Source organism: Paraburkholderia sp. BR10937, from assembly GCF_040965695.1.
GTDB lineage: Bacteria > Pseudomonadota > Gammaproteobacteria > Burkholderiales > Burkholderiaceae > Paraburkholderia.
Window position 1 is genome coordinate 115123 of record NZ_JBFRCL010000012.1, and the last position, 56396, is coordinate 171518.

At 67.4% G+C, this 56396-nt stretch carries 50 protein-coding genes and 1 pseudogene; 23 read left to right on the plus strand and 28 right to left on the minus strand.

The window, feature by feature from the left end:
• Positions 1 to 220: 220 nt before the first annotated feature.
• On the minus strand, positions 221 to 1084 hold the full coding sequence (locus tag AB4Y44_RS12660; RefSeq protein WP_342922813.1) for an IclR family transcriptional regulator: 864 nt from the start codon (positions 1082 to 1084) through the stop codon (positions 221 to 223).
• A gap of 323 nt (positions 1085 to 1407) precedes the next feature.
• On the opposite strand from AB4Y44_RS12660, the gene AB4Y44_RS12665 reads away from it, so the two are divergent.
• From AB4Y44_RS12665 to AB4Y44_RS12705, 9 genes are all read left to right on the plus strand, one after another.
• Positions 1408 to 2499: an ABC transporter ATP-binding protein gene (locus tag AB4Y44_RS12665; RefSeq protein WP_368699731.1), complete on the plus strand. Its 1092-nt coding sequence runs from the start codon at positions 1408 to 1410 to the stop codon at positions 2497 to 2499.
• Positions 2492 to 3397, plus strand: a complete 906-nt coding sequence (locus AB4Y44_RS12670) for an ABC transporter permease (RefSeq protein WP_342922815.1) — start codon at positions 2492 to 2494, stop codon at positions 3395 to 3397. The genes AB4Y44_RS12665 and AB4Y44_RS12670 overlap by 8 nt, the downstream gene beginning before the upstream one ends.
• Before the next feature lie 19 nt (positions 3398 to 3416).
• Entirely contained in the window at positions 3417 to 4211 is a 795-nt protein-coding gene (locus AB4Y44_RS12675; protein ID WP_368699732.1) for an ABC transporter permease, read from the plus strand.
• Between the two features lie 47 nt (positions 4212 to 4258).
• On the plus strand, positions 4259 to 4597 hold the full coding sequence (locus AB4Y44_RS12680) for a (2Fe-2S)-binding protein (RefSeq protein WP_368699733.1): 339 nt from the start codon (positions 4259 to 4261) through the stop codon (positions 4595 to 4597).
• Positions 4594 to 6030: an FAD-dependent oxidoreductase gene (locus AB4Y44_RS12685; RefSeq protein WP_368699734.1), complete on the plus strand. Its 1437-nt coding sequence runs from the start codon at positions 4594 to 4596 to the stop codon at positions 6028 to 6030. The genes AB4Y44_RS12680 and AB4Y44_RS12685 overlap by 4 nt, the downstream gene beginning before the upstream one ends.
• Positions 6023 to 7159 (plus strand): NAD(P)/FAD-dependent oxidoreductase, encoded by a 1137-nt coding sequence (locus AB4Y44_RS12690; protein WP_368699735.1) that lies wholly within the window; start codon positions 6023 to 6025, stop codon positions 7157 to 7159. Before AB4Y44_RS12685 ends, AB4Y44_RS12690 begins: the two co-directional genes overlap by 8 nt.
• Before the next feature lie 12 nt (positions 7160 to 7171).
• Positions 7172 to 8218, plus strand: a complete 1047-nt coding sequence (locus AB4Y44_RS12695; RefSeq protein WP_368699736.1) for an ABC transporter substrate-binding protein — start codon at positions 7172 to 7174, stop codon at positions 8216 to 8218.
• A gap of 84 nt (positions 8219 to 8302) precedes the next feature.
• Positions 8303 to 9862, plus strand: coding sequence for an SH3 domain-containing protein (locus tag AB4Y44_RS12700; protein WP_368699737.1), 1560 nt, complete (start codon positions 8303 to 8305; stop codon positions 9860 to 9862).
• A 496-nt stretch (positions 9863 to 10358) separates the two neighbouring features.
• Complete coding sequence (locus AB4Y44_RS12705; protein WP_368699766.1) at positions 10359 to 11432, plus strand: porin; 1074 nt, start codon at positions 10359 to 10361, stop codon at positions 11430 to 11432.
• Positions 11433 to 11498: 66 nt separating this feature from the next.
• On the opposite strand, the gene AB4Y44_RS12710 is transcribed toward AB4Y44_RS12705, so the two are convergent.
• The 5 genes from AB4Y44_RS12710 to AB4Y44_RS12730 all read right to left on the minus strand — a co-directional run bounded on the left by AB4Y44_RS12710 (position 11499) and on the right by AB4Y44_RS12730 (position 17906).
• Entirely contained in the window at positions 11499 to 13466 is a 1968-nt protein-coding gene (locus tag AB4Y44_RS12710) for a beta-galactosidase (RefSeq protein ID WP_368699738.1), read from the minus strand.
• Positions 13467 to 13543: 77 nt separating this feature from the next.
• Entirely contained in the window at positions 13544 to 14395 is an 852-nt protein-coding gene (locus tag AB4Y44_RS12715) for a carbohydrate ABC transporter permease (protein ID WP_368699739.1), read from the minus strand.
• Positions 14396 to 14418: 23 nt separating this feature from the next.
• The gene (locus tag AB4Y44_RS12720) at positions 14419 to 15324 is read right to left on the minus strand and encodes a carbohydrate ABC transporter permease (RefSeq protein WP_368699740.1); all 906 of its coding nucleotides are present in this window, start codon (positions 15322 to 15324) and stop codon (positions 14419 to 14421) included.
• A gap of 67 nt (positions 15325 to 15391) precedes the next feature.
• Positions 15392 to 16657: an extracellular solute-binding protein gene (locus tag AB4Y44_RS12725; protein ID WP_342922825.1), complete on the minus strand. Its 1266-nt coding sequence runs from the start codon at positions 16655 to 16657 to the stop codon at positions 15392 to 15394.
• 112 nt (positions 16658 to 16769) lie between these two features.
• On the minus strand, positions 16770 to 17906 hold the full coding sequence (locus tag AB4Y44_RS12730) for an ABC transporter ATP-binding protein (protein WP_368699741.1): 1137 nt from the start codon (positions 17904 to 17906) through the stop codon (positions 16770 to 16772).
• Between the two features lie 206 nt (positions 17907 to 18112).
• Here AB4Y44_RS12730 and AB4Y44_RS12735 point away from each other — a divergent pair, with 206 nt between their 5' ends.
• Together AB4Y44_RS12735 and solA are read left to right on the plus strand one after the other, a co-directional pair.
• The gene (locus AB4Y44_RS12735) at positions 18113 to 19138 is read left to right on the plus strand and encodes a LacI family DNA-binding transcriptional regulator (RefSeq protein ID WP_368699742.1); all 1026 of its coding nucleotides are present in this window, start codon (positions 18113 to 18115) and stop codon (positions 19136 to 19138) included.
• Between the two features lie 134 nt (positions 19139 to 19272).
• Positions 19273 to 20430 (plus strand): N-methyl-L-tryptophan oxidase, encoded by a 1158-nt coding sequence (gene solA, locus AB4Y44_RS12740; protein ID WP_368699743.1) that lies wholly within the window; start codon positions 19273 to 19275, stop codon positions 20428 to 20430.
• 15 nt (positions 20431 to 20445) lie between these two features.
• Here the strand turns inward: solA and AB4Y44_RS12745 are convergent, their stop codons facing one another.
• The 6 genes from AB4Y44_RS12745 to AB4Y44_RS12770 form a co-directional block, all read right to left on the minus strand.
• Positions 20446 to 21516, minus strand: coding sequence for a hypothetical protein (locus AB4Y44_RS12745; protein ID WP_368699744.1), 1071 nt, complete (start codon positions 21514 to 21516; stop codon positions 20446 to 20448).
• Positions 21517 to 21629: 113 nt separating this feature from the next.
• A complete protein-coding gene (locus AB4Y44_RS12750) occupies positions 21630 to 22934 on the minus strand; it encodes an RNA polymerase sigma factor (protein ID WP_368699745.1) in 1305 nt (434 codons plus the stop codon).
• A complete protein-coding gene (locus AB4Y44_RS12755) occupies positions 22931 to 23353 on the minus strand; it encodes a VOC family protein (protein ID WP_342922843.1) in 423 nt (140 codons plus the stop codon). The genes AB4Y44_RS12750 and AB4Y44_RS12755 overlap by 4 nt, the downstream gene beginning before the upstream one ends.
• A gap of 30 nt (positions 23354 to 23383) precedes the next feature.
• Positions 23384 to 23806, minus strand: coding sequence for a YciI family protein (locus AB4Y44_RS12760; protein WP_342922844.1), 423 nt, complete (start codon positions 23804 to 23806; stop codon positions 23384 to 23386).
• A gap of 150 nt (positions 23807 to 23956) precedes the next feature.
• Positions 23957 to 24310: a YciI family protein gene (locus tag AB4Y44_RS12765; RefSeq protein WP_069269060.1), complete on the minus strand. Its 354-nt coding sequence runs from the start codon at positions 24308 to 24310 to the stop codon at positions 23957 to 23959.
• Positions 24311 to 24402: 92 nt separating this feature from the next.
• On the minus strand, positions 24403 to 25020 hold the full coding sequence (locus AB4Y44_RS12770; protein WP_324141231.1) for a TetR/AcrR family transcriptional regulator: 618 nt from the start codon (positions 25018 to 25020) through the stop codon (positions 24403 to 24405).
• An 88-nt stretch (positions 25021 to 25108) separates the two neighbouring features.
• Here AB4Y44_RS12770 and AB4Y44_RS12775 point away from each other — a divergent pair, with 88 nt between their 5' ends.
• The 5 genes from AB4Y44_RS12775 (at position 25109) to AB4Y44_RS12795 (ending at position 31497) form a co-directional block, all read left to right on the plus strand.
• Complete coding sequence (locus AB4Y44_RS12775; protein WP_368699746.1) at positions 25109 to 26236, plus strand: MBL fold metallo-hydrolase; 1128 nt, start codon at positions 25109 to 25111, stop codon at positions 26234 to 26236.
• Between the two features lie 327 nt (positions 26237 to 26563).
• Entirely contained in the window at positions 26564 to 27823 is a 1260-nt protein-coding gene (locus tag AB4Y44_RS12780) for an ROK family protein (RefSeq protein WP_368699747.1), read from the plus strand.
• Positions 27810 to 29363 (plus strand): sugar ABC transporter ATP-binding protein, encoded by a 1554-nt coding sequence (locus AB4Y44_RS12785; protein WP_368699748.1) that lies wholly within the window; start codon positions 27810 to 27812, stop codon positions 29361 to 29363. The genes AB4Y44_RS12780 and AB4Y44_RS12785 overlap by 14 nt, the downstream gene beginning before the upstream one ends.
• A 41-nt stretch (positions 29364 to 29404) precedes the next feature.
• Entirely contained in the window at positions 29405 to 30448 is a 1044-nt protein-coding gene (locus tag AB4Y44_RS12790) for a ribose ABC transporter permease (protein WP_133187246.1), read from the plus strand.
• A 104-nt stretch (positions 30449 to 30552) separates the two neighbouring features.
• Positions 30553 to 31497 carry an ABC transporter substrate-binding protein gene (locus AB4Y44_RS12795; protein ID WP_368699749.1) on the plus strand — a complete coding sequence of 315 codons (945 nt, stop codon included), beginning with the start codon at positions 30553 to 30555 and terminating at the stop codon, positions 31495 to 31497.
• Between the two features lie 43 nt (positions 31498 to 31540).
• Here AB4Y44_RS12795 and AB4Y44_RS12800 read toward each other — a convergent pair whose 3' ends face one another.
• From AB4Y44_RS12800 to AB4Y44_RS12820, 5 genes are all read right to left on the minus strand, one after another.
• Positions 31541 to 32512 (minus strand): sulfonate ABC transporter substrate-binding protein, encoded by a 972-nt coding sequence (locus AB4Y44_RS12800; protein WP_368699750.1) that lies wholly within the window; start codon positions 32510 to 32512, stop codon positions 31541 to 31543.
• Positions 32513 to 32651: 139 nt separating this feature from the next.
• A complete protein-coding gene (locus tag AB4Y44_RS12805; protein WP_368699751.1) occupies positions 32652 to 34262 on the minus strand; it encodes an EAL domain-containing protein in 1611 nt (536 codons plus the stop codon).
• A gap of 126 nt (positions 34263 to 34388) precedes the next feature.
• Complete coding sequence (locus tag AB4Y44_RS12810; protein ID WP_342922851.1) at positions 34389 to 34520, minus strand: hypothetical protein; 132 nt, start codon at positions 34518 to 34520, stop codon at positions 34389 to 34391.
• A gap of 95 nt (positions 34521 to 34615) precedes the next feature.
• Complete coding sequence (locus tag AB4Y44_RS12815) at positions 34616 to 35659, minus strand: transporter (protein ID WP_368699767.1); 1044 nt, start codon at positions 35657 to 35659, stop codon at positions 34616 to 34618.
• 102 nt (positions 35660 to 35761) lie between these two features.
• Positions 35762 to 37015, minus strand: a complete 1254-nt coding sequence (locus AB4Y44_RS12820) for a DUF1479 domain-containing protein (protein ID WP_368699752.1) — start codon at positions 37013 to 37015, stop codon at positions 35762 to 35764.
• A 188-nt stretch (positions 37016 to 37203) separates the two neighbouring features.
• Between AB4Y44_RS12820 and AB4Y44_RS12825 the strand changes: the two genes are divergently transcribed.
• Entirely contained in the window at positions 37204 to 37632 is a 429-nt protein-coding gene (locus AB4Y44_RS12825; protein ID WP_368699753.1) for a MarR family winged helix-turn-helix transcriptional regulator, read from the plus strand.
• Positions 37629 to 39032 (plus strand): DHA2 family efflux MFS transporter permease subunit, encoded by a 1404-nt coding sequence (locus AB4Y44_RS12830; protein WP_368699754.1) that lies wholly within the window; start codon positions 37629 to 37631, stop codon positions 39030 to 39032. Before AB4Y44_RS12825 ends, AB4Y44_RS12830 begins: the two co-directional genes overlap by 4 nt.
• 8 nt (positions 39033 to 39040) lie before the next feature.
• On the opposite strand, the gene AB4Y44_RS12835 is transcribed toward AB4Y44_RS12830, so the two are convergent.
• Positions 39041 to 40144, minus strand: a complete 1104-nt coding sequence (locus AB4Y44_RS12835) for a PHB depolymerase family esterase (protein WP_368699755.1) — start codon at positions 40142 to 40144, stop codon at positions 39041 to 39043.
• 250 nt (positions 40145 to 40394) lie between these two features.
• On the opposite strand from AB4Y44_RS12835, the gene AB4Y44_RS12840 reads away from it, so the two are divergent.
• The 4 genes from AB4Y44_RS12840 to AB4Y44_RS12855 all read left to right on the plus strand — a co-directional run bounded on the left by AB4Y44_RS12840 (position 40395) and on the right by AB4Y44_RS12855 (position 44109).
• Positions 40395 to 40967, plus strand: a complete 573-nt coding sequence (locus AB4Y44_RS12840) for a chromate transporter (protein WP_368699756.1) — start codon at positions 40395 to 40397, stop codon at positions 40965 to 40967.
• Positions 40964 to 41533 (plus strand): chromate transporter, encoded by a 570-nt coding sequence (locus AB4Y44_RS12845; RefSeq protein ID WP_342922857.1) that lies wholly within the window; start codon positions 40964 to 40966, stop codon positions 41531 to 41533. The genes AB4Y44_RS12840 and AB4Y44_RS12845 overlap by 4 nt, the downstream gene beginning before the upstream one ends.
• Before the next feature lie 130 nt (positions 41534 to 41663).
• Entirely contained in the window at positions 41664 to 41993 is a 330-nt protein-coding gene (locus AB4Y44_RS12850) for a DUF4148 domain-containing protein (protein ID WP_342922858.1), read from the plus strand.
• A 316-nt stretch (positions 41994 to 42309) separates the two neighbouring features.
• Positions 42310 to 44109 carry a trypsin-like peptidase domain-containing protein gene (locus AB4Y44_RS12855; RefSeq protein ID WP_368699757.1) on the plus strand — a complete coding sequence of 600 codons (1800 nt, stop codon included), beginning with the start codon at positions 42310 to 42312 and terminating at the stop codon, positions 44107 to 44109.
• Between the two features lie 114 nt (positions 44110 to 44223).
• Here the strand turns inward: AB4Y44_RS12855 and AB4Y44_RS12860 are convergent, their stop codons facing one another.
• Genes AB4Y44_RS12860 through AB4Y44_RS12870 form a run of 3 tightly spaced genes read right to left on the minus strand, consistent with a single transcriptional unit; the run spans position 44224 to position 46380 of the window.
• A complete protein-coding gene (locus AB4Y44_RS12860) occupies positions 44224 to 45069 on the minus strand; it encodes an anti-sigma factor (protein ID WP_368699758.1) in 846 nt (281 codons plus the stop codon).
• Positions 45066 to 45584 (minus strand): sigma-70 family RNA polymerase sigma factor, encoded by a 519-nt coding sequence (locus tag AB4Y44_RS12865; protein ID WP_028205375.1) that lies wholly within the window; start codon positions 45582 to 45584, stop codon positions 45066 to 45068. Before AB4Y44_RS12865 ends, AB4Y44_RS12860 begins: the two co-directional genes overlap by 4 nt.
• A 55-nt stretch (positions 45585 to 45639) precedes the next feature.
• The gene (locus tag AB4Y44_RS12870) at positions 45640 to 46380 is read right to left on the minus strand and encodes a transcriptional regulator (RefSeq protein ID WP_368699759.1); all 741 of its coding nucleotides are present in this window, start codon (positions 46378 to 46380) and stop codon (positions 45640 to 45642) included.
• A gap of 403 nt (positions 46381 to 46783) precedes the next feature.
• On the opposite strand from AB4Y44_RS12870, the gene AB4Y44_RS12875 reads away from it, so the two are divergent.
• Positions 46784 to 48838 (plus strand): hypothetical protein, encoded by a 2055-nt coding sequence (locus AB4Y44_RS12875; protein ID WP_368699768.1) that lies wholly within the window; start codon positions 46784 to 46786, stop codon positions 48836 to 48838.
• 12 nt (positions 48839 to 48850) lie between these two features.
• Here the strand turns inward: AB4Y44_RS12875 and AB4Y44_RS12880 are convergent, their stop codons facing one another.
• The 7 genes and pseudogenes from AB4Y44_RS12880 to AB4Y44_RS12910 form a co-directional block, all read right to left on the minus strand.
• Positions 48851 to 49834, minus strand: a complete 984-nt coding sequence (locus tag AB4Y44_RS12880; protein WP_342922924.1) for a diguanylate cyclase — start codon at positions 49832 to 49834, stop codon at positions 48851 to 48853.
• A gap of 199 nt (positions 49835 to 50033) precedes the next feature.
• Positions 50034 to 51059 (minus strand): chemotaxis response regulator protein-glutamate methylesterase, encoded by a 1026-nt coding sequence (locus AB4Y44_RS12885; RefSeq protein WP_368699760.1) that lies wholly within the window; start codon positions 51057 to 51059, stop codon positions 50034 to 50036.
• The gene (locus tag AB4Y44_RS12890; protein WP_368699761.1) at positions 51056 to 53359 is read right to left on the minus strand and encodes a hybrid sensor histidine kinase/response regulator; all 2304 of its coding nucleotides are present in this window, start codon (positions 53357 to 53359) and stop codon (positions 51056 to 51058) included. The genes AB4Y44_RS12885 and AB4Y44_RS12890 overlap by 4 nt, the downstream gene beginning before the upstream one ends.
• Positions 53356 to 54060, minus strand: coding sequence for a chemotaxis protein CheW (locus AB4Y44_RS12895; RefSeq protein WP_368699762.1), 705 nt, complete (start codon positions 54058 to 54060; stop codon positions 53356 to 53358). The genes AB4Y44_RS12890 and AB4Y44_RS12895 overlap by 4 nt, the downstream gene beginning before the upstream one ends.
• Complete coding sequence (locus AB4Y44_RS12900; RefSeq protein ID WP_368699763.1) at positions 54053 to 55531, minus strand: CheR family methyltransferase; 1479 nt, start codon at positions 55529 to 55531, stop codon at positions 54053 to 54055. The genes AB4Y44_RS12895 and AB4Y44_RS12900 overlap by 8 nt, the downstream gene beginning before the upstream one ends.
• Positions 55528 to 56022 carry a chemotaxis protein CheW gene (locus AB4Y44_RS12905; protein ID WP_342922866.1) on the minus strand — a complete coding sequence of 165 codons (495 nt, stop codon included), beginning with the start codon at positions 56020 to 56022 and terminating at the stop codon, positions 55528 to 55530. The genes AB4Y44_RS12900 and AB4Y44_RS12905 overlap by 4 nt, the downstream gene beginning before the upstream one ends.
• A gap of 13 nt (positions 56023 to 56035) precedes the next feature.
• Positions 56036 to 56396 (minus strand): annotated as a pseudogene (locus tag AB4Y44_RS12910) (methyl-accepting chemotaxis protein); the annotation flags it as partial.

Genomic DNA, 56396 nt, shown 5'->3' on the forward strand with positions numbered 1-56396 from the left:
ATAGCCACCTGCCCGTTTACGCCAAAACCAAGACGCGTGCGGATAGGTTATCCCCTGATCAATTTTCGTCCGATCATACTGCTCGATTTCGCAATGCAGCAATGCAGCAATGCACGCGCCTGCTGAACGTCTGCACACCGATCAGCCAATGAGAACGATTCGCGATCAGGTGATTTAGTTAGGAATGCATTCGACTGGATCGATCCTCGCCCGTCGTCGCTCAAGCCAATGGTTGCGTCGTCATCGCTCGCGTGAGCCCATGCATGGGACGGCGCACCGCCACATCGAACGGGTTCGTTTGCGGCCCGATGATTTCGGCCTGCCGCTTGAGCAATTCGACGATCGTCGGCAACCGGTCGTCCGTGAGGCGAGCAGCCAGCGTGCCCACGCTCAATGCGCCAACGGCGCAGCCGGTCTGGTCGAGAATCGGCACGGCCACGCCCGCCATGCCCTCGAGCACCCCGGTGTTGCGCCCCGCGTAGCCGAGCTTGCGCACGCGCTCGATCTCCGTGCGCAAGTACACCTCGTCCAGCACGCCGTAGCTGCGCAAGCGCGGCACGTTGAAACGAATGATTTCTTCGCGCTCGGCCTCGGGCTGGAACGCGAGAATGGCAAGACTGCCCTGGCCCACGCCCAGCGCTACGCGCCCGCCGATATCGCCCGTGAACGAGCGGATCGGAAACGGACCTTCGCACATGTCGAGGCAAACCGCGTCGAAGCTGCTCTTCACGAGCAGGAAGATAGTGTCACCAAGGCTTGCGCACAGGCGCAGCAACGCGGGCCGGCATAACGTGCGCATGCCGCTGGGATTGCCTGCCTGCGCTGCAAGCGCAAAAAAATCCACGCTCAGCCGATAGCGCCTCGTGCCTTCGTCCTGCTCGACCACGCCTTCGGCAATCAGCCCCTGCAGCAGCCGATGCACGGTGGCCTGGGTCAGGCCCACGGCCTTCGCGAGCGCGGTCACGCGGCTGCCTTCCGTCTGGCTCGCCCCCAGTGCGCGGATCACCGCGAAGGCGCGCTGCAACACGCCCGCGCCGCGCGCGTCGTCGGCCGGCGTTCCACTTTTCTCTTCCATTGACGTCATATCGACCTCGATTTATTCCATACAGCGGAATATCCGCCGAAAGCTCGTACGTATTGACGCGCTGCCCGAAAGGTGGGACCGCCAAACGGCGCTGTGCTTGCAGCCAGCTCATTCAGGGATTTCCCGAGGTTCACCGGGTGAAACGATCAACAGACCAACTCACATCCGCATTCCATCAAACGGAATATAAGCCAGATTCTTATCACTCTCTGGAATTTTAAATTGACGACCAAAAATTTGGCTAGCTACAGTCGGTTCAACGCCCCCGCACCGCGATCTGCTCAGCGGGTGCCGGCGCAACCCAAGCCCTGAAAGGCCATACCATGTCGTTCCTCACCCTGACCGATGTATCGAAATCGTTCGGCGACCTGCAAGCGGTCGCCGGCGTCAATTTGTCGGTGGAAAAAGGCGAGTTCGTCTCACTGCTCGGCCCCTCGGGCTGCGGAAAAACCACGACGCTGCAGATGATCGCCGGCTTCGTGGAAACCACGCGCGGGCGCATCACGCTCGACGGGCGCGACATCACGCACATGCCGCCGAACAAGCGCGGCCTCGGCATCGTGTTTCAGAGCTATGCGCTCTTTCCGCACATGAGCGTGGAGCAGAACGTGAGCTTCGGCCTCGAAATGCGCGGCGTGGACAAGACCGAGCGCCGGGATCGCATTCGCGACGCGCTCGCGCTCGTGCGCCTCGACGCCTACGCGCAGCGCTTTCCGCGCGAGCTTTCGGGCGGCCAGCGCCAGCGCGTGGCGATTGCGCGCGCCATTGTGATCGCGCCGCCCGTGCTGCTGCTCGACGAGCCGATGTCCAACCTCGACGCCAAGCTGCGCGAAGACATGCAGTTCGAGCTGCGCGCCATCCAGCGCAAGATCGGCACGACCACGCTGATGGTCACGCACGATCAGTCCGAAGCGCTCTCGATCAGCGACCGCGTGGTCGTGATGGAAAGCGGCCGCATCACCCAGGTCGACACGCCTTATCGCGCGTATGAGCGGCCTGAGAACGACTTCGTCTCGCAGTTCATCGGCAAGGCCAACATGCTCGCTGGCCGCATCGTCGCGCGCGAGGGCGACACGATCCGCGTGGATCTCGGCCACGATCTCGCCGAAACGGGCTCGACGGCGCAACTGCCCGAGCGCGGCCGCGCGGTGGGGGTGGGCGACGCGATCACGCTGTGCATCCGCCCCGAAAAGCTCAAGCTGTGCGCGAGCGGTTCGGGCCGGCTCGCCGGGCGCGTGACGAGCCGCTTCTTCCTCGGCAGCCAGTGGCTCTACCGGCTCGACAGCCGCGCGGGCGAAATGCTCGTGTGCTGCCAGAACGAGGGCAACGAGCCGCTTGCAGAAGGCGACCAGGTGGGCATCGACTGGCATAGCGACGCGATCCGCTTCATCCATCAGGAGGCCGCCCGTGTCTAGCACGCTCCGCGCTTCGCAGCCTGCCCCGCACGCCACGGTGCGCGCCGGCTGGCAGGCTTACGTGCCGCTCTGGCTCATGAGCGCGCCCGCGCTGCTGCTGTTCGCCGCGCTCGTGCTCGTGCCGCTCGCCATGACCTTCGCGCTCACGTTCTACCGCTTCGATCCGATGAGCGGCCCCATCGCCGCATTCGATCTGCATAACTACGTAGAAGTGCTCGGCTCGTCGTACTTTCACACGATCTTCCTGCGCACCTTCGGCATTGCCGCACTCACCACGGTGCTATGCGTCGTGATCGGCACGCCCGAGGCGTACATCCTCTCGCGCATGCGCGACCCGTGGCGCTCGCTCTTTCTGCTCGTGATCCTCGCGCCGCTGCTGGTTTCCGTGGTGGTGCGCGCGTTCGGCTGGAGCATGCTGCTCAACATGAACGGTCTCGTGAACCAGTTCTTCGGCCTGTTCGGCGCGGGGCCTTTCAAGCTCGAATACACGACCTTCGCGATCGTCATCGCGCTCGTGCACGTGATGCTGCCGTTCATGGTGATTCCGGTGTGGACCGCGCTGCAAAGGCTCGATCCGCAAACCGAAAACGCGGCGCTGTCGCTGATGGCGTCGCCGTTCACGACCCTGCGCCGCATCGTGCTGCCGCAGCTCATGCCCGGCATTCTCTCTGGCAGCCTCATGGTGTTCGGCCTGTCGGCGAGCGCCTTTGCGATTCCGGGCCTGCTGGGCGGCCGGCGCCTGAAGGTGGCGGCCACCGCCGTGTACGACCAGTTCCTCAGCTCAATGAACTGGCCGCTCGGCGCGACCATCGCCGTGCTGCTGCTCGTCGCCAATCTCGTGGTGATGCTCACCTACTACCGCGTGCTCGAACGGCGCTACGCGCGCAGCATGGGCTAAGGCCCCAGGACACAACATCATGCGCAAAAACGGACCGCTCGCCCTCACGTTCCATAGCTTCGTCATCCTGTTCGTGCTGGCGCCGCTCGTCATCGTCATTCTCGTGGCCTTCACGCCCGACGAAACCTTGACGCTTCCCACGCACGGCCCCTCGCTGCGCTGGTTCCGCGCGATCCTCGACTACCCCGACTTCATCACCGCGTTCTTCAACAGCCTCAAGCTCGCGTTCGCCTCGGCCACGCTCTCGCTCGTGATCGCGTTGCCCGCGGGTCTCGCGATCGGCCGCGCGCGCTTTCCGGGCCGCAGCTTTCTCAACGCGCTGCTGCTTTCGCCGCTCGTGATTCCGGGGCTCGTGCTGGGCATCGCGCTGCTGCGCTTCTTCGCGCTGATCGGCGCGACCGGCTCGTTCGCGTGGCTGATCCTCGCGCACATGATCATCATCACGCCGTTCGTCATGCGGCTCGTGCTCGCCTCCGTGAGCGGCCTCGACCGCAGCATCGAGCATGCGGCCGCGTCGCTCGGCGCGAACGCCTGGACCACCTTTCGCCGCGTCACGCTGCCGATGATCGTGCCCGGCATCACGGGCGGCTGGCTGCTCGCCTTCATCAACAGCTTCGATGAACTGACGATGTCGATCTTCGTGACCTCGCCGCAAACCGTCACGCTGCCCGTGCGCATGTACATGTATGCGACCGAGTCGATCGACCCGATGATGGCTTCCGTTTCCGCGCTCGTCATTTTCATCACGGCCGGCGCGATGTTCCTGCTCGACCGCGTGTACGGGCTCAACCGCATTCTGATCGGGCAGCACTGAACGCCGCCCGCCTCTTTCGATTCCTGCTGCCGCGCCACCGACCTTCCATGAGCACCGTCACGCCGCTTTCTCTTGCCCAGTTCGTCCGCGTTGCCGAGACCGCGCGCGCGAGCGTTTCCTTCGTGTTGGACGGCGTCGAAGTCAAGGCGCTCGCGGGGGATACGCTGCTCACCGCGATCCTCACGCATCAGCGGCACGTGCGCCGCAGCGAGTTCAGCACTGAACCGCGCGCGGGCTTCTGCCTGATCGGCGCCTGCCAGGACTGCTGGGTGCGCAGCGAAGACGGCACGCGCCTGCGCGCCTGCTCCACGCCGCTGCGCGAGGGCATGCGCGTGCTGACGCGCACCGTTTCGGATACCGAATCTTGTGACGGAGGTGCGCGATGAGCACGTCCACGCCTGCTCGCATTGTGATTGTCGGCGCGGGACCGGCCGGCATTCGCGCCGCGCAAACGCTGGTGGCCGCGGGACTGCGCCCCACCGTGATCGACGAAAACGCGCGCTGGGGCGGCCAGATCTATCGTCAGCCCGCAGCCGGTGCGGGCTTCTCGCGCACGAAAACCGCGCTCTACGGCTTCGAGGCGAAGAAGGCCGATGCGGTCCATCGCGCCATGGCCGAACTGCTCGCGAAGATCGACTACCGGCCCGACACGCTGGCCTGGTCGTGCGAGCCGGGCCGGCTCGACACCTTGCGAGAGGGTCGCGAAGCGAGCGTGCCGTGGTCGCATTTGATCATCGCGAGCGGCGCCACCGACCGCATCGTGCCGCTGCCTGGCTGGACGCTGCCAGGCGCCTATACACTCGGCGGCGCGCAGGTCGCACTGAAGGCGCAGGGCTGCGCAATCGGCCAGCGCACCGTGTTCGCCGGCACCGGGCCGCTGCTCTACCTCGTCGCTCATCAGTATGCGAAAGCCGGCGCGCAAGTGGTCGCCGTGCTCGACACGAGCCCGTTCGCGCGCCAGGCCGCCGCCGCGCCGAAGCTGCTCAATCAGCCGGGCACCTTCGCCAAGGGCGTCTATTACGTTGCGTGGCTCAAGGCGCATGGCGTGCGCGTGGAGCATGGCGTCTCGCTCGAAGCCATCGAAGGCGACGCGGCCGTGCAATACGTCCGCTGGCGTGCGGCCGACGGCAAGGAGCACGCCATCGCCTGCGACGCGGTCGGCCTCGGCTACGGCTTGCGGCCCGAAACCCAACTCGCCGATCTCGCGGGCTGCCGCTTCGCCTTCGACGCCCTCAACCGCTGCTGGCTGCCCGAACGCGATGCGGCGGGCCGCAGCTCCGTGCCGGGCGTCTATCTGGCCGGCGACGGCGCGGGTATCGCAGGCGCCGATGCCGCCGAACTCGCAGGCCGCCGCGCCGCGCTCGCGGTGCTCGAAGACATCGGCGTCGAAGCGCCAAAGCACGATGCCGATTTGCCCGATGCGGCAACGATCGAGAAGCGCCTCGAACGCATTACGCGCTTTCGCGTGGGCATCGAGCAGGCGTTCGCCCCGCCGCCCAACTGCGCCGCCAATTGGCCCGACGATCTGATCGTCTGCCGTTGCGAGGAAGTCGACGCGGGCACGCTGCGTAGCGGCATTCGCAACGGTTTCGCCAGCGAAGTCAACCGCCTGAAGGCGCTCACGCGCATCGGCATGGGGCGCTGCCAGGGACGCATGTGCGGCGAATCCGCCATGGCGCTGCTGAGCGCGGAGACCGGCAAGCCGCTGCACGAGGTGGGCCGCTTGCGCAGCCAGGCGCCCATCAAGCCGATTCCCATTTCACCGATGCTGTTCGACGACGGCGTGCAGGTCATCGAAGAGGAAGCCCACGATGAGTGACGCGCGCCATTACCAGGTTGTGATAGCGGGCGGCGGGCTCGTCGGCGCATCGGCGGCGCTTGCGCTCGCGCGCAAGGGCGTGAGCGTCGGCTTGTTCGAGCGGCGCTTTTGCGGCGCGCAGGCGAGCGGCGTGAACTACGGCGGCGTGCGCACCCACGGCCGCAGCGCCGAGCAACTGCCGCTTGCGGTACGCGCCCGGCGCGTGTGGAGCCGCTTGCCCGAGCTGATCGGCAGCGACGGCGAATTCGTCGTCTCGGGGCACTTGCGTCTCGCGCGCCGCAAAAGCGATCTCGACGCACTCCACGCGTGGTCCGCCAGGGCGCGCGATTTCGGCGTGGAGTCGCTCGTCATGAGCGGCGAAGCGTTTCGCCGCCGCTACCCGTGGCTCGGCAAGGCCGCCATTGGCGGGGCGCTCTGCGCGAGCGACGGCCAGGCGAATCCGCGTCTCGTCTCGCCCGGCTTCGCGGCGGCGGCGCGGCGCGCGGGCGCGCACGTGCAGGAGCAGACCGCGCTCGGCGACCTGAGCTTCGACGGCCGGCGTTTCCAGATGCGTGCGGGCAACGAGCGTATCAGCGCCGACTGGCTCATCAACTCGTCGGGCGCCTGGGCCAATACGGTGGCGGGCGCGTTCGGCGAAACCGTGCCGATGAAGCCGATCTACCCGAACATGTGGGTGACCGAGCCGCTGCCGCGCTTTATCCAGCACAACCTGGGCGTGTACGGCGGTGGCGTCTACGCGCGCCAGGTCGAGCGCGGCAACTGCGTGATCGGCGGCGGACGCGGCCGCGGCGACGGCGAATACGCGCAGCCTTCCACCGCCACCACCCGCGCCGTCATGCGCGACGCCTGCGCGCTGCTGCCCGGCCTGCGCGACGCGCTGCTGATCCGCACGTGGAGCGGCGTGGAAGGCGAAACGCCGGACAGCAACCCGATCATCGGTTTCAGCGACACCACGCCGCGTCTCCTGCATGCTTTCGGCTTTTCCGGCGGCGGCTTCCTGCTGGCGCCCGGCGTGGGCGAAGTCCTTGCCGAACTCGTCACAGAAGGCGCGACGAGCACGCCCATCGAAGCGTTCGCTATCGGCCGCTTCGCGCAGTCTTCCGTTCATGCCGCTCTCCCAATCAAATAAGGAGTCCCCACGATGAAACTCACACGCACCCTGGCTTCGCTAGCCGCACTCGTCGCCTTGGGCATCTCGCAAGGCGCCTGGTCGCAAACGAAGACGATCTACATCGGCATGAACGGCGGCCCGATGGAGAAGGCCTACACGAGCCAGGTCCTGCCCGACTTCGAGAAGGCCAACAACGTGAAAGTGGTGGTCGTGCCGGGCACCTCCTCCGACGTGCTCGCGAAGCTCCTCGCCAACCGCAACAGCCCGCAAATGCAGGTCGCCTTTCTCGACGACGGCGTGATGGCGCGCGCCGTGAGCATGGGCGTGTGCGAGAAGCTCGACGATTCTCCGGTGCTCAAGGAACTGTATCCGTTCGCGCGCATGAAAGGCGACGTGGGCGCGGGCGTGCAACTCGGCATGACCGGCATCGGCTACAACACGAAGGTGTTTGCGGATAAAGGCTGGGCGCCGCCCACTTCGTGGCTGGATTTCGCCAATCCGAAGTACAAGGGCAAGGTGGTGTTCCAGTCGGCTTCGAGCAGCACCTTCGGGCTGCACGGCTTTCTCGCCATCAACCGCCTGATGGGCGGCAGCGAGAGCAACGTCGAACCGGGCTTCACGAAGTGGGCGAGCACGGTGGGGCCGAACGTCGTCGAATACATTCCGAATTCGGCCAAGCTCTCGGAGATGATCCAGACCGGCGAAGCCGGCATCTTCCCGCTCACGCCCACCGCGGTGGGCGACCTGAAGGACAAGGGCCTGCCCGTGGCCTACGCCAACCCCAAGGAAGGCGCCGTGCTGCTGCTCGTGGACCTGTGCGTGGTGAAGAACAATCCCGACCCGCAACTCGCGCAAAAGCTCGCGCAGTTCCTGCTTTCGGCGCCTGCGCAAAGCAAGGCGGCCGCCGCCGGCAAGCAGATTCCGACCAACCAGAACGCCACCATGCCAGCCGACATGCAAAAGAGCCTCGGCAATCTCGACCAGCTCGTGAAGAAGGTGACGGTGGTGGACTGGGACGTGATCAACGAGCACCGCGCGCAGTGGGACTCGCGCTGGAACCGGCAGATCGAGCAGTGATCGTTTGATTTTCGGGCAATAGCGAGGACGGCGGGCGCGGCGCGTCCTGTATCATCCACGGGTTGTCGAACCGCCCGCTCGCCCATGCGCTCCGCCCTCGATTCTTCGTTTCGCCTTTCCGCTTTTGCCCGGGCGCCGCGCGCCCGCTTCCTCGCCCTGGCGCTAGCCGCTGCGTGCGTGCTGCCGGGATGCGCAACCGGCCCGGCCTCGCAGAGTCAGGCCGTGCAGGCACTCCCGCCCGATACGGTCACACTCTTCCCGATCGAGCACTACGACCAGAACGTCGATCACTGGATCGATCCGGCCAGCGCCGACTACGACAAACCCTTCCTTTCGCCCGACGTCCAGCGCGCGCAATTCGATGCGCTCGTCGCGCGCTATTTCGGTGCAGGTCCGAACGATCCCTCGCCGTGGACTCGCGCGTTTGTCGAGCAGCGCGTGTATCGCGACGGCGGCAGCGACATTGCCGCGCTGCAGACGCGCCGCCTCGCGTACTTCGACAACACCGGCAAGGAGGCGCGCCGCATTGGCTACGGCATGAATTTCCGCCCGCACACGAAGGCGTGGATCGACGCCAGAGAGCGCAACGCCAACGTCAACCAGTTCGAACAGGCCAGCGGCTTCGACGCCACGCGTCGCGCCATCGCCACGACGGCGCTGTACGTGCGCGAACTGCCCACCATCGACCCGTCGTTCTATTCACATCGCATAGCAGGCGAAGGCTATCCCTTCGACAACCTGCAGGTGAGCGCCGTGCGGCCGGGCACGCCGCTCTATGTGCTCGGCACGAGCGCCGACGGCGCCTGGCGCTACGTGCAGACGCCGGACGTGCAGGGCTGGGTGCGCAGCGACGGCGTGGCGAGCGTCGATGATAGCTTCGTTTCGACGTGGCGCGCGGCGGCGCACCAGTCGCTCGGCGTCGTGGTCGTAGCGTCCGCCGCGCTGCGCGACGACGCGGGCGTGTTCCGCTTCGATGCGCCCGCCGGCACGCTGCTGCCGCTGCGGCCCGCTTCCGGCACGAAGCCGGGCGAAGTGCTCGTGCCCGCCCGCGACGTAGACGGCCGCGCCGCGATCCGCACGGCGGCGCTCGATGCCAACGCCATCGCGCCCGCGCCGCTCGCGGCCACGCCGCGCCATCTCGCGCAGTTGATGAAGGCGCTGATCGGGCGCCCCTACGGCTGGGGCAACTCGAACTTCGACAACGACTGCTCGGCCGAATTGCAGAGCATTTTCGCGGCGTTCGGCGTGTGGCTGCCCCGCCATTCGTCCACGCAAATGAACGCGGGGGCGATGACCGATCTTTCGGCGTCCACGCCCGCGCAACGCCTCGGCTGGCTCGTGCAACACGGCGCGCCCATGCGCACGCTCATCTATATAGGCGGTCACGTGATGCTCTACCTGGGCAACACGGAGCGCGACGGCAAGACGGTGCCGCTCGTCTATCAGGACGTGTGGGGCCTGCGCCCCGCCGACAACAGCCGCCGCGCCGTGATTGGCGGCTCGGTCGTCTTCCCGTTGCTGCTCACCTACCCCGAAGACCCCAACCTCGAATCGCTTGCAGGCACGCCGGTTTTCCAGGTCAGCATCCTGGGTGCGCCCGCGGGCAGCGCGCCGCCGCAGGACGAGGAGAATCCGGCGGGGTGAGTCAGACGCCCGCGTGTCGATTCATGCGCCGGGTGCAACGAATTGATGCGCAAATGTGATCGTTTCTCCCAGGGTGACAGATTCCGCACGGTCGTACAAAAATAGCCTCCATCGAACGTAGCATTCCGTCAACGTTGCACACCTCTTGTCAGGGGAGAAGCGATCGGTGAACGCGCATTCAATCCGGCCCATGCCTAGCCGCAGGCCCACGATGACCACGCGCTCGTCAACGCTGCTCCTGCGCACGCGAGAGGACCCCGGCCGCCGCGCCAGACCGCAGGACTCCGCTCAGTCCCGCGCGTAGTACTCCGAGCAGCGCTCCCAGCATTCCGATTCGTGTGGTTCCGCGAGGAACCCCGGTCCCCCTTTTGCCTGAAGCTTTATCCGCGGCTTTGCCTGGAGCATGGCCTGAAGCGTGTGCACCACCCTGTCACATCAATCTCAATCCATAAATAACACTAAGGATGACGAAATGTTAAAACGCGACAATCTCGGCATGAAATGGCTGGTCCGCTGCCTCGCGGCGGCCGGTTTGATGGGCACAGCGGGTGTCGCAAGCGCACAGAGCAGCGTCACCCTGTATGGCATCGTCGACGCGTCGATCCTCTACACGAGCCATACGATGAACACGCAGACGGGCCAGAACGCCGGTCACCAGTTCTCCTTCACGGACAGCGGCATGTCCGGCTCGAACTTCGGCATGCGCGGCGCCGAGGACCTGGGCGGCGGGATGCGCGCGGTATTCGCGCTCGAAAGCGGCATCAGCATGGCGAACGGCAAGTTCGGCAATTCCAACGGCAACTTCTTCGGGCGTCAGGCGTGGGTCGGCATGGAAAGCCCATACGGCACGGTCAAGGCTGGTCTGCAGTACTCACCGTTCTTCCTCTCGCTCTACCAGACGGACCCGCGCGGCATGTCGTACTTCGGCAGCGGTCTCGTGAGCTACGTGAACAACGTCTACGTGACCGGCCTCTTCAACAGCAACGCGATTACGTATACATCGCCGGAAATCGCCGGCATCCAGGCGATGGGCATGTTCGCCATGGGCGGCGCAGCGGGCAACTTCCAGGCGGGGCGCCAGTATTCGGCGAGCCTGCGCTACCACATCGCAGGCTTCACGATCACGGGCGCGCTCTATAGCGGCAACGCCGGAGGCAGCGCGGCCACCACGCCGGTGCCGAGCACCGTCGAGTTCGTGGGCCGCACGATCGGTGCGAGCTATCGCTTCCCGAACTCGCTCACGGTCTCCGCTTCGTATGCGCTGTACAAGGTTGCGCAGTCGTTCGACAACAGCGTCTACTCCGGCGGACTCAGCTATATGATCACGCCCTACCTCGACGTCGACGCGGGTGTCTGGTACACGCGCGACGGCAACGACGGCACCAACCACTCGCTGCTGGCGTCGAGCGGCCTGCAGTTCTTCCTCTCCAAGCGCACGACGCTCTATGGCCAGGTCGGCTACGTGAACAACCATGGGCGCATGGACACCGGCCTGTCGATCAACAACGCGCTCTTTGAAGTCTCCGGCTCGACGGTCGGCGCGAGCATCGGCATCCGCCATCTGTTCTGATACGCGCGAGTGTTCCGCGGCGCGCGCGTAACGCGACGCGGAACACGCACTCGGGCGAGCTGCGGCTCAGCGGGTTTCGCGCCATGCGCACACGTCGCCTCGCGCCAGCTCGCGCGCGCCCAGCACGAACTGCGCCCCGTCGGGGGCCGGCGCCTGCACACGTTGCTCGCCAAAGTTGAAGGCGAAGCACAGTCCGCCGCGTCGGCTCACGCGCAAGCCCTCCGGCAAACGCTGCGTTGCGAGGCCCGCGCCGCGCGCGGCTTCGTCGAGCATGGCGAGATGCAGCTCGCGCGCAAACCACGCAGCAGCGTAACGCACGCGGCCATGCGAGAGCAACGCAGGCCAGCCGTCTTCGAATTGCGCCTGAATGCGCGTGGCGCCGTTGGCGCGCACGTGGTCGCGCCAATGCAATGCCTCGCCCCTCACACCTGAGATCGTGACCGCAGGCGCGAGCGAGGGCCGCAGCGATTCCGCCTCGAGCACCTGCAAGGGCAGCACGCGCTGCAACACGCCGGGCGGCAGGTCGCCGGGAATGGCGAAGTGCGCGTTCTTCGAGCCGCTGCGCGGCCCGAACACCCAGAGCCCTTCGCTGCGCTCGATCTGATCGACGAAGGCATCGTCGATCGCGGCCAGCGACGGCACCACCACGAGCCGGTACGCCGAAAGGTCGGCGTGCCGCGAAACGATCTCGACATCGAGGCCCAGTTCGCGCAGCGCACTGTAGTATTCGAACGCGAGCGTCTGATAGTCGAAGCTCGCGCCATGGCGCTGGATCTCGAACATCCACTGCGTTTCGTAATCGAATACCAGCGCCACCTGGGCACGCCCCACCGGCGCGAGCATACGCAACACGTCGCTCGCCGCGATCTCGCGCGCGGCCTGCTCTACTTCGCGCCCGCCGGGAGAGAGTTCGTTGTTCGGCAGATTGATGCCCGAATGCATCTGCTCCTGCGCATACGGGCATTGCCGCCAGCGGAAGTACGAAACGAGTTCCGCGCCGTGCGCGAACGCTTCGTAGGCCCACAGGCGCACCATGCCCGGCGCGGGCACCGGGTTCCACGGCGCCCAGTTCACGGGACCCGCCTGCTGCTCCATCACCCAGAAGCGTCCGCCGCCGATCGTGCGGTAGCGGTCGTGGTCGAACGACGAGACGTCAGGGTGCGCGGTGCGTGCGTAGCGAGCCTTCTGCGCTTCCGGCAAGCCGATCACCTCGGTGCGCGCGATCGGATAGCTGTCCCACGTCGCCACGTCGATGGCCTTGTCCGCTGCGAACCGGTAGTGGTCGAAGGTCGTGAAAAAGCCCATGAAGTTGTGCAGAACGTCCGCGTTCGGCGCATGGCGGCGCAGCACGTCCGCCTGTTCGCGGTGAAAACTCGCGACTTCGTCCGACATGTAGCGGCGAAAGTCCAGATGATGTGCCGGATTGGCGTCGGTCGGCGTGCGCACGGGCAGCCCCACCGCTTCGAACGACGGGTATTCCATGCTCCAGAACACGTTGCCCCATGCCTCGTTGAGCGCCTCGATCGTGTCGTAGCGCTTCGCGAGCCACGTCTGGAAGCGGCGCTGCGCGGCGCTCGACCAGCTCGGCACGGTGTCGTGGCAGCCCAGTTCGTTGTCGGTCTGCCATGCGACCACGGCCGGATGCGCGCCATAGCGCTGCGCCATCGCCTCCGTGATGCGCACGCAGTGCGCGCGATACGCCTCGCTCGCAATGTCGTAGTGGCGGCGCGAGCCGTAGTTCCAGGGCGTGCCGTCGGCGCGCACGGGAAGCATGTCGGGCGTCGCGTCGACGAGCCACTTCGGCGGCGAGGCCGTGGGCGTGCCGAGCACGATCTTCAGGCCGCGCGCTGCGAGCGTTTCGATCGCGTCGTCGAGCCATGCCCATTCATACACGCCCGCGCGCGGCTCCATGCGACTCCAGGCGAATTCGCCAATGCGCACGTGCGTAATGCCGAGTTCGGCCATGCGGCGTGCGTCGTCGGCCCACATCGAATGCGGCCATTGTTCGGGGTAGTAGCAGACACCGATTTGCATGAATGACAATCCGCCTCGGAATAACGTCGGTAATACGAATGAGATGAAAAAGGGCCTTCGGCTGCGGCCGGGCTCGATCAACCCTTGCTCGCGCCGAAGGTAAGCCCCGCGACAAAGTGCTTCTGCATGGCGAAGAACATCAGCACCGAAGGCAGCGCCGCAAGCACCGAGCCCGCCGCCACGAGGTTCCACGCCGTGGTCCACTGCCCCTTGAGCGCCGCCACGCCCACCGTGATCGGCGCGGCGTCGTCGCCCTGGGTGAGACACAGCGCCCAGAAGTAGTCGTTCCAGACGAACGTGAAGACGAGAATGCCGAGTGCGGCGAGCGCCGGCCGCACGAGCGGCATGACGATGCGCCAGTAAATGGCCCATTCGCTCGCGCCTTCCACGCGCGCGGCCTCGATCAGCTCGAACGGCAACTGCTTGATGAAATTGCGCAGGAACAGCGTGCAGAATCCGGTCTGGAACGACACGTGAAAGATGATGAGCGCCCACACGGTGTTGTAGAGCCCCACGCGCAGCGCCATGTCGCGCACCGGGATCATAAGAATCTGGATCGGCACGAAGTTCCCGGCGACGAAGGCGAACAGCACCGCCGTGTTGCCGCGAAACCGATACGTGGAGAGCGCGAAGCCCGCCATCGAAGCCAGCGCGATAGCGCCGATCACCGAAGGCACGGTGATCAGCACGCTGTTCGCGAAGTAATGGAGCATGGGCGTTTGCGTGAGCGCCGCGCCGTAGTTTTGCAGCAGCGCGAAGTGCTTCGGCCAGCCCCAGTAGTCGCCCTGCTGCAATTCCTCGGTAGAGCGGATCGAGGTGACGAGCACGGCGAGCATGGGCAGCAGCCAGATGACGAGCGCAATGGGCAACGAGATCTTGTAGAGCGCGCGATTCGCGGGTTTCCAGCGATCGACGGGAAGCGGATACATGGGCAGCGACTCCGACGGGAAATTCAGCGTTCTTCGCGCAGCATGCGGCGCAAATGGAACACGATATAAACGAGCATGATGGCGAACAGCACGACGGCAATCGCCGCCGAATAGCCTTCGCGGTAATACTTGATCGCCTGGTCGTACATGAAGTACGCGAGCACGGTGGAGCTATCGAACGGGCCGCCGCCGCTCATCACGGCGATCAGGTCGAAGCTGCGCAGCGCGCCGATCACCGTGAGCACGATAGCCATGAACGTGGCCGGGCGCAGCTGCGGGAGCACCACGTGCCAGAAGAGCCGCCAGCCCTTCGCGCCTTCCATGCGCGCGGCTTCCACGATCTCGGGGTTGATGCCCGTGAGGCCCGTGAGATACAGGATCATGCAGAACGGCGTTTGCGGCCAGAGCGCGGCGAAGATGATGCCGAACGTCACGAGCTTCGGGTCGCCCAGCACGGGTATGCCGTGCCCGACGATCATCTTCAGTAGACCGAAGTTCGGATCGTAGAACCACGAGAACACGAGACCGACCACCACGCCTGAAAGCACGAACGGCGCGAAAAACAGCGACTTCACCGCGCGTATGCCGCGCACGTGCTGGTTCAGATAAAGCGCGAACACGAGGCCGAGCGGCGGCGCGAGCAGGAAGAACACGAGCCACAGCAGATTGTTCTTGAGCGCGGTATAGAACGTGTCGGTCTGGAACAGTTCGACGTAATTGGCGAGGCCGACGAATGTCTTCGCGGTCATGCCGTCCCAGTTATAGAAGCTGAGCGTGATGCTGCTGATGATCGGGTAGACCACGCACAGCGTGAAGAGCGCGCAGCCCGGCAGCAGGAAAGACAGCGCGGCACGATTCTGCTGCCGCCGCACAGTAGAGACGCGACGTGGCCGCGCCGCCCCGATGGGGCGCGCCAAGGTATCGGACATGGTGGAGTCTCGCCGGTGATCGAAGAAGATGCGGCCGGCGGCGCAATGCGCCGGCCGCACCGCGGCTTTACTTGTGGTAGATGCGCTGGCGCGTCGTTTCGAGGCGCGCGAGCAGCGTATCGAGCTGCGACGGGTCGCTATAGAACTGCTGCATGGCCTTCATGCCTTCGTCGGCCATTTCCTTCTGCATGTCGCGGTCGTAGAACTGCGCGATGCCGCCGCGCGTGCTCGCGAGCGTCTGGAAGCCCACCTTGGAGATGGGATCGTCAGGCTCGGCCGCCTTGTTGTTCGAAGGCAGTTGGCCCCAGCCGTGCGCGAGTTCGGCGTTGATCGCGGGAGTTTCCATGAAGGCGAGCAATCTGCGCGCATCGGCCTTGTTCTTGGCCTTCGCCGGAATGAGCAGCACGTTCACGGGACCGTCTTCGGCCGTCGGCACATTGGCGTCGATGACCGGGAAGCGGAAGAAGCCCACGTTCTGCTTCATGTTCTCGGGGAAGCTCGCCGAGAAGAACGTGCCCATCAGCATCATCGCCGCCTTGCCGTTGACGAGCACCGGCGCGATCGAATCCACGTCGTAGGACAGCGCGTTCTCCATGAAGCAATGGTTGTCCATCAGCGTCTTCCACGTCGTGTACACCTTCTTCACGCGCGGATCGGTATAGGGAATCTGACCGGCCATCAACTTCTGGTGGAACTCGTTGCCGTTGATGCGCAGGTCCAGATAGTCGAACCAGGCAGCGAGCGTCCAGCTGTCGCGCGCGGCCACGGCGATGGGCTGCACGCCAATGGCGTTGAGCTTCTTGCAGCTTTCGAGCAACTCGTCGAAGGTCTTCGGCTCGGACTTGATGCCGGCCTTGGCGAACAGGTCCTTGCGATAGAAGAAGCCATAGGCGTCATAGCCGAGCGGCGCGGCGTACTGCTTGCCGTTCCAGGTGGACGCACTCTTCACGGACGCATACTGCTCGTTCCAGCCGTTCTTCGCCCAGTCCGGCGAAAGGTCTTCCAGCAGGCCGCGCTCGGCGTAATAGGCCATGCGCTCGCCATCGTGCCACGACACCACATCGGGCGGATCGGTCGCGAGCCAGCCGCCCATCTGCACCTTGTAGGCCTCCTCGGTGATATAGGAAACCTTGAGGTCGACGTCGGGATTGGCTTTCTTGAACTGGTCGAAGGCGTCTTGCCATGTCGAGCGCTGGTTGGCGCGCGCCGAGACGTTGACGGTGAGCGTCCCGGCGTCGGCGGCCATGCTCGTGAACGCCGTCGCCGCCACGATCGCAACGGCGGCCGAGGCGCGGGCCAGCGAACCGAACGTTTTCAAGCGGTTGGAAAACATCTGTTGTCTCCTGTGTCGATCCATCCAACATGCTGTTGGACTGCCTTTGTCGACTGACGGCACCCGCGCCGCCAGACCTGGTGACCCGCTCTACCGGCGGGGTATAACGCAATCAGGCCAGCGCCGGCGCATGCGCTGCCGCGAGCCGGCGCAACGCCGCGCCTTCGGCGTCGAACAGATGGCACGCCTGCGGCGGCACGTGCACGCGGATGCGTTCGCCCACGCCAATCAGCGAATCTCCGGGCGCCTTCGCCACGAGCGTACCCGCCGCATGATCCGCATGCAGATAGCTGTGTTCGCCCAGGCGCTCGGCGAGTACCGTTGCGCACGCAATCGATTGATCGTCGCCAGTCAGCCGCAGATGCTCGGGCCGCACGCCCAGCGTGACCGGCTGGCCGCGCCGCAATGTGCGGCCGTCCACGCAGGCGAGCAGCGTCTGTCCGCCTTCGAGCGTGACGCGCACGCCCTCTTCATCCACCGAGTCGACACTCGCGTCGATGAAGTTCATGCGCGGCGAACCGATGAAGCCGGCCACGAAGCGCGACTTCGGATGGTGATAGAGCTCGAGCGGCGCGCCGCTTTGCGCCACGCTGCCGTGGCGCTCCATGTCGGCGCCCGCGTGCAGCAGCACGATGCGGTCGGCGAGCGTCATCGCCTCGACCTGGTCGTGCGTGACATACACGACGCTCGCATCCGTAAAGCGCTGATGCAGGCGCGCGATCTCGATGCGCGTGTGGCTGCGCAGCGCGGCGTCGAGATTGGAAAGCGGCTCGTCGAACAGGAACACGCCCGGTTCGCGCACGATGGCGCGGCCGATGGCGACGCGCTGCCGTTGCCCGCCCGACAACGCCTTGGGATGCCGGTCGAGCAGCGCCTCCAGTTGCAGGCTGCGCGCGGCGTCGCGCACGCGCCGCTCGATCTCGGCTTTCGGCACCTTCGCGATCTTCAGGCCGAACGCGATGTTGTCGAACACCGTCATGTGCGGGAAGAGCGCGTAGCTCTGGAACACCATCGCCACGCCGCGCTCGGCGGCGGGCACGTCCGTCACCACGCGCGAACCGATGCGCAGTTCGCCTTCGCTCAATTCCTCGAGGCCCGCGATCATGCGCAGCAGCGTGGACTTGCCGCAGCCCGAAGGCCCGAGGAATACGCAAAACTCGTGATGCCCGATGTCGAGATCGACGCGCCGCACCACCGGCGGATGATCGCCGTAGCGCTTGCCGACGCCCGAGAGCTGTATCGTCGCCATGTTCTCGCCTCGAAATTTAAGCGCTTAAATTTTTACGCAGAAAACGTCCCGCAGTCCTTGCGCAGCGGGCATTTAACCGCTTAAATTCGAATCCGGCATAATCGCGCATTCGTTGTCTCCGTTGATGTTGTGGGAGAAAAGTAGCAAACCCGGCCGCAGCATTGCAACATTTGAATCATCTTCCCTGAATGTGGGAAAGGTCCGACATGGTCACCTTGTCAGAAGTCGCGCGGCGCGCACGCGTCACGGCGGCTACCGTTTCGAACGTGCTGCGCAATCGCGAGAAGGTTCGCCCCGAGACGGCCGAGCGCGTGCTGCAGGCCATCGCCGAGCTGGGCTACCGGCCCAACCTCAATGCGCGCGCGCTGGCGCAGGGGCGCTCGTCCACGCTCGCGCTCATGCTCTCGAACATCTCCAACCCGTTCTATCCCGAGTTCGTGCTCGCGGCCGAGCGCGCCGCGCGCAAGGCGGGCCACTTCCTGATGGTCTGCAACACTGACGACGACGCGCAAATCGGCCGCGCCTACCTGAACCAGATCGCGGGCACCTTCGCGGACGGCGTGCTCGTGATGAACACCGACATCGCCATGAACGAACTGTGCATCTCGGCCATGCACAACGGTCCGATTCTGCTGGCGATGTGGGAGCACCCCGAGAATCCGCCCGTGCTGCCATGCGTGGCCGTGGACTTCGCGCGCGCGGGCGCGCTCGCGGCGCACCATCTGCTTGAGTTGGGACACCGAAATATCGCCATGCTGATCGGCGACGGCTGCGGCGGCCTGCAGGACGCGCGTTCGGAAGGATTCCGAATGGCCTTGCGCGAAGGCGGCGTAGATCCCACGGGCGTGGCGCAGATGCAGGTGCGCGACTCGATCGACTCCGGCTACGCGGCCTGCCAGCAACTGCTCGCGCAACACCCGCGCGTGAGCGCGGTCTTCGCGACCAACGACCTGCTCGCGATCGGCGCGATTCAGGCGCTGGTCAGCATGGGCCGCGCCGTGCCCGACGACGTGTCCGTGATCGGCATCACCGACATTCAGCTCGCCCATCAGATGCGCCCCGCCCTCACCACGGTCGCGATCCAGACCGAGGCCGTAGCCGAGCTGTCGATCCGCAGCCTGATCCGGCTGATCGACGAACCGCACCAGCAGCCGCCCATGGTGCTCGGGCCGCCGCCGGAGCTCGTCACGCGCATGTCCACGGGGCCGCGCAGGCGGCGCGCGCGGGCCTGACCCTGCGCGCCCGGCCTCGCTCGACAGGTGCGGGCGAAGCGCCGACAATGAATGCCCTTTACGGCGCGGCCGTCCCGCTCAGCGGGGCCGCGGCGCACACACGTTCGCGCGCCGCGGCGCGCACGGGGCACTACATGCAGGACACAAACGCAAGCAATCGACATTTCGACACGCTCATCGTCGGTGCGGGTTCGATGGGCATGGCGGCCGGCTATTATCTGAGCCGCCTCGGCAACAAGGTGCTGCTGCTCGACGCCGGCGATCCGCCGCACGATCAGGGTGCGCATCACGGCGCGACGCGCCTCATTCGCCACGCCTATGGCGAAGGCGCCGCCTACGTGCCGCTCGTGTTGCGCGCCCAGCAGCTCTGGGAAGACCTCGAGCAGCAAACACAGACTACCCTTTTCGTGCGCACGGGCGTCGTCAATATCGGCTCGCCCGACGACGCGTTCATGCGCGAAGTGCAGGCAAGCGCCGCCAGCCACGGCATCCCGCTCGAAACGCTCGACGCCGCCACCGCCGGCAAACGCTGGCCCGCGTGGCGGTTGCGGCCCGAGCAGATCGCGAACTTCGAACCGGGCGCGGGCGTGCTCTTTTGCGAGCGCGCGATCAGCATGTACCGCCAGTTCGCGACCGCGCTCGGCGCCACGCTGGGCACGAATACGCGCGTCACGCGCATCGAGTGTCACGGGCGGGAAAGCGTCAACGTCTGGACCGACCGGAACGAAAAGTTCACCGCGCGCGACCTGATCGTGTGCGCCGGCAAATCGACTCGCGAACTGCTCGTGCCGCTGGGCGTCGAGGTGCCGGTCACGCGCGTGCGCAAGGGGTTCGCGTGGTTCGAGGGCGCGCCCGGCCTCTTTGCGCCGGAGCGCTTCCCGGGCTTTTTCGTCGCCTCGGAAGTAGGCGGCTTTTATGGGTTTCCCGATCTCGACGGCAGCGGCCTGAAGCTGGGCCGCCACGACACCGGCGTGCCCATCCCGGCGGACGCACCGCTCGCGCCATTTGGCGCCGAGCCGAGCGATTTCGGCGATCTGCAAGCCTTCCTGGAACGCTACTTACCGGGCGCGGGCAAGCTGCGCGTAGGCCACGCGTGCGAATACGACATGACGCCGGACGAGCATTTCATCATCGACCGCGTGCCCACCTGCCCGAACGTGCACATCGCGACCGGCTTTTCCGGGCATGGGTTCAAGTTCGCCAGCGCGATCGGCGAGGCGCTCGCCGAGCGCATCACCCAGGGCGAAAGCCGCATCGACCTCGCGATGTTCGCGCGCAAGCGCTTTGCGTAGCGACGCCGCTCACGCCTAGTTCGCGGGAATCGTCACGACCGGCGCCTTGCTGCTCGTTTCGGCCTCGGCGAGCGCCATGAGGTTCTGCAGGACCGTGAACGCGTATTTCGAGTCGAAGTCGGCACGTTCGACCCAATACGCCGTCCCCTCGTACTCGATCGCAACATAGGCGTCCGCGGGCGCCTTCGGCCCCTGGTGCACGATGATGATCGGCCGCGTTTCGCCCCCAATCAGCCCGACGGTCGGTTTGGTCGCGCCGCTCTGCACCTGGGCGTCCGGCACCTGGATCTGCGCGCCGATATTCGTGAGGATGCCGAGCACCGAGCGCGTCACCATCGGAATGCGATTGCCGCCCTGCGCCGAGGGCCCATAGACGACCTCGTAGGTCCGCGTATCCGCCGCGAGATGGAGCAGTTCGCGCACGCGCGCCAGGTCCGCCGAAACTTGCGGCGACTGCGCGCTGTTCGTCGCGCCGAGCGCGAGATACACCGTGTTCTTGCCGTTCTCGCTGCGTGACTCCACGTTCAGCTCGCCGGCCAGCTGCAGGCGCCGCAGCGCCTGCAGCAACTGGAAGAAGCCCGCCGAGCCCGCGCTGCCCTCTCCGCCCAGCGCGCTGCCGTTCTGCAACCCGCCGATCGATTGCGCGCCGATACGCAGCAGCAGATCGACCGGCATGCCGCCTTCGGCGAGCGGCATCATGAGTTCCGGCGCGAGCGGCCGGATGTACGCGGAGGCAAACGCCTCGCCCGTGGTCGGCGTGAACGTGAAAGTCGGCCGATTCGACCAGGAGATATTCCCGGTCGCCAGCGCATAGTTCGGCTGCGCGCCCGAGCCGAGATTGCCTGTGGCGCCCGCCGTCGAATCGAATTGATACGCGGCGATGATCGAACTCACCGAGAGAAAGGCGGGCGCGTCGCCGTAACGCAACCCGATCACCGCGGCGAGTATGCCGCGCTTTTTTGCATCGCCGAGCGCTCTTGCGTAGTCGACCTGATCGGCGCGCAAGCGCGTCGGACCGAGATGCACACACGCCGTGCCCAGCAAGGCCGAGCACGAAACCGCCAGAATCGTCGTTTTTGAAATCATCGGAAGCCTGCGCGCCGGGCCGCGCAAAGTGAGTGGGTTCGCGCGCACAAGTAGCAAGCGTTGTGCCCCGATATTCCAGAAGCGCAAGCGTGACGCCTCCGGCGACGGCTCCCTCAAGCGCGCGGCGCGCACGATTGCGCCCGCGCCAGCAGCACTTCGCGGTCGCGCGTGTTTTGCGTGAGCGCAGCTGCGCGCTCGAATTCCGCGCGAGCTTCGGCATGGCGCGCCAGCTTTTCGAGCAGATCGCCGCGCGCGGCCGGCAGCCACGGATAGTGGCGCAGCGCGGGTTCCACGCACAGTGCATCGACGAGGTCGAGCGCCGCTTGCGGCCCCCGCGCCATACCCACCGCCACGGCGCGATTCAGACGCACGACGGGCGAGGCGTCGAGTTTCAACAACGCGTCGTAGATCGAGACGATCTGCGCCCAGTCGGTCGCCGCCGCGCTCGGCGCGCGCGCATGGCAAGCCGCCAACGCAGCCTGCAGCGCGTACGGACCCGGCGCACCGGCGCAGGCCGCACCGCGCGCAATTGCAGCAAGCCCGCGCCGAATCAATAGCGCGTCCCAGCGGCTACGGTCCTGGTCGGCGAGCAGTACGGCGCGCCCGGCCCGATCCACGCGCGCGGGCAGGCGCGAAGCCTGCAGTTCCATCAACGCAACGAGGCCGTGCGCCTCGCCCTCGAGCGGAACGAGTTCCGCCAGCATGCGGCCGAGCCGCAGCGCTTCTTCGCACAGCGCGGGCCGGGTCCAGTCCGGGCCCGCCGTGGCCGCGTAACCCTCGTTGAAGATCAGGTAAATCACTTCGAACACCGAAGCAAGTCGCGGCTCGAGGTCGGCGAGGCGAGGCACTTCGAACGGAACCTTCGCCGCCGCGAGCGTGCGCTTGGCCCGCACGATGCGCTGCGCGACGGTTGCCTCGGGCACGAGAAACGCGCGCGCGATCTCCGCCGTGGTGAGGCCGCCTAGCAGACGCAGCGTGAGCGCGGCGCGTCCCTCCTTCGGCAGCACCGGATGGCACGCGACGAACACGAGCCGCAGCAAGTCGTCGCCGATCTCGTCCTCGCGCGCGGCGTCGAGCGCCTCCACGAAGTCAGGCGCGAAGTGCGCTTCGAGCGCTTCGAGGTCGGCGCCCAGCGCCTCGTGCGCGCGCGCATGCGAGGCCGCGCGACGCAGCCGGTCGAGCGCGCGATGTTTCGCGGCGGTCATGAGCCACGCTCCGGGGTTCTCGGGAATGCCGCTCGCGGGCCAGCTTTCCAGCGCGGCGACGAACGCGTCCTGCGCGATTTCCTCTGCCACGCCCACGTCGCGCACGATGCGCGCGGCGTGGGCGATCACCTTCGCCGACTCGATGCGCCACACGGCCTCGACCGTGCGGTGCGTCGCCGTGAATGGGTCGTGAGGATCGCGCGCTTGCGTCACGAGCCGTGCGCGCCCTTTTCGACCGCCGCCGGCGACATGTACATCAGTTCCCAGATGTGGCCGTCGGGGTCTTCGAAGCTGCGGCCGTACATGTCGGTGCCGCACTCCATCGGCGGGCGCTTCGAGCTGCCGCCCGCCGCGAGCGCCTTTTCGACGAGCCCGTCCACTTCCTCGCGCGACACGCACGAGAGGCAGGTCAGCACCTCGGTGCTTTCGCGGGCGTCCACGAGCGCCTTGTCGGTGAAGCCGCGCATGAAATCGAGGGTGAGCAGCATGGCGTACATGTTCTCGCCCAGCACCATGCAGGCGGCCTGGTCATTGGTGAATTTCGGGTCGAACCTGAAGCCGAGCTGGCCGAAGAAGTCCATCGAGCGCTTGAGGTCGCGCACGCCCAGATTGACGAAGATGTGCTTATGCATGATTGGAGCCTCATGTGATCGGGTCAATGTTCAGGATGCCTTACGCTCTTCCTGCAGCTGGCGAAAACTCTCGACGCCCTCGCACTGCGGAAGTTCGTCGAGTTCGTAGAGCTGCCGCACTTCGACCTCGCCTTCGGTGTGCTTGCCGAAGGGCGACGGGAACCGGCGCGCCCATTCGAGCGCTTCGTCGCGCGAGCGGACCTGGATCAGCGTATAGCCGGCAATCAGCTCCTTCGTTTCGGCGAACGGGCCGTCGACGATCGTGGGCTTGCCGTTCGTGTAGTGCACGCGAAAACCGCGCGAGCTGGGCTGCAGGCCGGAGGCGTCGAGCAGCACGCCAGCCTTCGCCAGTTCCTCGTGATAGCGGGCCATCTCGGCGAATACTTCCACGTCGTCGGGCGGCTCGCCCGCTTCGGTCAGCGCGTTGGCGCGCACCATGATCATGAATCGCATTGTCTTCTCCTGAATGTGACGTTCGGGGGTTCGAAGCAAGCGGCACCCGTGGGGGGCGCTCATGAACACGACGCGCTGGGCGCACGGAAATCGACAACGGGCAGCCAAATTTTTTACGTGCCTGGGGAAACTACCTGGTGAGGCGCCGCCTCAGCGGAAACACGGACCGGTTTCGCGCACTTCGACGCTCGCCCATTGCGCCGCGGGACAACGCTGCGCGATGGCCAGTGCCTCGTCGCGCGTAGCGCAATCGACAAGGAAAAAGCCGCCGATCATTTCCTTCGCCTCGGCGAACGGGCCATCGATGATGCTCGCGCGGCCTTCGCGCACCTGCACGCGCGCGCCGCCGGTGTCGGAGGTGAGCGCGTGCGCGTCGATCAGCTTGCCCTCGGCGGCGAGTTCATCGGCGAACGCGACCATGCGCGCGTAGAGCGCCTCGCCTTCGGATGGCGCGCGCGTCTCGCGCTGGCCGCGCGGCTCGGCGATGAGCAGCATGAATGGCATGAACGTGTCCTCCCAGTCAGCCTGCGATCCTGAAAGGCAAGAGTCTATTCCAGAAGAACCGTTGCGCGTCGGGGCCGCGCGCGGTCAGGCGCTCACGCGTAGCGCGCGAGGAAGAGATCGGCGGACGACTCGGCGACCTGGCGCTGCTGCGCGTCGTCGAGCGGGGGCTGGCCCATCGCGACCTGCGGCCAGAAGGCGAACGCCTTCACGATGCCGTGCAGTTGCTGGGAGGCGAATGCCGGATCGGTCGTTTTCAGGCGGCCGTCGGCGGCGGCGGCGCGCACCCAGACCGTGAGGTCCTCTTCGCGCTCGCCGATGCGAGCCACCATGTCGCGTGCGCGCTCGGGCGAATGGATGCCCGCCGCAATCGCCACGCGCGCGAGCTTGAAGAACGCTTCGTCGTTCAGGAGCCGCAGCTTGCGCATCAGCAACTCGACGAGTTGCGTGCGCAGCGGCTCGCCTGCGCGGTAGGCCGGCGCGTCAGCAGTCGCGCTCGCGTCCCAGAGCTGGCACAGGATCGACGCGAACAGCGCCTCCTTGCTCGGGAAATGGTTGTAGACCGTGCGCTTCGAGACGCTCGCGCGCGCCGCAATACGGTCCATGCTCGTGGCGTCGAAGCCGGAGGCCAGAAATTCGTCGATGGCCGCCGCGACGATGGCGGCGCGCTTGCGGTCGGTCAGGCGCTGAGGGGTGGCGGGGATGCAATCCATTCCCAAATCTTACACCAGACAGTTTACTTTTCGCCAGAATAAACTACACTGTGCAGTCTACTTCCTGTTTCCAAAGGCAGCCGCCGACATGACCTCGCCTTTCGCATCGCTGAGCCGTACCTTGGGCCTGAGCGCCGCACACCGCGGCCGCGAGCTCTCGTCTACCTCGCCGCAACACGACGGCGAGCGCTTTCGCAACGTGCGTCCGCGCCCAGCGGAGGGGCTCGGCAAGACGCTGAAGATCATGTGGAACATGATCTTCCATAAGCCGGGCGGCACCATGCCCGCTGGCGCGCTGCCCGTTCAGGCGCTCACGCGCGAACAGCTCGAGGCCGCACCCGACCGCAGCGTCTACCGGCTCGGCCATTCGACGCTGCTCTTCAAGCTGCGCGGCCACTTCTGGCTCACCGACCCGGTATTCGCCGAGCGCGCCTCGCCGTTCCAGAACTTCGGACCGAAGCGCTTTCATGCGCCGCCCATCGCGCTTGCCGATCTGCCGCCGTTGCGCGGCGTGATCCTCTCGCACGACCATTACGACCACCTCGACCGCGAAACCGTGCTCGCGCTCGCCGCCACGACGGGCGTGTTCCTCACGCCGCTCGGCGTGGGCGACCGGCTGATCGAATGGGGCATCGACGGGGCGAAGGTGCGCCAGTTCGACTGGTGGCAAGGCGCGAACGTCGAAGGCGTCGAGTTCACCGCCACCCCCGCGCAGCACTTCTCGGGGCGCAGCCTGTTCGACGGCAACAGCACGCTGTGGGCTTCGTGGGTGATCGCCGATGCCAACCTGCGCGTGTTCTTCAGCGGCGACACCGGCTACTTCGACGGCTTTCGCACGATCGGCGAGCGGCTCGGTCCGTTCGACGCGACCTTCATCGAGACCGGCGCCTACGATCCGCAATGGCCCTATGTCCACATGCAGCCCGAGGAAACGGTGCAGGCGCACGTGGATTTACGCGGCGAGTGGCTCGTGCCGATTCACAACGGCACGTTCGATCTCGCGATGCATCGCTGGCAGGACCCGTTCGAACGCGTGACCGGCCTCGCACTCGCTCGCGGCGTGACGCTCTCCACGCCGCGCATGGGCGAGCGGCTCGACCTGGCCGAGCCGCACCGCGGGGAGCGCTGGTGGCGCGAGGTGGCGGAAAGCACTGAGCCGCCGCGCACGGCGCGCCGGTGGTTCGCTTGCCGCGATGCGCGCGAGGCGCGCTCGTAACACCCAGCCCCACATCTCCCTCGACAGCCCGCACGCGATAGGAACGCGCGCGGGTACGGCCGCTGCTCGCTCCCCGCTTCTTCCCCTTCGCGGCAAAAGTCTCCTAAGCTTTTGCATCAGGGCCCGCATCGCGCCGGCGTCCTTCATCCCGCGCCTTTACCCTTAACGGGATTTCCCCAGGCTGACAGCCCCCGGTTTCTGGCATTAAATAAATCAACTTGATTTATTTAGTCGGTCACGCAGTTCCAGACCGACCCCTCTTTTTAGCTTTGCATGGGACCGGAGTCAGCGCTCAAGCGCCAACTCCGGATCGACAGGAGGAGACACGTGAGAAGTCCGCATGTCGGTCAGGGCAGCAATTCCGCCAACGTCCGCCGCTTCAACGAACGCCTGCTGCTGCAGGCGCTGCGTCGCGCGGGCGAGGCGTCGAAGGCCGATCTCGCGCGTCTCGCGAATCTCACGAGCACCGCGGTGGGCACCATCATCACGTCGCTCACGGCCAATGGCCTGATCGAGGTGAGCGGCCGCCGCGACGGCCAGCGCGGCCAGCCCGCCTCGCTCCTGCGCCTCTCGCCGCGCGGCGCGTTCGCCATCGGCGTGCGGCTCGACCGGACCAACATCGAAACCGTGCTCGTGGATTTCGCGGGCCAGATGATCGAGCGCCGCTCGCGCGACATGCTGCTGCCGCAACCCTCGGTCGCGCAGGAGATCGTGCAGCGCGACATCGCCGAGCTGTTAGGCTTCCTCACGAGCGAGGAACGCAGCCGCCTCGCCGGCATCGGGGTGGCGCAACCGTACAACCTCGGCAGCTGGCTGCGCGAACTGGGCCTGCCTGCCGATACCTTCCGCGTCTGGAACGACATCGATTTCGCGGGCGAACTCGCGCGCGCCACGGCGCTGCCCGTGTTCAGCGAAAACGACGGCAACGCGGCCGCCATCGCCGAGATCTTCTACGGCTGCGGGCGCCAGCGCGACGACTTCCTCTACCTGTTTCTCGGTGCGGCGATCGGCGGCGGCATCGCCATCGACGGCGACTGCGTGCGCGGCCTCACCGGCAACGCGGGCGATTTCGCGGTGATGCCCGTGCCGCCGAGCCGCCTGCCCTCGGCGCACAAGCCGCACGGCCAGTGGGACATCCTGCTGTCGCGCGCGTCGCTCATCGCGCTGCGCCGCCATCTGCAGTATTGCGGCGAGACGATCGATAGCCGCGCCGATCTGGAAGCGTGCATCGCGCGCGGCCACCCCGGCGTGCAGGAATGGCTCGACGACTGCATCGATGCGCTCGCCCCGGCGCTGCGCTCGGCGTTCTGCGTGCTCGACGTGCCCGCCGTGGTGCTCGACGCCGACGTGGACGCGGGCCTCATCGACACGCTCATGCAGCGCCTGCGCCTCGCGGTCGCGGCCACCGCGCCCGCGGCGCGCGGCACGCCCGCCCTGGTGCGCGGCACCTTCGGTCCCGATGCGGGGGCGCTCGGCGCGGCCACGCTCCCCATGTTCTTCAACTTTTCGCCGCGCGCGGGCATCCTCATGGGCGCCGGCGCACAAACTTACGCTCAAGCGCAGGAGGAGAGCCATGTCGCCCTCTGAGTCCACGCCGCCGCTGCTGGAAATGCGGGGCATCACCAAGACCTTCCCCGGCGTGCGCGCACTCGACAACGTGCGCCTCACCGTCTACCCCGGCGAGGTCCACTCGCTCATGGGCGAGAACGGCGCGGGCAAGTCCACGTTGATGAAGATTCTCTCGGGTGCCTACCAGGCCGACCCCGGCGGCGAGATTCTCATCGAGGGCAAGCCGGTCGTGATCGACGGGCCGCATGCGTCGCGCGAGCTGGGCGTGGCCGTGATCTATCAGGAGCTGAGCCTCGCGCCCAATCTCTCCGTTGCGGAGAACATTCATGCGGGCCGCGAACTGCGCAAGGGCGGCCGCCGCTTCGGCACGGTCGACCGGCGCGCCATGGAACGCGGCTGCGAAGACGTGCTCAAGCGCCTCGGCGCGAGCTTCGGGCCCACCACGCTGGTCGGCTCGCTTTCCATCGCCGAGCGTCAGCTGGTGGAAATCGCACGCGCCGTGCATAGCGACGCACGCATCATCGTGATGGACGAGCCCACCACGCCGCTTTCCTCGCGCGAAACGGAACACCTTTTCAAGCTCATCAACCAGCTGCGCGACGAAGGGCTTGCGATCATCTACATCAGCCACCGCATGGCCGAGGTGTACGAGCTTTCTGACCGCGTGTCCGTGCTGCGCGACGGCAGCTACGTGGGCACGCTCATGCGCGACGCGCTCAACGCGGAAAGCCTTGTGAGCATGATGGTGGGCCGTGATATTTCGGGCTTCTACAAAAAGGCGCACGCACCGTACGATCCGGGCAAGGTCGTGCTCACCGTGCGCGATGTGGCCGACGACAAGCGCGTGCGAGGCTGCAGCCTCGACCTGCACGCGGGCGAAGTGCTCGGCATTGCGGGCCTCGTGGGCGCGGGCCGCACCGAGCTTGCGCGCCTCATCTTCGGCGCGGAACCGCGCGTGCGGGGCGAGATCGCCATCGACGGCAAGAACCTCAACGTGCACACGCCGCGCGACGCGATCAACGCGGGCCTCGTCTACCTGACCGAAGACCGCAAGCATCAGGGCCTCTTTCTCGACATGAGCGTGCGCGACAACATCAACGTCGCCGTGGCCGGGCGCGACGCGCGCATGGGCGTGCTCGACCTCGCGCGCGGCGGCGAGCGCGCGAAGGAAGCCATCCGCTCGCTCTCCATTCGCGTGCCGAGTGCGCGCGTGAACGTGGGCGCGCTCTCGGGCGGCAACCAGCAGAAGGTGCTGCTTTCGCGCCTGCTGGAAACGAAGCCGCGCGTGCTGATTCTCGACGAGCCCACGCGCGGCGTCGATATCGGCGCGAAGTCCGAGATCTACCGCATCATCAACGACCTCGCCAAAACCGGCGTGGGCATCATCGTGATTTCGAGCGAACTGCCCGAGATCATCGGCGTGGCCGACCGCGTGCTCGTCATGCGCGAAGGCCTGTTCGCCGGCGAGCTCGGCGGCTACACCGGCAAACCCATCAGCCAGGAAGCGATCATCGAACTCGCCACCGGCTCGCAGCACCCGCTCGACGAAGCCGCTTGACCTTCACCGCATACGCAAGAAACGTCCCTCAGGAGTACGACATGAAAAGCATTCTTCCCCGGCACGGTGTCGCGGCCTCGCCCACGCAGCCCGCGCAAGGCGCTCAACCCGCACGCAGCGTCGCGGTCGACGGTCATCGCCAGCGCATGAAGTCGCTCGTGCGCACCGCCGGCATGCTGCCGGTGCTGGTGCTGCTGTGCATCGGCTTCGGTCTGCTCAACGATGGCTTCTTCACGCTGGAGAATCTTTCGATCGTCACGCAGCAGGCGTCGATCAACATCGTGCTCGCCGCGGGTATGACGTTCGTGATTCTCACGGGCGGCATCGACCTTTCGGTGGGCTCGGTGCTGGCCGCAGCCGCGATGGCCGCCATGATCGGCTCGAACTTCGCGGGCTGGGGCTGGGTCGGCGTGCCCATGGCGCTCGCGGTCGGCCTCGGCTTCGGCCTCATCAACGGCGCGCTCATCGCGCTCCTGCGCCTGCCGCCGTTCATCGTCACGCTCGGCTCGCTCACGGCGGTGCGCGGCATTGCGCGCCTCATGGGTCACGACACCACGATCTTCAACCCGCAACTGTCGTTCGCGTTCATCGGCAACGGCACGGTGCTCGGCGTGCCCTGGCTCGTCATCATCGCGCTCGTGGTGGTGGCAGGCTCGTGGTTCGTGCTGCGCCGTACCGTGCTCGGCCTGCGCATCTACTCGGTGGGCGGCAACCCGGAAGCAGCGCGCCTCTCGGGCATCAAGGTGTGGGGCATCGAGATGTTCGTCTATGCCGTGTCGGGCCTGCTCGCGGGTCTCGGCGCGGTGATGTCGGCAGCCCGTCTCTATGCAGCCAACGGCCTGCAACTGGGCCAGTCCTACGAACTCGACGCGATCGCCGCGGTGATTCTGGGCGGCACGAGCTTCGTGGGCGGCGTGGGCTCGATCATCGGCACGCTAATCGGCGCGCTCATCATCGCCGTCCTGACCAATGGCCTCGTGCTGCTCGGCGTCTCGGACATCTGGCAGTACATCATCAAGGGTCTCGTGATCGTCGGCGCCGTGGCGCTCGACCGCTACCGCCAGCGCGGCTCGGCCCGTACCTAAGCGAACATTCGATACCGCATCAGCCAGAAACAGGCGCGAGCGCAGGCGGTCCTGCTGCGCTCGCCCGGAAAGCACCCAAACAGGACCCCTCAGGAGACAACCTCATGTTCAAGAAGAAAGTCGTTCTCGCCGCTGCCGCCCTCACGTTCGGCTTCGCACTGCAAGGCGCGCATGCCGCCGACAAGCAGCTCAAGTCGATTGGCATTACCGTGGGTTCGCTTGGCAACCCCTACTTCGTGACGATCGTGCAGGGTGCGGAAGCGAAGGCCAAACAGATCAATCCGAATGCCAAGGTCACGGCCGTTTCCGCCGACTACGACCTCAACAAGCAGTTCACGCAGATCGACAACTTCATTTCGGCGCACGTGGACATGATCCTTCTGAACGCGACCGATCCGAAGGCGATCCTGCCGGCGGTGAAGAAGGCGCAAGCGGCCGGTATCGTGGTGATGGCCGTGGACGTGGCCGCCGCTGGCGCCGACGCCACCGTGCAGACCGACAACGTGAAGGCCGGCGAGATTTCGTGCGAATACCTCGCGAAGAAGATCAACAACACCGGCAACGTGATCATCCAGAACGGGCCGCAGGTCTCGGCCGTGATCGACCGCGTGAACGGCTGCAAGCAGGTGCTCGCGAAGACGCCCGGCATCAAGATCCTCTCCGACGACCAGGACGCCAAGGGCTCGCGTGAAGGCGGCATGAACGTGATGCAGGGCTACCTCACGCGCTTCCCGAAGATTGCCGGCGTGTTCGCCATCAACGACCCGCAGGCCATCGGCAGCGACCTCGCCGCGAAGCAGCTGCATCGCACCAACATCGTGATCACGTCGGTGGACGGCGCGCCCGATATCGAAACGGCGCTCAAGACCGATACGCTGGTGCAGGCGTCGGCGAGCCAGGACCCGTGGAAGATGGCGCAAACGGCCGTGCAGGTGGGCTACGAGATCATGAACGGCAAGAAGCCCGCCAACCCGATGATCGAAATGACGCCGCAACTCGTCACGCGCGACAACGTGGGCAGCTACAAGGGCTGGTCGTCGCCGCATTGAGCGGCTGGCGTTGCATGAGCACGGGGCGCCCGTGCTCGCGCGGTCAGGCGAGCACGGCGTCCTTCGTCACCACGCGGCGCGGAATGATCTTCAGATCGTAGAACGTGTCCGCGATCTTCTGCTGCTGCGCGATCACGGCGGCGTCGATAGGCCGGTATTCATGCGCGTAATGCGTGAGGCCGGTCTGGATCGTTGCCGCGTCGAGCCCCTGGATCGGCGAGAGTTTCGCGGCCGCTGCCGCCGTGTTGGCGCGCACCCATTGCCCCGTCTTGCCGAGTTCGTCCAGCGCGATCGCCAGCGCGTCCTTGCGGTTTTGTGCGAATTCGCGCTGGCTCAGGAAGAACTGATGATGGCTCGCCACGCCGCTGGCGTCGGCCAGCAGGCGAGCGCCGTCCTGCGACTCGACGGCGGCCAGGAACGGGTCCCAGATCGCCCATGCGTCGATGGCGCCGCTTTGCAGCGCCGCGCGCGCGTCGGCGGGTGCCAGATACACGGGCTGCACGTCGCCGATGGAAAGGCCCTGCTTTTGCAGCAGCGCGACGAGGAACCAATGCACGTCCGAGCCGCGATTCAGGCCAATCTTCTTGCCCTTTAGTCCTGCCACATCACGGATCGGCGAGTTTTTCGCCACCACCACGCCTTCCGCGTGCGGCGTGGGCAACTCATACGCCGTATAGACGAAATCCGCGCCCGCGGCCTGGGCAAATACGGGCGGTGCCTCGCCCACGTAGCCAAAGTCGATCGCTCCCACGTTCAGGCCTTCGAGCAATTGCGGACCGGCCGGGAATTCGGTCCACGATACCTTGATGCCGAGCGGCGCGAGACGCGTTTCGAGCGTGCCGTTGGCCTTGAGCAGCACGAGCGTGCTCGCGGCCTTCTGGTAACCGATGCGGAACTGGTCGGGCTGATATTTCGCGAACGCGGTGGCGGGCAGCGCCGCGCCGGCAAGCGTCGCGCCCAGCGTGGCGAGGAAGTGGCGGCGGGTATAGGGTCTGGGCGGCGTGGGGCGAGTCATCTTCAGCGCTTCCGTGTTGGCATGGGGCGTGCACCGACACGGCGCAGCCATCGAAGCGTTGATGCTACCGGGCCGCACGCGTTCGCCGAACCGATGTTTCGCGCTAAGCAAATCACGCCGGCGGGAATACGCGGACGCCCTATATGCCGGCCGTCATGTGCGGATTGGGCGACATATGCGCCCCGTTCGCGCGATACCAGCGCACGAACGCCTCCGACGGCATGGGCCTCGCGTAGAAAAAGCCCTGGATATAGGTGACGCCGCGCGCGCACAGATAGTCGCGCTGCACCTGCGTTTCCACCCCCTCGGCCACGAGCCGCGCGCCAAGACTATGTGCGAGATCGATAATGGCGTCGAGCACGGCCGCCTTGCTGCCTTGCGCGTCGATGGTCAGCACGAAGCCGCGATCGATCTTCAGGATATCGAACGGAAATTTCTCGAGATACGAGAGCGAGCAATATCCCATGCCGAAGTCGTCGATGGCGACCCTCACGCCCTCGCGCCGCAAGGTCACGAGATTGCTGCGCGCCTGCTCGGTATTGCGCACCAGCGTGCGCTCGGTGATTTCCAGCGTGATCGTCGCGCCGTGGGGCGCCACGGCCGCGCGCAGTGCCTGCACGTCGCTCACGAGCTCTACGCCCGACAGATGCTCGGGCGCGAAGTTGACGCCGAGGTGAAATCCCGGTGCGACGTCCCACGTGGCGACATCGCGCTCCATGAGCTTCAGCAGATGCTGCGTGAGCGGCACGATCACGTGCTCTTCTTCGGCCACCTGAATGAACTCGTCCGGACGGATCGCGCCGGTGCCTGGCCGCACCCAGCGCAGCAACGCCTCCGCGCCCTCGCAGCGCCCCGTCTCGACGCCGTAGAGCGGCTGGTATTCGACATGGAATTCGTTCGCGCGAATGGCCCGCAGCAGTTGTTCGCGGCGCGACTGCCCGCTTTGCTGCAGGCGGCGCACGAGCCAGACGAGCCACGCGGAGAAGGCAGCCGCCCACGGCATGTAGCGCAGCAGCAGGGCGCGCCAGTATTCCAGAATGCGCTCGGGCCGCCCGTAGATCTTCAAGTCGATCGTGGCGCCCGACATGCGCTTTTGCACGTCGACCAGCAACGGCGCGCCGCGCACGTTCACGAGCGCCATGGCTTCGCGCAGCACGGTACCCTCGCCCACCGTCAGCTCGGCCTGGCGAAACACCGTGAGCGGCGCCGCGCCATGCAGCAGGTCCATCAGATACTGCACGTCCACCACGGCCACGACCGCGCGCCCCGCTTCGCCCGCGACGCCCACCAGCAGCGAGGGGCGGTTGCGCACCATCGGCGTGTCGTCGACGATCGTGAGCCATTCGTCCTGCGAGGCCGGCGCGCTGCCTTTGAGCCAGCCGCCATCGGGGACCGCCTGTTGCGAGTACGCGGACGAGCAGTCGATGCGGCCTTCGTAAAGGATGTTGAGCGTGCGCACATAGGGCACGGTGGCGACCTTGCGCGTGAGATCCGGCGAGAGCGTATCGCACGCTTCGTTCGCACGCGGCGCGAAAGAGCGCGCCGCGCTCTGCGCCGTCTCGACGATCGAGACCACCTGCCCGACGATGAACGCGGAAGCGAGGCTCGCCTCGCGCTGTGCGATGCGTTCGGCCTCGTAACGCCCGAGCGCCACACACAGCAGGATCGGAATCAGCGCCACGACCAGCAGCACGAGCAAACGCGAGACTCGCGAGCGGACCGCGCCGGGGTTGGGCGAGACTTCGGGCAAGGCGTCCTCCGCACCAGGGCCGTCATGGGGGGGCGGCTACGGTATGACGCCAACATACACCAACGCGCTTGCCGCGGGCGCGGGCGGTGCCCGGCGCACGCCAACGTCAGCTAACGTGAGCGCCCATCATGCGCATTCGATGCGGTTGCGGCCGCCCTTTTTCGCGCGGTAGAGCGCGAAGTCGCTGCGCCCGCCGATGCGCCCGGCCATGTCGCCCGCGCGCAGCTGCGTGCGCAGGATCTCGGCGAAATGGCGCAATACGTCGTCGCCGATCGCGTGATGCGCTCAAACAGGAATTTCGAGCGCCTGGCAAATAGCGCGCGCCAGGCAGGCCGGCGGCGCCCCAGCAAGCCTCAGGTATCGCCGCGCCGGCGGAACACCCACCATCCCAGCAGCGCCGTGAAGGTCGCGACCAGCACCACCATGAGCCAGAAGCCGTGGCGATTTTCCGCGAGCGGAATGCCGCCCACGTTCATGCCGAAGAAGCCCGCGACGATGTTGATCGGCAGCGCGAGCACGGTGACGAGCGTGAGCGTGAAGAGCGTGCGGTTGTTCTGCTCTTCGAGCCGCGCGGCGATTTCTTCCTGCAGGAGCTTGATGCGCTCGACAAGTCCGGCCATGTCGCCCAGCACGAGCGAGAACTCTTCGGTCGCCTCGCGCAGGTCCTGCATGTCGGGTGCCTGGAGCCAGCGCGGCGGGCGCGCGAGCAGACGGAAAATCGAGCCCGGCTCCGGCGCGAGCATGCGTTGCAGGCGCACCAGGATGCGCCGCATGGCCGCGAGTTCATGGCGGCTCGCATTGCGGCGCGAGGCGAGAAACTGGTCCTCGGCGCGGTCGACGTCGATACTCGTGCGGCGCACGATCTCCACCATGAGGTCGGCCTGGTCGCGCATCAGGTGGATCAGCAGCTCGGCCGGCGAACGGAACGTCTCGCCGCTGCGCACGTAGCCGCGCAGACGGTCGATGGAGCGCAGCGGCTTCAGGCGCGCCGTGACGAGAATGCGCTCGTGCGTGTACGACCAGAGCGTCGCGATCTGCGAGGGCGTGAGTTCGAAATCGAACATCACATCGTTGACCACGGCGAACAGGCCGTTATCGACGTGTTCGATGCGCGTGGAGTGCGAGCCTTCCACGAGCATCTCGAAGAAGGCGTCGGGCAGGTCGAGATGCGCGCGCATCCACGGTTGCGCCGCGGCGTGGGCGAGATTGAAGTGCAGCCAGTAAAACGTGTCGTCGCGCACGGCCTGCGGCTCGCCGCTCTCGTGCGTGCGCCGCAGCGCCTCGAGGACATCGTCGCACGTGACGGGCTGCCCGGGCTGGCCGGGCGTGAAGCGAAAACCGCAAATGAGGCCCGACAGGTCGGCGCCATAGGTTGCGACGGACGAAGCGAAATCCATGGTCGTCATGGCCGGTTGATCGGCGCACAGCATGCCACACGCGCGCTTTTACAGGCAAGCGCGCGAATCGATGCGCCGACACGCGCGGGTCATGTGCCCATGTTAGGCGACGCCGGACAAGCCAAGCTGGGTGCGGCCGAGCGGCGTGAGATCGGCCACGCCCGCCCGGTCCGCCAGATCGGCTTCGATATGCTCGGCGGGAAAGTCGGGCGGGCTGCGGCCTTCGAGAAAGCTCGGCAACTGGCGCTGCAAATAGGCGTCGTTCTTCGCGCAACCGGGCGTGGCCGGAATGTACATCACGTTACTGTAGCCGCTGCCGCGGTGCTCGTCTTCCACGGAGTGAATCACGTCGCAGTGCCAGAACACGGTGTCGCCGGCTTGCATCTGGGGAATCGAAATCAGCGCATCGATCAGCGGCGCATGCCACTCGCGGCTGACCGGCAGCCCACGGCCCGGCTGGGCGCCGCACAGGTCGTCCTCGGCCACGTCGTCCTGCAGCGCGCGCAGGAGGACATACGCCATGGCGTTGGCGATGGGCACGATCTGCAGCGTGCCGTCGCCGGGGCCCTGCGGCGTGAGCGCGGTCCAGCCCTGGAAGGTGCGGAACATCGAAGAGGCGATGCGCGAGGGAATCTCGCTTGCATGCGTGCGGTACGCGCCGTCGAACGGGTCGTAGCGCCGCCAGTCGCCCGAGAACACGTGGCGATAGACCTGGCGGAAATTCTCGTCGACCCAGCGCTCGACCGCGCCGCCGTCGCAATGCGGGGCGAGGCCGGGCGCAGCCGTCCCGGGCGGCCGGCGCCTCAGACGGTCGGCGTAGACGGGCACGACATCGGGATCGAAATGCACGCGCCCCTCGCTCTCATGGCGCCACAGGCGGTTGAGGAAGACGCGCGCGGCCGTCAGTTCGGCGGACTCGCGGGCCTGCACCTGCGGGCGGGACCAGTAGAGGCCATAGATCAACGGGCGGCTCGCCTGCGGCGGGAGGGCATTGCGCTGCGCCGCGCGTTGCGCGGCACGCGCGTCGAGATCGTTGCGCTCAACGTACCCGGCGATTTCGGCGTCCCAGCGTGCGGCCTGCTCCGGCTCGAACACGCGGCGGATCACGCAGGCGCCGCGCGCCTTCACGAGCGCGATCGCCTCGGGACTCACGCGCTGCGCCTGGATGTCGGCGAACGCGATCTCCGGGATCACGGCCTCGCCCGCGTCGCGCAGCCGGGCAATGTGCCGTGCTTCTTCGCCTATGGCCTGCGCGACTTCCTCGAACACTTCGCGATAGTTCGGCAGTTGCGCGCGCAACATGCGCTTGGCCTGCCGGATCGCGGCCGGGACATCGTCGATTTGAAGTGCCGCCATGCGTGTCTCCATCGGGGTTGAATGCCGTCGTTCGATGGCAAGCATACGCCTCAATGGCGCTCGTCTGGCGTTAGCCGTTTGGCAGCGCTCTCCTCGGGCCTTCACATTTTCAACAGGTAAACTTGCAAGTTTGGCTGTTTATCTTCATGATTGACTGACGTACCCCAGCCGAATCCGCGTGGATCGCCATGTCTGCCAAAAACCCTGAACCCGCCGTCATCGACCTCATGCAGGCGATCGGCATGCTCGTGCGGCGCACGCGCAACGAGTCTTATGCGGACGCCCTTTCGATGACCGAGTCCGTCGTCATGTCGCGGCTCGCCAACGACGGCCCCGCCACGATTGCCGCGCTCGCGCGCGCCGAAGGCATGCGGCCCCAGTCGATGGGCGCCACCATCGCGGCCCTCGAGGACATGGCTCTCGTCACGCGTACGCCACATGCGACCGACGGCCGTCAGTTGCTCATCGAGCTGACGCAAAAGGGCAGGCAACTGCGCAAACAGACCCGCGACGCGAAACAGCTGTGGCTCTCGCAGGCCATCGCGGACCTCGTCGAAGACGAGCGCACCACGCTTTTCAAGGCGGGCGACATCATGAGAAGGCTGGCCGAACGATGAGCGGCACGCGTGAGCCCAGCGGTGCCGACAACCGGATTCCCGCGTCCGTCTGGAAGGTCGCCGTGGTCGTCTCGCTCGGCTCGTTCATGGCGCAGATGGACTCGACGCTCGTGAACGTTTCGCTCCCGGCCATCGGCCGTGCACTCCACTCGCCCGTTGCCACGACGCAGTGGATCATGAGCGGCTACCTGCTGGCCATGGCGCTCATGCTTCCGCTCAACGGCTGGCTGGTGGACCGCGTCGGTGCGAAGCGGCTCTACCTCTTCGCCTTCTCGGCCTTCACGCTCGCCTCCGTGCTGTGCGGCGCGGCGCAGACCATGGGGGAACTGATCGCCGCGCGCATTGTTCAGGGCCTGATTGCCGGGCTGCTCGCGCCCATGGCGCAGATGATGATCGGGCGTGTCGCGGGCAAGAACATGGAGCGCGTGATGGGCTACGCCACGCTGCCCATCCTGCTCGGGCCGATCCTCGGCCCGGTGCTTGCCGGCGCGGTGCTGGCGCGCGCGGCGTGGCCGTGGCTGTTCCTGATCAACGTGCCGGTCGGCATACTCGGCGTCACGCTGGCCACGCGTTTGCTCGCGCCCGACACCGCCCAACCGCAAAAGCGCCGCTTCGATTTCGCGGGCTTTGCGTTGATCTCGCCGGGGCTCGCCGCGCTCGTCTACGGCTTCCAGAGCGCCATGCACGCCGAAGGCGCGGGGTTTCTGCTAGCCGGCGCCGCGCTGCTCGCGGGCTTCGTGTGGCACTCGCTGCGCCGGCCAACGTCGGCGCTGATCGACGTGCGCCTCTTTGCGGACCGGATGTTCGCGGTGCCCGCCATCACGCAATTCTTCGCCAACGGCATCATGTATGGACGGCAGCTTGCCGTTCCGCTCTACCTCATAGCAGGCTGTGGCCTGAGCGCAGCGCATGCGGGCTGGCTGCTCGCGGCGACGGGCGCGGGCATGATGGCGTCGTTCGCCTGCATGGGCTTTCTCTCCGAGCGGCTGGGCTGCCGCGCGCTCGCGGCGGGCGGCGCACTGCTGGCGCTCGTCGCCACGCTGCCGTTCCTGTGGATGACGGGCCACGCGTTCTCCACGGGCCTCGCGTTGGCGAGTCTCTTTATCGCGGGCGTGGGTCAGGGAACCATTAGCATTCCTTCGATTTCCGCCGCGTATGCCCGCATGCCGAAGGAACGGCTTCCAGTGGCGAACACCGCGTTGAATATCGCGCAGCGAATTGGCGGCCCGGTTGCGACGACGCTCATCTCCATCGCCGTTTCCCTGGCAGTACCGAGTGCTTCCGCTGCCGAACCGCGGCACTTCCTGCCAGCGTTCGCGGCGCTCTGCGGGCTGCATCTCCTGTGCTTCGCGGCGGCCACGCTGCTCCCGGCGAGAGTGCGCCGAGCAAACGAGGGCTGACGCCCTGCTCACCCCATGTCGCTTGCCGCAGTTCGGCGCTGCCGCCGGAAGAACTGCCACATCAGCGCCATCGCGTCGGGACCTCGGTCCGAATGAAACGCTTCGCGCGGATCGCCGCCGCTCCATGCGTGCCCGAGCCCGCGAACGACACACACCCGCACGACGAGCCTGCCCGACTTGACATAGTCGGTGTACGCCACCGCGTCACGGCTATAGGTCCGCATCTCGCCGACGCGCAATTCGCCCTGCGCGTCGAGCAGCCGGTTGACACGCGCGAACTGCATGCCGAGCTGTGCACCGTTGCGCTTCGCCACGACCGCGTCGATTTCGCCTTGCACGATGAAGGCGGGCACACCGGGATGGGCGGCGACGTCGAGAGCGGTATCGACCAGATGCACCGGGTCTTCGCGGCTGCCGTGGCGCATGACGCTCATCGCGCTCATGGTGGAACTGGCCGCACCGAAAACCGGCCCCGAGTGCAGGCCCACGGCCGCGAAGCGCCGCGGATGGCGCATCGCGAGCACGGACGCGAGACCCGCTCCCGCCGAGATGCCCGCGAGGTAGACGCGCTCGCGATCGAAGCCGTGCTCGCGCGCGACGGCATCGACGAGCGAGGCGACCGCTGGCGCCTCCGACTGCGCATGATCGCCGTGCCAGTGCCAGCATCGCTGCGCGTGCGCCGTTTTCGCCTGCTCGGGAAGCAGCACGGCGAAGCCTGCGCGATCCGCCAGCCGGCAAACCCGCGTGCCCGCGGCAAACGACTCCGCCGTCTGCTTGCAGCCGTGCAGCATGACCACGAGCGGCAGGCCCGTGGCGCTGGCCGCGCCGGCGGGCAAATAGAGCGCATACGCGAGATGGTTGACGAGATGCCCGGCCCTGGGCGGCGCGGAATGATAGGAGCGGATCCACCTGCCCGCCGTGCCCGCCGGCTGCGCGCGCCCCACGTGCGCCTTGCCGGCGTGCCTCGCCGGTTTGGCTGCCGGCCTCGCGACCTGCGCGGCCGTTGCGGGCACCGTTTTGGGTTTGGCGGCCTTTTTCTTCGGTCGCGGTACGCTCATGCGGGTGAGCAGTTCGAGACCTTTGAGCCAGACGCTGGTCTTTTTCCTGGGCATGAGCAATGGCGACAAGGCGTTTTGTTCACGTCACGCCAGGCGGCACACGGCGGACAGCGCAAGTACAGCGATCGCAGCGATGGCAGCGATCGAGCCGCTGCGAGTCCGACCATCATAACGGCCCTGATCTCGCGCTGAATTTTGCGTGACCGCGCGCCCGCGCCACAGGTGTTGCGGCGCTATAATTTCGGCCACCGCCGCTAGAGACGATAGCCGAACCGTTCGGCATTACCCGCCTTCCGTCATCCCCGTGACCGCTTCCACGCCAAACGCCTCGCCGGGCCCCACGCTGTTCGGACTCTTTCTGATCTTCAGCCGCATTGGCATGACGAGCTTTGGCGGCGGCTTGAGCGGCTGGCTGCTGCGCGAATTCGTCCAGGATCGCCACTGGATCAGCGAAGAGGACTTTCTCAACGGGCTCGCCATTTCGCAGGCGCTGCCCGGCATCAACGTGAAGAACATGGCGATCTGGATCGGGCACCGGCTGCTGGGCTGGCGTGGCGCCGCCGTGGCCGTAACGGGCATCCTCGTGCCGCCCGCATGTCTGATCGTCGTGATCGGCAGCGTGATCGGCGCGCTCATCTTCCATCCGCTCACGCAGATTCTGATCGCGGGCGCCGCCGCGGCGGCCACCGGACTGTCGCTGTCGATGGGTGTCATCACCGCGCGGCGCGTGCGTCGGCAGGTGCTGCCGCTGCTGCTCATGGCAGCGACCTTTGTTGCGATCGGCATTCTGCGTTTGTCGCTGATGTGGGTGGTCGTGGCAGGCGGCACCGTGAGCGTGCTCTACGAATACGTGGCGATCCGCCGGGGTGCGCGATGAATGCACGCCTGCTCGGTCAGCTCGCCGCCATTTTCGCGCCACTTTCGCTCGTGACGATCGGCGGCGGCCAGGCGATCGTCGCCGAGATCCAGCGCCAGGTCGTGGACGTCCATCCGTGGATGACGCATTCGCAATTCGCCGCCGACTTCGCGATTTCGCGCATGGCGCCGGGGCCGGGTTCGCTGCTCGTCACGTTGATCGGCTGGCAGGTTGCCGGCTTCTGGGGCGCGCTCGTGGCGACCGCCGCGCTCCTGCTGCCAACCGCTATCCTCATCTATGGCGTCACGCATATCTGGGGCCGCTATCAGGGCGCGGCGTGGCAGTTGGCGCTCGAGCGCGGCCTGCGCCCCATCGCGGCCGGCATGATGCTCGCGGCGGGCTGGGTGCTGCTCGAGTCGCTCAACGGCGGCCTGCCCGCGAAGGCCATCGCCGTCGTGTCGCTTTGCGTGTTGCTCAGAACGCGGGTCAGTCCGCTCGTTCTTCTGTTTGCCGGCGCGCTCGCGCTCTTTGGCGTCAGCCTGATCGGCGCGGACCTGCCGCATTGGTTCCAGGTGCAGCTCACGTAGAAAAACTCCCTGCGGCGACAACTTCACGGGAATAACAGCCCACCCGCGGCGGTATACCGATTGCAGTCTCCGTTGATTCGACCGTGCGCCAGCCGGTCGCCGAACCATGTCATTTAATCAGGAGTTCGAAATGTTAATCCGCCGCCCGCTTTTCGCCTTGCTCGCCGTGACGGCTTGCATCGGCGCCGTATCCACCGCGTCAGCGCAGGGACTCACGCGTGCCCAGGTGCGCGAACAGTTGATCGAAGCGCAGGCCAACGGTTCGCAATTCGTGACCGATAGCTCGTATCCCGACGTGAGCCCGATCTCCGCGCAGCAAGTCGCGCGTGCGAAGGCACAGCATCAACAGCAGGAACCCAGCGGCATGGGCGCGCCCATGCAGGGCACGAGCGACGCCGGCGCACCGCACACGACGTGTGTCGGGCCGGTGAGCTTCTGCAACCTGTATTCGGGTAGCTGAAAGCGATCGCCGGAACCCGCTCGCAGCCACCCGCCAAAGCCGAAGCCCCGCCCGCGACGAGCGGGGCTTTTCGCGCGCCTGTTCGGCGTCGCCCCACCCTTTCCTGAGCATCCTGACAAGCCGCGAAGTCAGCAAAGCGTCATGCTCGATGCGCCGCGCATGCACCGTGACGCCTGCGTGCCGATTTGCGTGCGGTACAGGACAAACCCTGCCCCCCAATTGTCTTGTGGCGTGACTACACTATGGACGTCGGCATTCGTTTGCTATCCGCGTTCGCGTGTCGCCCGCCAGCACGATGACCACTGGGAGGTGTGCTGTGCTCCGCCTGATCTTCGCCCGCACTTCGCGCCCTGCGGCGGCGCTTGCCCTCGCGCTTGCCAGCGCTTTCTGTTACGAGGCGAACGCCGCAACGCCGCCTCCGGCCGCCGCCAAGCCGCCTGCCAACAAAGCTGCCGCCAATAAGGCCGCTAACGACAAGGCGGCTGGCGACAAAGCGGCCGCGCCGAAGGCCACCGCCGAGGCAAACGCGCCGGCGGCCGTGGCCGCGCCCGACTTCTTCTCGCTCGCCGAGCGCTACGGCCCAGCCGTTGTGCACGTGATCGCGCGCAGCGCCGACGACCCGTCCGCGCCGCCCGAGCAGGAAGCGATCGACGACGCCGATCCTTTCTTCGCGTTCTTCCGGCACGCGCCGAAGCCAGCGTCCGACGCCGAGGCCAGCGGACCGCGCGTGATGACGGGCGCGGGCTCCGGCTTCATCGTCAGCCCCGATGGCGTCGTGCTGACCACGGCGCATATCGTCGACAACGCCGAGCAGGTGACCGTGCGGCTCACGGACAAGCGCGAGTTCAAGGCGGAGGTCGTCGCCGTCGACCCGCAAAGCGACGTTGCCGTGCTGCAGATCGACGGCCATGATCTGCCGTTCGTGAAGCTCGCCGAAACGGCGAAGGTGCAAGCCGGCGAGCCCGTGCTGTCGATCGGGTCGCCGGACAGCTACCAGAACACCGTGACGACTGGCATCCTCAGCGCGACCTCGCGCACGCTGCCCGACGGCAAGCCGTTCCCGTTCCTGCAAACCGACGTGGCGGTCAACCCCGACAATTCCGGCGGGCCGATCTTCAATCGCGCGGGCGAGGTGATCGGCATCGGCGTGCAGATTTACGCGGACGGCGGCCGCTACCAGGGCCTGACCTTCGCGATTCCGATCGACGCCGCCAACCAGTTCCGCGCGCAGTTGCAGGCGCGCAAGGCGGCGCCCGCCGCCAGCGTCAATACGGCGAACGCGGCAACCGCGGGCAACGGCGGCACGATCCGCACCTTCGGCATGCAGGTGGAAGACGTGAGCCCCGGCCTTGCGGCCGCGCTCGGCTTGCCGCACGCGGGCGGCGCGCTCGTCGACGCCGTCGATCCTGGCTCGCCGATCGGCAAAGCGGGCATCCGGACCGGCGACGTGATCGTGCAGGTCGGCACCAAGCCCGTCGACCGGGCCGCGACGCTCGCCGCCGCGCTCGCTTCCGTGCCGCCGGCGACGCCGGCGTCGCTCAAGGTGATCCGCAACCGCCAGCCCGCGGTGGCGGGCTTCTCGAACACGGCGTTCGAGGCGAAGGCGGCGGATGGGGATGCGCCTGCAGCGGCGACAGGCGCAGCGGGGGCCGCTGGCGCCGCTGGGGCGACGGCAGCACGGGCTACCGAAGCCGCACAGGCGGCGGAGAATACCGACGCGCCCGTCGCGCCCGCCGTAGCGGATCCGGTGAGCAAGACGCCGCCGTCTGACGTGCACGCCGTCAAAGCGGTGATGACGGACCCGAACGCGCAGCCCGCCGCTGCGACGGCACCGGCCGCGCGCCATGCCGCCGACCGCCTCGGTCTGATCGCGCATGCGCTGAGCGCCGAAGAAAAGCGCACGACCGGGTTGCCGCTTGGTTTGATGGTGGAAGCCTCCACTGGACCCGCCGCGAGCGCGGGCGTGCGGGCTGGCGATGTCGTGCTGTCGCTCGATGACACGCTGGTCGAATCGCAGGAGCAAGCTGTCGCGCTCGAGGCGAAGGCGACGAAGAGCATGTCGCTGCTGATTCAGCGGAATAATGCGCGGAGTTTTGTTGCTGTGAAGATTCGGTGATGGGCGCTGTGCGCGGTTTCTGGCTGCTTTCGGCGTTTCGTTGCTTTCGCGTCATACCGACGCGAAAGCAACGAAAGGCGATCGCGGCCAGGAACAACAACAAAAAACCAACCGTCACCGCGGCGTCAGCTGCGCATAAACATCATGCGCAAGCTGCAGCAGCTCCTTACGGTCGATCCCGCCCGAAAGCGCATAACCAAAGTCGCCATCCACCCAATAGAACACATTCACAGGCCCGTCCTGATAAAGCTTGAACGCGGTCGTGTTGGCGCTCGTCTTACGGTGCGAGATACACAGCGTCACCCGCTCGCCACGCGCGTTGTGATACATGAACTGCGCGACTTCGCCGCCGTCATCGGCCGGCAACAAGCGCCCCCCCGAAAGCTCGAACCCGCTCTTCGAGAGCATCGGCGCGTGCACGTTGGTGCCGAGCCGGTTCGCGAGCCACTTCACGAAGTCCTGCTCCTGGCTGTCGTCCATCGTGTCGGGCCGCGCCACCGTCGGCATATAGACGACATGCGCCAACGCCGCTTGCTGCGCGAATCGCATGGAGTTGTCCGCGCTCACCGCCCGCAGCTCGCCGCCGCCAGCCACACCTGCGGGTCCGCCCGTGCCGCTCATGCCGGAGTGCATGCCCCACCCGATTCCCACGCCCAGCACCAGCGCCGCCGCGAGGCCCGCGAAGCGCGGCCAGTTCGCCGCCGGGCGCGTGTTTCGCACCGCTTGCGGCCCGGGCTCAGGAGCGGCCACGCGCAGGCGCGCAGGCAGCGGCTCGTTGAGCACGCGGTCGTAACGTTCGTGCAGCAGGTTGTTGAGCGCGAAGAAGTCGCTCGCGCGCGCGGCAAGCTCGGGGTTGCGCTCGAGCTCGCGCTCCACGTCGGCGCGGCGCGCCTCGGAAAGCGTGCCGTCCACGTAGGCGTGGATCTCGTCTTGCGTGACTGGATTTTGTTGCTCGCTCATCGCACCACCTTCAGATTCGCACGCGGGACGGAACCGGCCATGAGCGCCCGCAAGCGCTCGCGCCCCCTCGACAGACGCGACATGACCGTGCCGATCGGTATGTCGAGCGCCAATGCGACATCGGCGTAACTCATCTCCTCCAGTCCTACCAGAAGCACCACCTCGCGCTGCTCCACGGGCAGGCGCTGCAGCGCAAAGTCCAGATCGCGCACTTCGAGCGCGCCCGTCTGCGTCGCGGGCACGGCATAGTCGGTTTCGGGCACGCTGTCGTCGTCGACGGAAACGTGCGCGCCGCGTGCCGCCGACTTGCGCACCTGGTTCACGAACAGGTTGTGCATGATCGTGAAAAGCCAGGCGCGCAGGTCGGTGCCCGAACGAAACAGCTCCGTGCGGGCGATGGCGCGCTCGAGCGTGTCCTGCACGAGGTCGTCGGCGAGCTCGCGGTTGTTGATCAGCGCGCGCGCGTAGCGTCGCAGGCGCGGCACGTGTTCTATCAGCTCGTCACGGATGTCCATGTTTCATCCTGGATTGCCGCAAGGGTCATTGCGCGGTTTGCATCGTCGGGCAGGTTCACGATCCTTCGCCTTCGCGCGCCGGCTGGGTGGCAAGCGTTGCGAGATCCGCCGCGCGCATCAAGCCGCGCGTTTGGGCATTGCCCGCGAGCACCCAGCGCGTGCCGCGCTCGCGCCACATCAGAAGCCGCAGCGGACCCGCGCGGTGGGCGCTCCACTGCGGCGCCGCGCCGGCCAGCCAGGCACGGCTCGCGAGCAGCACCACGCGCTCGCCCTGGTTGTTCTCGTAGACATAGCGCTGCGCACTCGCGAACGGGCCGACCCGCACTTCGCCGCCGCCGAGAAAGTGCAGGCCCGCCGCGCCGAAATCGAACGGCGCACGCGCCGCGCCCGCTTCCAGCGCCCCCGGCTGCGCGTTTTCGGCTTCCATCAGCGCCATCACCGCGGCGTTGTTCAGCACCTGCTGCGACGGCTCGGTCACGCCGATCCACGCCACTGCGGCGCCCGTCATCGACAGGGCGGCCGCGAGGGCGATAGCGTAGCGCAACACCCGCCTGCTTCGGGCTGGGACGGTGCGCGAGTGCGCCGCCTGCGCGGTCGACGCACCCGGCGCCGGGTAAGCATCGCGGATCTGCGCGTTCAGGCGCCGGTAGAACAGGATGCGATGCCATTCGCCGGGCTTGCCCGCGAGGTAGCGCCGCACGTGCGCCGCCCGCGCGCCGGCAAGCGTGCCGTCGCTATAGGCCTGGATATCGGCTTCGGAAACCGGCGGCTCGTCGAGCGGCCCGCGAAACTTCATGATCGTGAATCGATGCTGATTGGGTGGAGATGCGGGGGCTAACGCGCGGCGGGCGCGGATTATTCCCGCGGGCGGCGAAATTCCCGTTTTGCGCGGCGCTCGGGCGATTTTGCGCCACGCGGGCGCCCCCTTCATCGCATCCGCATAAAAAACGCCACATTATCCGCATTGAATAATATTTGAATTATTTCCTTAAAAGCGCATGCGAGCATCACGCCCAACTGCCGCGCACCCTGCGGCAGATTCGTGATTGATGGGAATTCAAGTGAAAAATGCTGCTCGCGTCATTGCCTTGTCGGTAGCGCTGCAAGGTCTCGCCATTCAACCCTGCGTTGCGCAAAGCACGCTCAACTACACCACGTCCTGGATCGGCAACAACTTCGGCTTCGGCGACGGCAAGTGGATGCAGCAGGACGTACAGGCCATCGCCGTCGCGCCCGACGGCACCGTCTACGCGAACGCGCCCTGGGACGAAAGCGGCAGCGAGATCGGCGTCTACCGCGGCGGCGACAAGCTCGCCGTGGCCGGCAACACGCACGGCTGGGGCAATGCGGGCGGCGACGCCATCGCGGCGAACAGCACTTACGTCTATGCCGCGATGTCGATCGGCAACCAGAGCAACGGGCTCGTGGGCGCGGACTATCCGCCGGCCAACCAGACCTGGTTCGGCGTGACGCGCCGGCTGCGCTCGAACGTGGCGCAGGGCGCGCCGTTCGCGAGCGGCATCGGCAACAGCGCGAACACGACGAAAAACAGCTTCCTGCGCGTGCTCGCCGCGCCGGGCAGCAGCGACGGCGCCGTGCGCGGCCTGGCCGCCACCGACGCCGAACTGTACGTTGCCGATACCGCGGACAGCCGCATCGTGGTCTACGACGCGCAAACCATGCGTCAACTGCGTTCGTTCTCCGTGCCCACGCCCGGCCGCATTGCGCTGGCTGCGGACGGTACGCTCTGGGTGATCCAGGGCATGCAGGACGCGAACGGCCCGGGCATCGGCCACTACCGCAAGGACGGCACCGCGCTCAACGATGCGCCCGTGCTGCCCGCGGGCAGCGTGCCCACCGACCTCGCGTTCGCGCCTTCGGGCCAGCTCTCGATTGCCGACAACGGCCCCTCGCAGCAGATTCTGCTCTACGCCCGCTCGTCGAGCGGCCAGATGGCGGCCGCGGGTACGCTGGGCGCGCGCCAGGGCATCTTCCACGTCGTGGAGGGCACGCCCGGAGACTGGCGCTTCAACGGCATCACCAGCATCGGCTACGATCAGGCGGGCAACCTGTACGTCGCGCAAAACGGCCAGGGGCCGCGGCCGTACGGCACCGCGCTCGTCGGCCAGGGGGCGGTGCTCGAAAGTTACGCGATGGGTACGCGCACGCTGGGCTGGCGCCTCGACGGCCTGACCTTCGTCGATGCCGCCGCCTTCGACCCCGCCAACCCCGCGAACGTCTTCACCGGCTCGAAGCGCTTCACGCTCGACTACCGTCAGGCGCCCGGCAAGCAATGGACCTATGCGGGCTTCACGCTCAACCGCTTCGCGTATCCCGACGATCCCGCGCTGCACTCCACGCGCGGCGTACGCGGCTCGCCCATGGTGCGCCGCTTCAATGGCCAGCCATTCCTCTATACGCTCGACCAGTACGCGCACTACCTGAACATCTACCGCTTCTCGCCCTCAACCGATGGCGAAGTCGCGATTCCCTCGGGCCTGCTCGCCCAGAATCCGATGCCCGGCAACTGGCCCGCCGGCCAACCGACCTACGGCGAGTGGATGTGGCGCGACGCGAACGGCGACGGCCACGTGGACGCCAGCGAAATCGCCTCGAATCCCTCGACGGGCGCGACGGTCGGCAACGGCTACTGGTGGGTGGACACGCCCGGCAACGTGTGGCTCGCCACGCCCCTTTCGGGGATTCGCGAGATGCCGATGCAAGGGCTCGATGCGCAGGGCAATCCGCAGTACACCTATGCATCGTCGAAGGTCTTCCCGATGCCGGCGCCGTTCAACCGCATCGCGCGGATCGTCTACGTGGCCGAAACCGACACGATGTACATTACCGGCTTCACTGCGAACATTCCGTGGGATGCGTCGCACTGGAAGGAAGCCGGACCCGTGCTCGCGCGTTACGACAACTGGTCGAGCGGTTCGCCTACGCTCACGTGGCAGGCGTCGTTGCCCTGGGACACGGGCAGCAGCCCGCAGGTGACGACGGTGGGGATCGCCGTGGCCGGCAACTATGTGTTCATCGCGGAGCTCTACACGCAGAAGGTCGATGTGTACGACGCGCGCAGCGGCCAGGTCGTCGGCTCGATGACGCCCGGTGCGAACGTGGGCAACACGAGCGGGTGGGTGGACATCTATATGGGCATGAGCGCCGCGCGGCGCGATAACGGCGATTACGTGGTACTCGTGGAGGACGACGCGCGCGCCAAAATCCTCATGTACGACTGGACGCCCGGTTGAGGCGCCGCGGCATTACGGCCGTCCCGAGACGTGCGTGGAAAACGCCACGCGATTACGGCCGTCGCGCTTCGCGCGGTACAGCGCGGCGTCGGCCTCCTCGATCAGCGCAGTTTCCGCGAGCCCCGGCGCGGGCGTGAGCGTCGCCACGCCGATGCTGATCGTGAGGTGCTCGCTCACCGCGGAGCCCACGTGCGGCAACGCGAGCCCCACCACGTCGCGGCGCATTTTCTCGGCGAGCAGCCGCGCGCCCGCGCTGCCCGTGCCCGGCAGCACCACGGCGAACTCTTCGCCGCCGAAGCGTGCCACGAGGTCGTGCGGCTGACGTATCTCGCGGCGGATCGTCGTCGCCACCGAGCGCAGCACGTTGTCGCCTGCCACGTGGCCGTAGGTGTCGTTGTAGGGCTTGAAGTAGTCCACGTCGATCATCAGCAGCGACACTTCGGTGCGCTCGCGCTCCGCGCGCTTCCACTCGGCGCTCAGGAACTCGTCCAGATAGCGCCGGTTCGAGAGGCCGGTCAGGCCATCCGAATGCGTGAGGCGGCGCAGTTCGAGGTTCGCACGGAGCAGTTCCTGCTGCGAGCGGCGCAGCGCGCGATAGGCCTCGTCGCGCTGCAGCATGTTTACGTAGGATCGCGAATGATATTTCACGCGCGCGATCAGCTCGACGCTGTCCGGCAGCTTGACGAGGTAATCGTTGGCCCCCGAGGCGAACGCCGCGCTCTTGATGGCGGGTTCTTCCTTGGTGGAGAGCACGATGATCGGCACGTCGCGCGTCGCTTCGTTCGCGCGGTAGGCGCGCACGAGCGTGAGGCCGTCGGTGCCCGGCATCACGAGGTCCTGCAGGATCACGGTCGGGCGCACTTCCTCGGCCATGCGCACGGCCTGGTCGGGATGCGCGCAGTAGTGGAAGTCGATCTCGCGCTCGCTGGCGAGCGCCCGGCGCACGGCCTCCGCCACGATCGCCTGGTCGTCCACCAGCAGCACCATCATCGGCATATCGGCGGCGGGCAGCGTCTGCTCCAGCGCGCTACGCACGGCCTCCAGCGCGACGGCGAGCGAAGCGTCGTCGGCGCTGCCCGGGTCGAGACCCGCGTCGGGGCCGACGTCCGGCCCGATGCCGTCGGCAACGTTTGCGCTGGTGGGAAGATTGGACTTCTCGGTCATGATATCGGTCGCGTCTCGTGATGGCTGGCGTCTAGCCGGCTGGTTGATGCGGTAGTTTCACCCGGCTCGCAAGCTCGGCGGCAATGGCGCCGAGCGGCAGGATCGCGCGCGCGGCGAACAGCGCCGCCGCCGCCTTGGGCATGCCGTATACGGCGCTCGTCGCCTCGTCCTGGGCGATGGTGTGCCAACCCTTGGCGCGCATCGCCTTCAGGCCGATGGCGCCGTCGCGCCCCATGCCCGTGAGCAGCACGCCGATCGCCTCGCCCGTCCAGCGCTCGACGAGGCTGTGAAAGAACGTATCGACGGAGGGACGGTAGGGCGTGTCGGCCGGCTCGCGAGTGTAAGCCAGCTTGCCGCCCGCTGTCATGCGCAGATGATCGTTGGTCGCGGCGAGCAGCACGCAGCCGGGCTCGGGCTGCTCGCCTTCGAGCGCGATGCGCACCGTGAGCGGCGTCTGGCCGTCGAGCCAGGCGGCCATGCCCGCGGCAAACGACTGGTCCACGTGCTGCACGATCACGATGCTCGCGCCGAAACCGGCGGGCAGCGCGCCGAGCACGGCCGCGAGCGCGCTGGGCCCGCCCGCCGAGGCGCCGATCGCAATGAGCGGCGCTTTCGCCATGCCGGCAGCGCTGAACGCCGGCGCGCGCGCGGCGAGATCGAGCGCGCCTGAAACGCGCCCGATCTGTTCGATCTTCGCGAGCAGCAGGTCCATGGTGCGGCGCGTATCGGGCCCGGCGAGCGTGGGGGTATCGACGGCATCGAGCGCGCCCGCGCCCATCGCCTCATACACGCGCCAGGCGTTCGCGCCCACGCTGCTCGTGACGATCAGAATGGGGCACGGCGAGCGCGCCATGATCTGCCGCGTGGCCTCCACGCCGTCGAGCTTCGGCATCACAAGATCCATGAGGATCACGTCGGGCACCTGCGCCGTGCAGAATTGCACCGCGTCTTCGCCGTTCGCGGCGACCCACAGCACGCGATGGCCCGGCCGCGTCGCGATGGCCTGACGCAGCGCCTCGACCGCTAGCGGCATGTCGTTGGCGATACCGATGTTCATCCTGCCGCCTCTCCGATCAGGTCGTTCACTGCGTCGAGCAGCGCTTCGTCATGGAAGCTGCCCTTGGTCAGATAGTAGTCGGCGCCCGCGTCGAGGCCGCGCCGCCGGTCGTCTTCACGATCCTTGTACGAAACGATCATCACCGGCACGTTGCGATGCATCGCGTCGCCCTTGATCATCGTGACGAGTTCGATGCCGTCCATGCGCGGCATGTCGACGTCGGTGATGACGAGGTCGAAGTGCGCGTTGCGCAAGGTGCTCCAGCCATCCATGCCGTCCACCGCCACCGTGACGTCGTAGCCGCGTTTTTCGAGCAGCTTGCGCTCCAGCTCCCGCACCGTCAAGGAGTCCTCGACAACCAGAATGCGCTTGCGAGCGCGCGCCCCATCGTGTGCGCCGCCGCGCGCAACGCCCGCGAGCTGGCCGTCGCGCACGAGACGCGCAACCGACGTCACGATGTCCTCCACGTCGACGATCAGCGCGACCTCACCGTCGTCGAGCAGCGCCGCCGCGGAGACGTTGCGCACCTTGCCCAGACGCGCGTCGAGCGGCTGCACGGCGAGCGTGCGCTCGCCCGCGAAGCGGTCCACGGCCACGCCATAGAGGCCCGCCTCGCTGCCCACCAGCACGACGTTCAGGTCTGCCGCGGTCGTGGCTTCGGCACCCGCGCCGAGCAGCTGGCGCGCGGTCACGAGCCCCACGGGCCGCCCTTCGAAGGCGATGTGCTGCTGGCCTTCGAGCATCTCGATCGTGCTGCGCGGCACGCTGAGCGCGCGGCGCACGTGCGCGAGCGGGAACGCATAGGCTTCGCCCGCGACCTCGACGATCAGGCTGCGCACCACCGAGAGCGTGAGCGGCAACTGCAGCACGAAGCGCGTGCCCTGCCCCGCCGCGCTCTCGATGCGCACCGTGCCGCGCACGGCCTTCGCGAAGTTCTGCACGGCGTCGAGGCCGACACCGCGGCCCGACACGTCGGTGACGGTATCGCGCAGCGAGAAGCCCGGCAGCAGCAGGAAGTCGAACAGCTCGGCATCGGACATCGCGGCCACGGCCTGCGGCTGCGCGAGCGAGCGCGCGACGATGCTCGCGCGCAATGCGTCCAGATCGATGCCCGCGCCGTCGTCGGCCACGGCGATCAGCAGCTTGCCGGCGCTGTGGCGCGCTTCGAGCGTGAGGCTTGCCTCCTCGGGCTTGCCCGCGCGCCGTCTTGTTTCGGGGTCCTCGATTCCGTGGTCGAGCGCGTTGCGCAGCAGGTGGCCGAGCGGTGCGTCGAGCATTTCGAGGATGTCGCGGTCCACTTGCGTCGACTCGCCCACAATCGCGATGCGCACGCGCTTGCCGAGCGAGCGCGCAAGATCGCGCACCACGCGCGGATAGGTGTGCGCCGTGTCGCCGAACGGCCGCATGCGGCATTGCAGGGCCTCGTCGTAGAGGCGCTGCGCGAGTTGCGTGCCGCGCCGGTCGATGCGATCGACGTCGTCGAATCGTTCGGATAGCTGACGATCCAGCGACGCCACCGCATTGCGGATATCGGCGAGCGCGGCGCGCGCATCGACGTCGAGCGCATCCCCGTGGCGTTCCTGGAACTGGCCCAGCGCCGCGAGCACGTCGCCCTGCGCGCGGCGCGTGCGCAAGAGCCCCTCCGCGAACGGCCGCATGCGGCGCGACTCCACCAGCGATTCGCCGGCGAAGCCGAGCAGACGGTCGAGCGTGCCGGCGCGCACGCGCAGCATGCGCTCGGCGTCGGCTGAGCGGGGTGGCGAGGGTGGCGCCAGCGGCGCGGGTTCGACGTCGCCGGACGCCACCGCCTCCGGCTCCGGCTCGGGCAGACGCAGTGACGCCGCCAGCGCGGCGAGGTCGTCGGTTTCGGGCGCGCTCGCGGCGGCGTTGGCCGCGGTGTTGGATATATCCGGCTGCGCGCCGCCCTGCAGGCGCGCCACGAACGCCGTGACCGTCTCGTGCGATAGCGGCGCCGCCGCGGCGTCGCCTGCTGCGCCCAGCAAGTCGATGCCGACGAGCAATGCATCGATGCGCGCCGCGTCGATGCGCAGCTCGCCGCGCTGCGCGGCCACGAAGCAGTCCTCCATCGCGCTCGCCACCTCGACCGCCTCCGGCAGGCCGACGATGCGCGCCGCGCCCTTGAGCGAGTGCGTCGCGCGCATGCAGGCTTCGAGCGTGGCGGCATCGCCGGGCGCGGACTCCAGCGCGAGCAGGCCTGCGGAAAGCGTGCGCGTCTGCGCCGCCGCCTCCTCATGGAAGAGGTCGAGCAGCGAGCGGCGGCTCAGTTCGTCGTCGCTCATCGCAAACTCCTTGCAAGCGCATCGAATAGCACCTCGGCGTCGAGCACGCCCACCGAACGCCCGCGCCAGTGCGTCACGCCGCGCACGTGCCGGCCGGCCGACTGCGCGAGCGTGGCGGGCGCAGGCAGGAGCGCGTCGGCGCCGAAGCTCGCCACGCCCTCCACGGCATCGACGGGAAACGCCGTCGTCGCGCCCGCCCATTCGGTCACGAGCAGGCGCGGCGTGGCGGCGCGCGACGGTGCGCCGGCCGCCGCGGCATCGATGCGCAGCAGCGCCGCCAGCGATACCGCGAGCGTGAGCACGCCGCGCACGTTCACGACGCCCAGCACGGAGGCGCTGCGCCGGTGCGGCAGCGTGTGGATGGCGCGCGCCTCGTGCACCTGGCGCAGCGCGGTGGCGGACAGCGCGAGCCACTCGCCGCCCACGCGGAACACGAGCGAGCCTTGCTCGCGCGTGCGCGTGTCCGCGGACTCAGGCGCGCGTTCGAGCGCAAGCGCGGACGGCGCAAGCGGCGCGGGACGGTCGAGCACGCGCGCCGCCGCTGCTTCGAAAACCGGGCAGTTCAGGCAGCGCACGCATGTTTCGAGGCGCGGGCACGAGTTGTCGCCCAGCGTGCCGATGACTTTCCAGCACTGCTCGGGCAGCGGCGCCGACGGCGCGAGGTCCTGCACGCTATCCTGTTCTGGTTCGCGCTCAGGCATGCGAGCCTCCTGCGTCCGCTTCGCCGCCCTGAGCGACTTCCTGTGCGGCGCGCTGCGCACGGCGCATCAGCCGGCGTGCACCTTCGGCATCGCCCTGCACTTCCAGCAGCGCCGCCAGATGCGTTAGCGCTTCGTAGTGCGAAGGCTCCAGATAGATGGCCTTGCGATAGTGCGCGAGCGCAACGGCTGCGCGGCCCTGCGCATCGGCGATCAGGCCTAGCAGGTACCAGGTGCCCGCATTCTGCGCCAGCGCCTGCGCCGCTTGCGTGGCAAGGCGCTCGGCCTCGTCGAGCGCGCCGGCATCGGCGAGACGCCGCGCGTCGGCGAGCGCGGCTTCGGGCGTGGCGCCGGTGGACGGCCCGGGCGCCGCATGGGCGTCCACCACGGCCGCCGCGCGCGGAGCCGGCGCGCCGTGCAAGGGCCGCAGCGAGAGTCGCGACGGCGCGGACCCGCGTGCCGCCGCGGCCACGGGCGCGTCCAGCGGCGCGAACACCGGCGCGCTGCCGAATGCGGGCGCCGCCGCCGTGGCGGCCATCACCGGCAGCGGCGTGAGCGCAGGCGGCACGGCGGCCGCCGGGCTCGCCGGATGCTGATGATCGGCCGTCGCGCCGGGCTCCGGCGCGCGAAAACCGAACGCGAGCGGAATATAGGCGGACACCATCTCGTGGCGCATCATCAGACCGGTTTCCGCCGGTCCGACGAAGATCATGCCGCCCGCCGTGAGGCGCGCACGCAGCAGGCCGATGGCGCGGTCCTGCGAGGCGCGGTCGAAATAGATCAGCACGTTGCGGCAAAAAATGAAGTCGTAGCGCACCGGATGCGCGGCGAGCCATTCGAACAGGTTCGCGCGCTCGAAGGTCACGGCCCGGCGCACCGTCGCGGCGATACGCCATCCGTCCGGCGCCGCCTCGAAATAGCGCTCGCGAAACGCGAGGCCGTCGCCGCGAAACGCATTGCGGCCATACACGCCGCGCGCGGCCGCCGCAATCGACTGACCGCTGATATCGATCGCGTCGATGGTGAACTGCCCGGGCGCGAGGCCCGCGTCGAGCAGCGCCATGGCCGCCGAGTACGGCTCCTCGCCGCTCGAGCACGGCGCGCTCAGCACGCGCAGCACGTCGCCGGGCTGCGCGGCCAGCCGCTTCGCGCCCAGGCGCGCGAGCGCCGCGAAGGCCTCGCGCTCGCGAAAGAACCAGGTCTCGGGCACCACGAGCGCGTCGATCAGCGCCTGGCGCTCGGCAGGCGTAGTCGTGAGACGCTGCCAGTAGGCTTCGCGCGCCCATTCGGGCAGCGCGGCGCCGCTCATCCACTCCTTGCGCGTGACGGCCGGAAGCAGATCGGCCTGGACCTCGAGCGTCACCGCCGCCCGTGCGCCCACCGCGCGGGCGAGCGCGTTGGCGCCCAGCGATTCGGCGTCGATGCCGGTTTCGTCGAGCAGCCATGCGGCGAAGCGCGGGTCGGCCTGTCTCATGGCGTGCCTTGCCACGAAGGCGGATCGGGAAAGAGCCGCGCGCGCACGCGCGCGTCGAGCAGCTGGGCCACCTTCACCCACTGTACGAAGCCGCGCTCGTCGCGCGCGATGGGGCCGAGCCAGCGCGCCTCGGGCGTGGCAATGCCGCCTTCGGCAAAGCGCTCGGGCGCGATCGACTGCGTGCGTGTCGCGCTTTCGAGCAGCAGCGCGAGGCAGCGCGGCGACGCGTGGGCGCCAGCCGCGCCGGCGTCGTCCTGACGGTCATAGACGAGCACGAGCCGCGTGGACATGAGCGTGCGCGCGGGCCGCCCGAGCGCGAGCATCGGCAGATCGACCACGGGCACGGGCGTGCCCTCGTAGTCGATCACGCCGGCGATATACGCGGGCGTGCCCGGAAACGCGCGCACGGGCGCGAGCGGCAGCACGTGCGCGATCTCGCGGGCATCAAGCGCATAACGCTCGCCGTCCAGTTCGAACACCAGGAAGAGCATCGCCGCTCCCGCGTCACGCCTCGATCCTGAACCGCGACACGCCGGTGCGCAGTTCGTTGGCGACGAGCGTGAGATTGTCGATGGCCTGCGACGACTGGCGCAGCGACTCCGCCGTCTGCTGGGCAGCTTCGGAAAGCTGCGTGAGCGCCTGGGTGATCTGCTCGGCGCTGGTGGCCTGCGCCTGCATGCCGTCGTTGACGACCTGGAAGCGCGGCGCGAGCGTCTGCACTGCGCCGATGATCTGCGAAAGCTGCGCGCCCACGGCCTGCACGTCGTGCATGCCGCGCCGCACTTCTTCCGCGAACTTGTCCATGCCCATCACGCCCGCCGACACCGCCGACTGGATCTCTTTCACGGTCTGCTCGATGTCGTAG

Bases quoted from the DNA above. Each gene is read 5' to 3' on its own strand.
- AB4Y44_RS12660 (WP_342922813.1), bottom strand. From the start codon at position 1,084: ATGACGTCAATGGAAGAGAAAAGTGGAACGCCGGCCGACGACGCGCGC.
- AB4Y44_RS12665 (WP_368699731.1), top strand. From the start codon at position 1,408: ATGTCGTTCCTCACCCTGACCGATGTATCGAAATCGTTCGGCGACCTG.
- AB4Y44_RS12675 (WP_368699732.1), top strand. From the start codon at position 3,417: ATGCGCAAAAACGGACCGCTCGCCCTCACGTTCCATAGCTTCGTCATC.
- AB4Y44_RS12680 (WP_368699733.1), top strand. From the start codon at position 4,259: ATGAGCACCGTCACGCCGCTTTCTCTTGCCCAGTTCGTCCGCGTTGCC.
- AB4Y44_RS12685 (WP_368699734.1), top strand. From the start codon at position 4,594: ATGAGCACGTCCACGCCTGCTCGCATTGTGATTGTCGGCGCGGGACCG.
- AB4Y44_RS12690 (WP_368699735.1), top strand. From the start codon at position 6,023: ATGAGTGACGCGCGCCATTACCAGGTTGTGATAGCGGGCGGCGGGCTC.
- AB4Y44_RS12695 (WP_368699736.1), top strand. From the start codon at position 7,172: ATGAAACTCACACGCACCCTGGCTTCGCTAGCCGCACTCGTCGCCTTG.
- AB4Y44_RS12700 (WP_368699737.1), top strand. From the start codon at position 8,303: ATGCGCTCCGCCCTCGATTCTTCGTTTCGCCTTTCCGCTTTTGCCCGG.
- AB4Y44_RS12705 (WP_368699766.1), top strand. From the start codon at position 10,359: ATGAAATGGCTGGTCCGCTGCCTCGCGGCGGCCGGTTTGATGGGCACA.
- AB4Y44_RS12710 (WP_368699738.1), bottom strand. From the start codon at position 13,466: ATGCAAATCGGTGTCTGCTACTACCCCGAACAATGGCCGCATTCGATG.
- AB4Y44_RS12715 (WP_368699739.1), bottom strand. From the start codon at position 14,395: ATGTATCCGCTTCCCGTCGATCGCTGGAAACCCGCGAATCGCGCGCTC.
- AB4Y44_RS12720 (WP_368699740.1), bottom strand. From the start codon at position 15,324: ATGTCCGATACCTTGGCGCGCCCCATCGGGGCGGCGCGGCCACGTCGC.
- AB4Y44_RS12725 (WP_342922825.1), bottom strand. From the start codon at position 16,657: ATGTTTTCCAACCGCTTGAAAACGTTCGGTTCGCTGGCCCGCGCCTCG.
- AB4Y44_RS12730 (WP_368699741.1), bottom strand. From the start codon at position 17,906: ATGGCGACGATACAGCTCTCGGGCGTCGGCAAGCGCTACGGCGATCAT.
- AB4Y44_RS12735 (WP_368699742.1), top strand. From the start codon at position 18,113: ATGGTCACCTTGTCAGAAGTCGCGCGGCGCGCACGCGTCACGGCGGCT.
- solA (WP_368699743.1), top strand. From the start codon at position 19,273: ATGCAGGACACAAACGCAAGCAATCGACATTTCGACACGCTCATCGTC.
- AB4Y44_RS12745 (WP_368699744.1), bottom strand. From the start codon at position 21,516: ATGATTTCAAAAACGACGATTCTGGCGGTTTCGTGCTCGGCCTTGCTG.
- AB4Y44_RS12755 (WP_342922843.1), bottom strand. From the start codon at position 23,353: ATGCATAAGCACATCTTCGTCAATCTGGGCGTGCGCGACCTCAAGCGC.
- AB4Y44_RS12760 (WP_342922844.1), bottom strand. From the start codon at position 23,806: ATGCGATTCATGATCATGGTGCGCGCCAACGCGCTGACCGAAGCGGGC.
- AB4Y44_RS12765 (WP_069269060.1), bottom strand. From the start codon at position 24,310: ATGCCATTCATGCTGCTCATCGCCGAGCCGCGCGGCCAGCGCGAGACG.
- AB4Y44_RS12770 (WP_324141231.1), bottom strand. From the start codon at position 25,020: ATGGATTGCATCCCCGCCACCCCTCAGCGCCTGACCGACCGCAAGCGC.
- AB4Y44_RS12775 (WP_368699746.1), top strand. From the start codon at position 25,109: ATGACCTCGCCTTTCGCATCGCTGAGCCGTACCTTGGGCCTGAGCGCC.
- AB4Y44_RS12785 (WP_368699748.1), top strand. From the start codon at position 27,810: ATGTCGCCCTCTGAGTCCACGCCGCCGCTGCTGGAAATGCGGGGCATC.
- AB4Y44_RS12790 (WP_133187246.1), top strand. From the start codon at position 29,405: ATGAAAAGCATTCTTCCCCGGCACGGTGTCGCGGCCTCGCCCACGCAG.
- AB4Y44_RS12795 (WP_368699749.1), top strand. From the start codon at position 30,553: ATGTTCAAGAAGAAAGTCGTTCTCGCCGCTGCCGCCCTCACGTTCGGC.
- AB4Y44_RS12800 (WP_368699750.1), bottom strand. From the start codon at position 32,512: ATGACTCGCCCCACGCCGCCCAGACCCTATACCCGCCGCCACTTCCTC.
- AB4Y44_RS12815 (WP_368699767.1), bottom strand. From the start codon at position 35,659: ATGGATTTCGCTTCGTCCGTCGCAACCTATGGCGCCGACCTGTCGGGC.
- AB4Y44_RS12820 (WP_368699752.1), bottom strand. From the start codon at position 37,015: ATGGCGGCACTTCAAATCGACGATGTCCCGGCCGCGATCCGGCAGGCC.
- AB4Y44_RS12825 (WP_368699753.1), top strand. From the start codon at position 37,204: ATGTCTGCCAAAAACCCTGAACCCGCCGTCATCGACCTCATGCAGGCG.
- AB4Y44_RS12830 (WP_368699754.1), top strand. From the start codon at position 37,629: ATGAGCGGCACGCGTGAGCCCAGCGGTGCCGACAACCGGATTCCCGCG.
- AB4Y44_RS12835 (WP_368699755.1), bottom strand. From the start codon at position 40,144: ATGCCCAGGAAAAAGACCAGCGTCTGGCTCAAAGGTCTCGAACTGCTC.
- AB4Y44_RS12845 (WP_342922857.1), top strand. From the start codon at position 40,964: ATGAATGCACGCCTGCTCGGTCAGCTCGCCGCCATTTTCGCGCCACTT.
- AB4Y44_RS12850 (WP_342922858.1), top strand. From the start codon at position 41,664: ATGTTAATCCGCCGCCCGCTTTTCGCCTTGCTCGCCGTGACGGCTTGC.
- AB4Y44_RS12860 (WP_368699758.1), bottom strand. From the start codon at position 45,069: ATGAGCGAGCAACAAAATCCAGTCACGCAAGACGAGATCCACGCCTAC.
- AB4Y44_RS12865 (WP_028205375.1), bottom strand. From the start codon at position 45,584: ATGGACATCCGTGACGAGCTGATAGAACACGTGCCGCGCCTGCGACGC.
- AB4Y44_RS12870 (WP_368699759.1), bottom strand. From the start codon at position 46,380: ATGAAGTTTCGCGGGCCGCTCGACGAGCCGCCGGTTTCCGAAGCCGAT.
- AB4Y44_RS12875 (WP_368699768.1), top strand. From the start codon at position 46,784: ATGCAGCAGGACGTACAGGCCATCGCCGTCGCGCCCGACGGCACCGTC.
- AB4Y44_RS12880 (WP_342922924.1), bottom strand. From the start codon at position 49,834: ATGCCGATGATGGTGCTGCTGGTGGACGACCAGGCGATCGTGGCGGAG.
- AB4Y44_RS12885 (WP_368699760.1), bottom strand. From the start codon at position 51,059: ATGAACATCGGTATCGCCAACGACATGCCGCTAGCGGTCGAGGCGCTG.
- AB4Y44_RS12890 (WP_368699761.1), bottom strand. From the start codon at position 53,359: ATGAGCGACGACGAACTGAGCCGCCGCTCGCTGCTCGACCTCTTCCAT.
- AB4Y44_RS12895 (WP_368699762.1), bottom strand. From the start codon at position 54,060: ATGCCTGAGCGCGAACCAGAACAGGATAGCGTGCAGGACCTCGCGCCG.
- AB4Y44_RS12900 (WP_368699763.1), bottom strand. From the start codon at position 55,531: ATGAGACAGGCCGACCCGCGCTTCGCCGCATGGCTGCTCGACGAAACC.
- AB4Y44_RS12905 (WP_342922866.1), bottom strand. From the start codon at position 56,022: ATGCTCTTCCTGGTGTTCGAACTGGACGGCGAGCGTTATGCGCTTGAT.